This window comes from Cryobacterium levicorallinum, from assembly GCF_004402405.1.
Lineage (GTDB): Bacteria > Actinomycetota > Actinomycetes > Actinomycetales > Microbacteriaceae > Cryobacterium > Cryobacterium levicorallinum.
In genome coordinates, this window is the sequence record NZ_SOFE01000012.1 from 57,222 (window position 1) to 114,028 (window position 56,807).

A 56,807-nucleotide genomic window follows, 5' to 3' on the forward strand; every position below is an offset into this window, starting at 1 on the left:
AAGCCAATCTGGCGGCCGAGGCTGGCGACCGGAATGGTCACGACATTGTCACAGCTCACCGCGCAGTCCTGGTCGAGGCCGTTCGCGGGGCCTACCGGGACTTCGGTCGACAGGCCCCGCACGGTACTGGTGATCGGTGCGACGGTAACTCGGGTGAGGTGGGGGCGCACGAGTTCGCGCGTTAGAACGAGGACCGGCCGGGCCTTGTCGAGGTGCGCCATGTGAATTGCCCGCATCGTTAGGCGAGGTCAGACGGAATACTCGCGCCAAAGCTGGCGAGTTCGTCCAGATCGTCGGCTTGAGCGAAACGGTCGGTCAGAATGCGCACGTCGTGCAGGGCGAGTTCGCGTCGCCGTTCTCGTTCGAGAGCTCGAGTGATCACGGAAGCACGGCTACTTTCCCGCCCTTCACCCACCGCCTGGTCAAGGTATTCCACTAATTCGTCGGGCAGGCGCACCGCTATTTGTCGGCTCATTTCCTGAGCATACCATTATGGGATCCATTCAGGTATGCTCTCCTTTTGGTTACGGAACATCAAGGAAAGCACAGTTCATGCGGCAAAATGCCCGCTGCTAGGCTGACCGAATGTTACGCCGTGGTCGCATCGCGCCGACCGTTCTTCTCGCCATCGTGGCGCTCAGCGGATGCACCGCTCAGCCCCCGGCAGAACTGTCAGAATCGCCAGCGACGATCGCACCGACGACAGCGGCGGCAGCGGCGGTGAGCGCCGACACCTGTGACGACATTGCCACCCTCGGTAACGTCGCCGAGGCAGTCATCGCCCAGTCCCGCTAGCTACCCGATCGAAAGGACTTATTCATGACCGAGGACACTTTCGACCGAGACGTCGTACGTTCCTTCAAACAGTTCATGGACCGCGTCGTCGCCAACGCGGATGACCGCGGCCGGTCCGCGCTGTCACCGCTCGGCGAGAAGGTCACCGAGCACCTCGGCGCTGACGCGTCGACCTTGCCGGTCGTGTCTGAGACCCTCGCCGATCATCGACTGGTGGATGCCGATATCGCCCTGACCGGCCTCAGCGGCCCCGACCCTGATGCATTGCTCGGCGTATCCGGCGGCCAGCAGCGGTTTCACTCCACCCTTTCCGAGCTCGTGGCCAGCCCGTTCCAGGGGTTCGGCCCCGGTCCGGTGGACTACTCGGCCAGGGCGACCGGTCCGACGTCGACCCGTCAGGTGGTCTCCTTCGGACTCCGTCTCCTCCACTTTGACGGACAACCGCTTGCGGTGCTGCAGCGCGCCGCGAACCCGCAATTCGGGCGAAACACCGCCGAACTCGAAATCATGGCAGTCGCGCCGGAGATCGTGAACGCCTTTCTGGCTCACCTGCGCGAGCTCATGATCGAGCACAGCGTGCTGCGCGGGCAGGTGCTCTCATTCGTGCAAACCGAATACGGGTCCGGCGCCGGAATCACCTTTCTGGAACGCCCCCTCGTGCCCGCTGCGGCGATCGTGCTGCCGGAGGGCATCCTCGGCACCATTTCCGACCACGTCATCGGAATCGGTGAGCAACGCCAGGCGCTGCTCGCCGCCGGCCAGCACCTGAAGCGCGGCGTGTTGCTCTACGGTCCTCCCGGCACCGGCAAAACCCTCACCGTGCGCCACCTGCTGAGCGAAACACCGGGCATCACGGCCGTACTGCTCACCGGGTCCAGCATCGTGCACATCGCTGCAGCCGCAGAGATCGCGCGCACCTTTGCGCCCTCCATCGTCGTGCTCGAAGACATCGACCTGGTCGCGATGCAGCGCCACGCCACGCCGCAGCCGCTGCTGTTCGAGGTGCTCGACGCTCTCGACGGACTCGACGGTGACGCCGATGTGGCGTTCGTCATGACCACCAACCGGGTCGAAGTCCTCGAGCGAGCCCTCGCCGAACGGCCCGGCCGGGTCGACCTCGCCGTCGAGGTGCCATTGCCCGCGCTGGCAGAACGCGAGCGGCTGTTCCGCCGCTATGCCGAGGCCCTGCCGTTCGGCCCGGCCGCGCTTGATGCGGCTGCCCTGCGTGCGGAGGGCGTGACCGGGTCCTTCGCGAAGGAACTCATCCGCCGTGCCGTGTTGCGCGCCGCGCTCCGGTCCGAACCCGTTGACGACGACGATTTGCAGGTCGCCCTCGACGATTTGTTGTCAGCGGGTGCGGCCCTGACCCGGCGACTCCTGGGCACAAGCAGCGGCGAAAATGAGCGCTGGCAGCCCGATGATGAGCCAGGCGACGGGCCGAACGGCGGCAGCTACGTTCCACTGCACGGTGCGGCGGCCGTAATGACGCGCCAATTCGCCTCCTTCAGGGCGAGCGGTAGCACCCCGCCAGTCACGGTCAAGCCACCCGCCGACGTCCCGGGCGCACCTGACCATACCGACGAAACTCACTGACCGGCACTGACCGGCACCGACAGACCCTGACGAGTTGTCGCCGAACCTGCAGATCTTTTGCTCACTCTCACCAGGATGACCAAAGCCACGCCCTAGCCAGCGCGGCAACCAGTCATGGTTAGGCTTAAGGGGTGCGATGGCGCCACGAGCGCCAAAGCCTCACAATCGTGAACCGAATTGGAGAACCAAGTTGCCTGGAGAAAATCTCACCCGCATCGAAGCCCAGGAGCGCGCCGCGCTCGTGACCGTCGCGAGCTACGACGTCGTGCTCGATCTCACTACCGGTCCAACCACCTTTGGCAGCACCACCACGGTGCGCTTTATTGCGACCCCCGGCGCCTCGACCTTCATCGATGCCATTACTTCCACGGTGCACTCGGTGACCCTCAACGGCGGGGCGCTCGACCCGGCCGTCGTGAGTGACGGCATCCGTATTCAGCTGGACGGCCTGCAGGCCGAAAACGAGCTCATCGTCGTCGCCGACGCGCTGTACACCAACACCGGAGAGGGCCTGCACCGCTTCGTCGACCCGGTCGACAACGAGGTCTATCTCTACAGCCAGTTCGAGGTGCCCGACTCTCGCCGCGTCTTCGCCGTGTTCGAGCAGCCCGACCTCAAGGCGAAATTCGCTTTCACCGTCACCGCGCCGAGCAAGTGGCAGGTCGTGTCCAACTCAACCACCCCCGAGCCGACCGACGCCGGCAACGGTGCCAGCACGTGGGCGTTCGCACCGACCCACGTGATCTCGAGCTACATCACCGCCCTCATCGCCGGCCCATACGCCGTCGTGCGCGGCGAACTCGTTTCGAGCGACGGACGCACCATCCCGCTCGGTGTGTTCAGCCGCAAGAGCCTCAGCGAATATCTCGACGCCGACTACATCCTCGAGAAAACCCGCCAGGGCTTCGCCTACTACGAGGAGAAGTTCGGCTACGCCTACCCCTTCGACAAGTATGATCAACTGTTCGTGCCGGAGTTCAACGCCGGCGCCATGGAGAACGCCGGCGCGGTTACCTTCACCGAAACGTACATCTTTCGTTCCAAGGTAACCGACGCCATCAAGGAACGCCGCGTCGTCACCATTTTGCACGAGCTCGCCCACATGTGGTTCGGCGACCTCGTCACCATGACCTGGTGGAACGACCTCTGGCTCAACGAGAGCTTCGCCGAGTGGGCGTCGACCATCGCCACTGCCGAGGCCACCGAGTGGCATGAAGCCTGGACCACGTTCGCCGTCATGGAGAAGAGCTGGGCCTACAAGCAGGACCAGCTTCCCTCGACCCACCCGGTCGTCGCCACAATTCGCGACCTCGACGATGTGCTCGTCAACTTTGACGGCATCACCTACGCCAAGGGTGGCTCTGTACTCAAGCAGCTCGCCGCCTGGGTCGGCATCGACGCGTTCTTCACCGGCGTCGGCTCCTACTTTCAGAAGCACCAGTGGGGCAACACCGAGCTTTCCGACCTGCTGGTCGAGCTCGAGGCTGCCAGCGGCCGCGACCTCAGCGGCTGGGCCCAGCTCTGGCTCGAGACCGCCGGCGTCAACACCCTGCGCCCAGAGATCGCCGCGGACGAGACGGGCACGATCACCGGCTTCACTGTGCTGCAGACTGCGGCCGCCGACTACCCCACGATTCGCCCGCACCGCCTCGCGATCGGTTTCTACACCTTCAACGACGCGCAGAAGCTCGTGCGCACGCATCGCGTCGAGCTTGACGTTGACGGTTCGACAACGGATGTCCCCGCTCTCGTCGGCCAGAAACGCCCAGACCTGATTCTGCTCAACGACGACGACCTCAGCTACGCCAAGGTGCGCCTCGACCCGGTTTCGGAGGCCGTCGCGCTCGAGCACCTCTCGGCTATTGAGAGCCCGCTCGCCCGCGCCCTGGTCTGGGGTTCGGTCTGGGACGCCACCCGCGACGCCGAAACCACGGCCCGCGACTTCGTGCGCCTGGTGCTGAACAATGTCGCCACCGAAACCGAGTCGACCACGCTGCGCACCGTGCTTGGCCAGGTCGTGCTCACCGCGAGCTACTACGTGGCGCAGCCGTACCGCGAAGCCGTCACAACCGAGGTCGCCGATGCACTCTGGGCGCTCGCCCAGGGCGCGGCGGCGGGAAGCGATGCCCAGTTCCAGTTCGTGAAGTTCTTCGCCTCCGTCGCAGCCACCCCCGCTCAGCTTGAGAACGTGGCTGCGCTGCGTTCGGGCAGCACCGTGCTCGATGGCCTGACCGTCGACACCGACCTGGCTTGGGAGCTGCTCACCGCTCTCGCGGCCGGTGGCCGCGCTGACGCCGCTGAGATCGACGCGGCCCTCGCGGCCGACAACACGGCGACCGGCGCACAGTCGGCTGCCCTGGCCCGGGCCGCACTGCCCACTGCGGAGGGCAAGCTCGTCGCCTGGTCGTCGCTGATCGATGTTGACACGGCTGCGACGACCATCGTGCGCACGACGGCCGCGGGGTTCCTGCGGGTGAACGACTCAGGCCTGCTCGAGCCGTTCGTCTCGACCTACTTCGAGATGCTGCAGCGAGTGTGGGAGGCGCGCAGCTTCTCGATCGGCGAAAAGCTCGTGATCGGCCTCTACCCGGCACCGCTGAACAACCAGGCCCTCGCCGACGCGACGAAGACCTGGCTCGACGCGAACCCCGAGCCGGCCGCTCTGCGTCGCCTCGTGGTCGAGAACCTGGCCGGAGTCGAGCGCTCGCTTCGCGTGCAGGCTCGCGACGCCGAATAGTTAGCACCAACGAGCACTGCGAACCCCGCGACCAGCCAGGTCGCGGGGTTTTCCCGTGCGCCGACGCGTTCACAGCCAATCGAGAGGATGCCGCTGCCGGCGTTCTCTGCACCGGGTTGCGCTGGCCGCGTGGGTGATCGGTCACCAGCGACCGGGGCTACCTCCCGGGTACCGCCGAGGCCCCTCGGTAGACTGGCTTGGATATGAACTGGGAAACTTTCTGGGCCAACCTGGCCACCTCCATCGCTGGTATTCCGTGGACCGATTACGTCGGAAAGATTTTCGCCATTGCGGCAATTATCGTCGTCGCCTTCGCACTGCGCTGGGCTCTGCAATTCGTGATTCGCCGGGTCGTGCAACAGATCGTCTCTGGCGTCAAGAAGAACCAGAAGGTCGACGACACCCAGGCGCTGAACGTCTCCCCCCTGGCTGCCGTGCGCGTCGTGCAGCGCTCGCGCACACTCGGCGCGGTGCTGGCGAACATCGTCAACGTGTTCATTCTGATCACCGCACTGTTGCTCATCATCACGACCCTGAACAAAGACATCCTCGGCTCCTTCGCGCTGCTGACCGCGGCGATCGGCGCCGGCCTCGGTTTCGGTGCGCAAAACATCGTCAAGGACATCCTCAACGGCTTGTTCATGGTGGTGGAGGATCAGATCGGCGTTGGCGACATCGTCGACGTGGGATTCGCATCCGGTGTCGTCGAAACGGTCGGAATTCGCATCACGCAGGTGCGCGATGTCGACGGAACGCTCTGGTTCGTGCGCAACGGTGAGATTCTGCGGGTCGGCAACATGTCGCAGGGCTGGGCCCGCGTCATCATCGACCTCGCCATCCCCTACAGTTCCGACGTGGAGGCCGTGCAGGACGAGCTGCTGCGCGTCGCCAGTGCCCTGGCCTCGAGCCGCAAGTGGCGCGCCTATATCCTCGAAAAGCCGGAGATCTGGGGCCTCGAGTCGATCACCGCCGAAGCCCTCGTCACCCGGCTAGTGGTCAAGACCCGGGTCTCGGCCAAGTGGGACTTCGCCCGCGATCTTCGCCTGCACATGAAGAAGGCCCTGGACGGCATGGGCGTTCCGCTGACCCCGCTCAACAGCGTCGTCATGACCACCGGCGACGGCACCATCGACGGCTCGACCGTTGAACCGGTCGAGGGTGCCCTCGACGCGGCCGAAGAGGCCGCGGCAGCCGTGCCCGACGTCGTAGCCGGCGTGCGCACCGGTCCGGTCGCGGTGCGGAAGCCCCGCGGGCCGCGCAAGGCCAAGCCCAAAGACGTGCCGGCTCCGATGAAGGCACCAGACCCCGAAGTTCGCGGCGACGGCATTGACTGACCCGTACCGAAGAGAAAGCTGCACCGAATGACCTCTGAACGACACCCGACCGATCAGCCCGCCACCCCCGCCGGCGTGCACCTGCGCGATGGCGAGAACGGCCCTGCCGCGGTGTCGACGTTCTTCGACGAGGTCGGTGGAACGCCATTCTTCGAAAGGCTCGTGCACGATTTCTATGTGGGCGTTGCGACCGACCCGGTGCTGAAGCCGATGTATCCCGAAGAGGATCTCGGCCCGGCCGAACACCGGCTGGTCATGTTCCTCGAGCAGTTCTGGGGCGGTCCAGGCACTTACAGCGAGCAGCGCGGTCACCCGCGTCTGCGCCAGAGGCACCAACCGTTCAAGGTCAATCCGGATGCCCGCGACCGGTGGCTGGGCCACATGAAAGTCGCCGTGGGCGCGGCTAACCTGCCACCGCTGCAGCAGGGCATCCTCTGGGATTATCTGGAACGTGCAGCTTTCGCGATGGTGAACAGCTTCGAGGACTAGGTGTACCGAGCCGACGGCGATAGCTCCACGGTGCTCGGTGCGTTCGGGCAACGACTTGGTTTTAGGGTTTTACGAGTACCTCGGCTACGAGGACGCCAGCGTGCAGGTGCGCTCCAAATGGTTGATCCAGCCGACAAACTAACCGGGCTGGGCCTGTTACTGTGCGAGCGACTCGGCGGCCGCGCAGGGGCTCGCCGTTGGATCGGCGCGGTGCACGCTCGTGGCCAACGCGCCGAGCAGCCCGGCCAGCCGGTGGGCGTCATCGTCGTCCATTCCGGAGAGGATGCTGGCTTCCACAGCGGCAACGCGCGTCTCGTACCGAGTGAGCACGCTCAAGCCCTCTGTTGTGGCCCGAATCCTTCGGGCCCGACGATCGGTGGGGTCGGGAATGCGTTCCACCAGCTTGGCGTCCACCATGCCGTCGAGCAGGTAGGTCAAGACCGTGCGATCGATGGCGAGGTGCGCCCCGATGGCTTGCTGAGACGGCAGGTCTCGGTGAATGACGGTCGACAGCACCTGATAGCAGCGCACTCCCCCGGGCAGCCCCACGACAGCGGTCTCCAGCTGACGCTGATAGCCGCGCAAAACCATCGCGAGGTTCCACCCCAGATCTCCCGGCACGGTGGCCGGCAGAATCGATTCGGAAGTCATGCCAGCCATCCTATCCCAAACCATGCGGTTGCATAGATATTCTTAGCGTCATATGATCTGTAAAGCATCATATTTCGACGGGAGCAGCGCGATGAGCAGTCAAAGTGCCAGGAGCAGTCAGCACACCACCACCATCGGCATTCTGGGCGCCGGGCGGGTCGGAACAGCTCTGGCTCGGCAGGCGCTGAAAGCCGGTTACCAGGTGTGCATCGCGACCACGCAGCCCGCGGCGGACAACGCGCTACTGGTGGACATTGTGGCCCCCGGGGCGGTGGCGGTGAAATCAAGCCAGGCCGCGGCATCCGATCTGGTGGTACTGGCGATTCCACTGCACAAGTACCGCACGCTCAACCCCGGCGAGCTCGCCGGCCGAATCGTTATCGACGCGATGAACTATTGGGCACCGGTCGACGGCGTGTTCGATGATTTCGAGCGCGACTCGCGCACAACGAGCGAGGTCGTCGAAGAGTTTCTGCGCGATGCCCGGGTGGTGAAGTCGCTCAACCACATCGGTTACCACGAGCTCGAAGAAGACGATAGGGCCGCGGGCGCGCCGATGCGACGAGCGCTCGCCCTGGCCGGTGACGACCTCGAAGCCAAGGCAGTCGTCGAAAGTTTCATCGACCGACTCGGCTACGACGCGATCGATGCCGGCCCCCTCGCCGCCGGCCGCTCGTTTGAGCCGGCCACCGAGATCTTCACCGGCAGTCACACCGCGAACCAGCTTCGCGCCCTCATTCAGAAGGCCCGTCCGCTCGCGGTCGCTGCCTAAGCCACTCACACAATGGAGAACACCTTGGAAATCGGCGCCTACAGCTTCGGTGACACTCAACGGGGCCCCGACGGCAGCTCGCGTTCCACCGCGGAGGCGATCAAGAACCTGTTCGACGCCATCGTGCACGCCGACCAGGCGGGGTTGGACTATTTTGGCATCGGTGAACACCACACCGTCTCCATGCCCGCCTCATCACCCGGCGCGATCATCGCCGCGGCCGCTGCGGCGACGACTCGGATCAAACTCGGCAGCGCCGCCAGCATTATTGGAACGGATGACCCGGTGCGGGTGTTCCAGCAGTTCGCCACGGCAGACGCCATCTCCGGCGGCGGCCGCATCGAGATCACGGCCGGCCGCGGCTCCTCGGTCGAGACCTTTCCGCTGTTCGGCTACGAATTGAACGACTATGACGAGCTCTACGCCCAGAAGCTCGACCTGCTGCTCACGCTCAACAACAGCTCCACGGAGAACGTGACCTGGTCGGGAACCGCGCGTCCCTCGATCCCCCAGCTCGACGTCGTGCCGCGTCCGGTGCAGGGCTCCTTGCCCATCTGGATCGCCACCGGCGGCAGTGCACCGTCGTCGGCCCGGGCCGGGCGCCTCGGCCTCCCGCTCGCCTACGCCATCATCGGCGGGCAGCCGCACCGGTTCGCGCCCCTCGCCAATCTCTACCGGCAGTCAGCGGCGCAAGCCGGCCACAGCGGCGACAACATCAAAGTCTCGGTCGCCACCTTCGGCCTGGTAGCTCCGACCAAGAAGGAAGCGGTCGAGCGGATGTATCCGGGCTGGGTCAACCTCAACGTGGAGATGGGTCGGCTGCGCGGCTGGCCAGCGCCGCAACGAGGTTCCTACCTGGCCCAGGTCGACGCCCCCAATGCCTACTTCATCGGCGACCCGGACGACGTTGCTGAACGCATCGTCGACCTGCACCGGCACCTCGGCCACATGCGGCACTTTTTGCAGGGCGACCACGGCGGGCTCCCCCAGGAACACCTGCTTGAGTCCATCACCCTGCTCGCCACCGAGGTCAAGCCACGCGTGGAACGGCTGCTCGCCGCTAAATAGCAGCAGACCGATCCGGTCCGAAAACAGTTCTCCCACACTCCCTAGAAGTAATGTATAGTCGCCATACATATACTCGCCAGTGATTTAGGGAGCGCGATGTCGGTAGCGATGAGCCTCCTGGCCATGGTGGCGCAGGGACCCCGCTACGGCTACGAATTGCGGGCCGAGTTCGATCGCAGAACCAGCGCGCAGTGGCCGCTCAACATCGGCCAGGTCTACAAGACGCTGGATCGCCTGGAACGCGAAGGCCTGGTCGAGAAAAGTGCGAGCACGGATGCCGATGGGCACGTCTACTATGCGGCGACGCCGGCCGGCCAGGACGCGTCGCGAACCTGGTTGCAGCAGGCCGATCCACTACCCTCGGCCGCGCGCGATGATCTCGCGATCAAGCTCGCCATTGCCGTGACCCTGCCCGGTGTCGATGTGGCCGCGCTTCTGCGTGCGCAGCGCCACGCAGCCATCAGTCGGCTGCAGGAACTCACCCGCCAGACGGGTGGCGGTCCCGTTCTGACCGCGCAGGATCTGGCCACCCGCATCGTCAGCGACGCCGCACTCATCGCGGCGGAGACGCAACTGCGCTGGCTCGACCAGGTATCCGCACGCGTTCGCGACGCACTGGCTCGGGGCATTCCCCTCACCGTTCCCTTCAACACCGAACGGCCCCGACGTGGACGTCCCCGCTCGACCTCCCCCATACCCTCGAAGGAACCACGATGACGCAGGCTCTGCAACTGATCGCCGTCTCCCGCGACTTTGGCTCCGGCGCCCTGCGCGTGCGGGCCCTCGAAAACGTCAACCTCACCGTGCGGGCCGGTGAATTCGTCGCCGTGATGGGGCCGTCAGGTTCGGGTAAGTCAACCCTGCTCGATATTGCCGGCGGCATCGAACGACCCAGCCAGGGCGATGTGCTCATCGACGGAGTATCGCTCGGTTCGCTCGATTCCAACGCCCTGGCCATGGTGCGGCGGCGATCAGTCGGGTTCGTCTTTCAAAAGTACAACCTCATCCCGATTCTCACGGTGCTGGAAAACGTTGCCGTTCCGATGGAGCTCGATGGCTGGCCGCGCGGGCGAGCGCTCGAGGCGGCGCGTCAGGCACTTGACGAACTCGGCTTGCAGGGCGTTGCCGATTTTTACCCGGAAAATCTGTCGGGGGGACAACAACAACGAGTCGCGATCGCTCGGGCAACGGCGGGAAGCCCCCGACTGATTCTGGCCGACGAGCCGACCGGCGCCCTCGATACGATCACGGGCGAGGCCATCGTGCGCCTCATTCGCGACCGAGTCGACGCCGGGGCGGCCGCCATTGTGGCTACCCATGACCATCGGTTGGCAGCCTGGGCAGATCGCGTCTTCACCCTCGAAGACGGCCGCCTGTATGCCACGGAACAGGCTCAGCGATGAAATGGCTGGGACGCTGGCGGTTCGCCGGTCGGATCGCCGTGCGGGACATCCGTCACAATCGCCTGTCGGCTGCGCTCAGTGTGATTGCCATGGCGATACCGGTCAGTGCGGTGGTGGCCGTGGCGGTCGTTGCACCGAACGTCAGCCCAGTATTCGACGACGGCACGAGCTCCGAGTCTGGGTCTGCCGCCGGCATGATCGCGGTGGCGGCGTACTTCGCCGTGCTGGCCCTGCTGCTCGTGGGCGCAATGGTCGCGGCCGCGATGATCGTCTCCGTGCGTCGCAGCGAACGGATGCTTGCCCTCCTCGCTGCTACCGGTGCGCCGCGAAGCATGCTCGCGCGTGTGATGACGGCACGGGGGCTTATTTTCGGAGCCGTGACGGCCGGCACCTCGGTCGTGATCGGGATCGCCGCGGGCAGCGCGATACTCCTGGCCGGAGGCACCGTCATCACCCGAATCGACGTTGTTGCCATCGTTCTGGTCGCCATCGCGACCATCGGGGTGGGCTGGTCGACGTCGCTGACAGCGGCGGTGCGGGCATCCGGAATCAACGTTTCCACGGTCTTGCGAGATGCCCCGCGGCCGGCGCGATCAACGCCGCACGTAGCCCGAGCCGGCCGCATTGTGATGCTGACCGGTCTGGGCGCTCTGCTGCTCGGTTCTGCGCTCGGGATTGCCGGGCGCGCTCTGCCCGCAGGGCTGTTCGCTAATCTGCTGCCGTACCTGAGCGGAATGCTGGCTGCGCCAGCCGCGATCACGATTCTGGTCGGCGCACTTCTCGCGTTTCCCGCCGTGATTCGGTGGGTCGGTCGGGTGCCAGCACTCCTTCCCGGCGCGGCCGGACTCGCAGCGCGCACTGCGGCTCGGGACGCGGAGCGAAGCGGGGCGCGTTCGGGCGCTGCCGCGGCATCCATCATGCTCGTGACCTTCCTGGTCAGTTCCTATCTCACATTCTTTTCCGCGAACGATGCGTGGTCGGTCACCGACCACGACTGGCAACTGCAACGAGATCAGGTCGCTGTCGACCTGATCGTGCAGGAGCGCGGGAATCCGAGCGAGCGTGGAGTCGTCGACAACCCAGAAGCCGTCGCCTCGGCCGTTTCCGATGGTGTCGATGCGACCGACGTACGAGTCATCGATGGCGTTCTCGGCCCCTTCTGGGGAACGCCCGTTGACGACGATGAAGGCTATAGCGGTCGTCAAGCAATGATCTTTCCGCCGGATGGACTCCCCCAGCCCCAGATTGCCACCGACGGCATCTGCGCCCAATCGTTCGAGCAAACCGGTGTCAACGAATCGCTCTGTGCGCCGGGGCCCTACGAACAATTCGAACTTTCACCGACCCGACCCACGATCTGGGTCGGCGATGCTGCCGACCTTGAGCTTATTTTGGGCCAGACGACGGATGCTGCCACCCGCGCTGCCCTCGCCGCTGGCACGGTCATCGTGCTCGATCCCCGCTACATGGCCACCGACGGCAGCGTCACAATTCACTGGTGGGGCGCGAAGCAGTTCGTCGCGGAAGATGAACCGGGCGAGTTTTTGCCTTCCGGTACGCCGCTGAGTTCCGTGCGCCTGGACGGCATCACCGTGCCGATGGACCATCAAGTCGGGTACGGACTTTTCCTGAGCCCGTCCGCGGCCGATGTGGCGGGGCTCGTTCCATTGCCCGCTCGCGTTCTGGCACAAGCGCCGCCTGGCCTGAGCTACACCACGGTCTATGCCACCGATCTGCGCGTCTTCTCGGAGTATCTATTTCTCGAACTCGAAACGGGGCCGAGCACCGGTGACCGAGCCTGGTTCTGGGGCGCTGTCATGCTCGCAACCGGTCTGGTGCTCGCGATCGCGATCGCAGCGATCGGGCTCTCCCGCAGCGAAGGCCGCCAAATTGACCGGACCCTTGCCGTACTCGGCGCGGCCGACGGACTGCGCCGACGGATCAACGGCTGGTACGCCCTGTTCGTCGTCGGCACAAGTTGCCTGATCGGCACCTTCTGCGGAGTGCTTCTGGTCCTCGCCTTCTCTGTGGCGAGGTTCTCGCCGCCCGTCATCCCCGTTCTTGCACTCGCGATCATCGGGCTCGGCGTGCCGCTGGTCGTCGCGCTCGCTGCCCGCATCCTTCCCGTACGCTCACAGACGGATGCGCGCCGCGGCTGAGCCCTAATCCCCCAACGCAATCGGATGGGGCGTGCGCCTGCCTGCACTTGGATTGCCGTCGCGGGGCGGCGTGCGATTTACTGGGGTGATGACCACAACGGATGCCGCAGCACGCGCCAGAGACACCGGCGCGCACCGCCCGCCACGACCGAGCCGCCAAAGCCAGGTCCGATGAGCGCGGTCGAAGTCGCCCTGACTATTGCGGCAGCACTCGGGGCCGGCCTGACCGGAGGCGTCTACCTGGCTTTCTCCTTTTTGGTTCTGCCCGCCTTCCGCACGCTTCCCGCTGCGCCCGCCGTGTCCGCCGTGTCCGCCATGCAACGCATTAACGTGAGCGCGGTTCGAGCACCGTTCATGACGGTCTTTTTTGGCGGCGCCGCAGCATCCGTTGCTGTGATCGTGGTGCAACTCACGTCAAACGTGCCTGCCGGACCCACGCGAATCCTTGGAGCGGTTCTGGCCCTGGCCGCCGTCGTGATCACCGTGGTGCGCAACGTTCCGTTGAACAACGCCCTCGTGAGCGTCGACGCCAATTCACCCGGCCTGACGGCTGCCTGGCAGTCCTTCGACCGGAGCTGGTCCCGGGCCAACTATGCGCGTGCCGCCGTGTCCGTCGCTGCCGCTGTCGCTCTGATTTTTTCGCTCACCTGACCGGCAACACCGGGTCAGCGAGCACCTGCGGTTAAATGGGACCATGGCCGGAACCTGCGTGTACACGATCGGGCATTCGACGCATCCGCTGGATGAGTTCGTTGGAATGTTGAAGGCCAATGGTATCGAGCGGCTCATTGACGTGCGCAGCGTGCCGGGGTCTCGTCACAATCCGCAATTCGGGGAGAACGAACTCGTCACCAGCATGCCGGCGGCCGGTATCGACTACCAGCGACTCACCGCGCTCGGCGGGTTACGGCATACCCCGGTCGCAGCGGCAACGATCAACGGCGCGTGGCGCAACAAGAGCTTTCGTGCCTACGCCGACTACATGCAAACCCCCGAATTCGTCGGCGGCGTCGACGAATTGATTGCGCTGGCGAGCACGCAGACGGTGGCCATCATGTGTGCAGAGGCCGTGCCCTGGCGTTGTCACCGATCGCTGATCGGAGACGCGTTGCTCGCGCGCGGACTGCAGGTGGCCAACGTGATGAGTCGCACCTCCACCACGCCGCACACGCTGACCAGTTTCGCAAAGGTCGAAGGTGACCGCGTCTGGTATCCGCTCGAAGATTAACTCTCAGGCCAGATTACTGGCGGCCCGGTTTGTAGGCCGAGACCGACGAGGCATCCGCTACCCAAAATCGCCAGGGGAAGTTCGTCGCGCTGCCGCCGGGCCCGCTGACGCCCACGCGTGGTCCGGTCAGATGCGGCAGCATCACCGGGTCGTCAGGCACAAAGAATGTCCATTCTCCGCCGAACAGATCGTCACCATCGTTGGCCAGGGTCGCCCCGAAGGCTTGGGCAACACAGCCAGGCCCTCGCGCCAAGCTCCGATCGAGAAGCGGAACTTTTCGTGGCTTGCTTTCTCGGCGGCTGCGGGCGATGTCGGCTCCTTGCAGCACGTCCCCGGCCCTGATGAGGCAACCGTAGGGCTGGCCTGGTTCTCCGGCGACGAGGTTCAGCGCGTGGTGCATTCCGTAGGTGAAGTAGCAGTACAGGTGCCCGGCTGGACCGAACATGGTCTTGTTCCGATTCGTCATACCCCGATAGGAGTGCGCGCCGGGGTCGCGTTCACCGGCGTACGCCTCGACCTCGGTTATTTGAATGGCTACAGTGCCGTCGTCATCCGTGCGTTGCAGGATGCAGCCGAGAACTTCGGGTGCGAGTTCGAGCACCTCGCGGGCAAAAAATGCCCGGTCGGCGGGGTGGAATCCCTCTGGCACGTTCACTCCAACAGTGTACGCAGGTCCCTGGCACGATAGCGTGGGTCGTGGGTGAAGCGGGGTTGTTCACCTCGACAGTTCTGGGGGCTCTCATCCGTAAATCATTTGCTTTAATCGCCATGCTCGCTCTGGCCGGTGCCTTGTCGGCCTGCACCGCCGCATCACCCCCAGCACCACCGACCGTCGAACCGGTAGCGTCCGAAACAGCGGCAGCAGAGCCCTCCCGCATTCTCATCGGTGCTGAGACCACCGACGTCGTTGATGAGGGCGGAACCGTGCTGCTCTCACTCCGCTATTCCGAGAACGGTGACGAAGCCGTAGCGGCCGTCATCGACCTTCTCGGCGAGCCAGAAGCCACTCATCATCAGGATGGCTCCAATCACTACCCCGAGATGGATGGGACGTCGTGGGGCGGTTTCGACGTCGTGGTGAACCGTTACCGGAGCGAGCGACCGTCCACCGACGCGGCCATCCCCTACCTGCCCGCATTTAGCGTGCAGGCCACGGCGGCCACAACAGCCGGTGGCATGGCCATCGCCTCGGTCGACGGCACAAGCGTCGGAGATGACTTTGACGCTGTCTCTGCCGGGCAGGATGCGAACCGGGTGCACGTTGACGACCTCTTCGGCGTGCGCTCGGTGGCGCTCAACCTGCCCACCTCATTCCCCGGCATCGTCGTCGATCCCGGGATCGACATGGCCTACGGCGTCATTGGCCAAGCCGATCAGGGATCAAGCACCATCACCAAAATCGTCGCACCGAGTTTTCTGTTCTCGCAGGCCTAGTTCAGTCACTGGGGGGTCGTCAGGATCACCAGTTGCTGCGTGGCCCGAGTCATAGCGACGTAGCGGTCGACCGCTCCCTCGATGCCGGTGCCGGTGCCGGTGCCGGTGCCGGTGCCGGTGCCGGTGCCGAACGATTCCGGGTCGATGAGCACGACCAGGTCGAATTCGAGCCCCTTCGCCAGCTCCGGCGACAGCACCTTCACGCGTGAGTTCGGCGGGACGGTCGTCAGTTCGCCGATGATACAGGCGGTGCCATCGACGTGCTCGGCCAGCCAGCGCCCCAGAATCGATTCCAACGCTGAAACGGATGCATGCTCGACCGCAATCCCGCTGCTGCGGATCGACGTGGGCACGTTGGCATCGGGCAGCACCGAACGGATGACCGGCTCGGCCTCCGCCATCACCTCCTGCGGCGTGCGGTAGTTGATGCTGAGCGACGCCAGTGTGACGGTATCGAGCCCGATGCGAGCCAGCCGTTCCTGCCACGACTCGGGGAACCCGTGCCGAGCCTGCGCCCGGTCGCCGACAATGGTGAAGCTTCGCGACGGGCAGCGCGCCAGCAGCATTTGCCACTCGGCGTCGGTGAGTTCCTGCGCCTCGTCAATAATGATGTGCGCAAACGGGCCGGCCAGCAGGTCAGCATCAGCGCTCGGCAGTGCGGCATCATCGACCAGGCTGTTCTGCGCATCCTGTCCACGCAGCATCGACATTAGCTTCAGCTCGCTGTCGTCACTCTCGATGAGATCGTCGACGACCCGCGCCATCCGTTCCTGTTCGACGGCCAGGGTGGCTTCACGGCGACGCTGGCGCCGGGACTCCTCCGGGTCGCCGATGCGCTGTCGGGCCGCGTCGAGAAACGGGAGGTCGGCGCGGGACCAGGCGCGAGCATCCGTTCGCTGCAGTGTCTGCACTTCAGCCGAGGTGAGCCAGGGAGCGCAGAGTTTCAGGTAGGCCGGCACCGACCACAGGTCGGCGACCACGCCGGCCGGGTCGAGCAGTGGCCACGCCCGAGTGAAAATGCCGGTCAGCTCGTCATTCTGCGCGAGGGATTTGCGCAGCAGGTGCGGCGGCACGTCGTCGTGCTTGTCGATCAGGATGCTGAGCAACTCTTCCCAGACCTCATCGCGCGCTTCATTGTGCGGCGTGCCGGCGTCAGCCGCGTCGAACGCGTCGGCCCACTCGGCGGGGCTCAGCCACACATCGGACCACGGCGTCTCCACCAAAAGCGCCGCGGTGGGTGGCCGTTCATACCAGCGCACCGCCGCTTCAATCGACTTCACCAGCAAAGCGGATGCCTTCAGCCCGGCTGCTCCCAAATCGGCCTCGACCACGGCCGCAGTGCCCTCGGCGACGAGGTCGCGCAGGGTGCAGGTCTGCACGCTGTCTTCGCCGAGCGCGGGGAGCACATCGGCGACATAGGCCAGGTACGGCTGGTGCGGACCGACCACGAGTACCCCGCCCCGACCGTCGCCGAGGCGCGGATCGGAGTAGAGCAGGTACGCGGCACGGTGCAGGGCGACGACGGTCTTGCCGGTGCCGGGCCCGCCGTCCACGACAAGGGCGCCACGGGATCCGGCTCGGATGATGGCATCCTGATCGGACTGGATGGTGCTGAGCACATCGCGCATGCGGGGCGACCGACTGCTGCCGAGGCTCGCGATGAAGGCGGATTGATCGTCGAGCGCGGCGTTGGATTCGAGCCCGTCGGGGGTGAAGACTTCGTCCCAGTAATCGGTGATCTGACCGCGGGTCCACCGGTAGCGGCGGCGGCTGGCCAGTCCCATCGGGGTCGCATGGGTCGCACCGAAGAATGGTTCAGCGGCCGGGGAACGCCAGTCGAGCAGCAGGTGCCGACCGGCAGTGTCGGTGAGGCCGAAGCGGCCCACATAAACGGGCTCCTGGTCGTCGGTACTGACCATGCGGCCGAGGCAAATGTCGACGCCGAAGCGTCGCAGCACCCGCAGGCGGGCCGTCAGCCGGTGGATCTCCAGGTCGCGGTCGAGGGCGGCCTGCCCCGTGCCCCCGCGGGTCAGACGCTGGGCGTCAAGCCGATTGGACACCTCGATGATCTGCTGCTCGAGGGTCTGCCGAATGGCGACAAAGTGCTGCTCGTCGACGCTGATCAGCGTGGACTCGCGCTTGTGGGCGAGGCTGCCGGGCAGGTTGAACGCGGTCGCTGTGAGGTTCACGACACCAATCCTTTCGTGGCTGCGCGTGCGCCACCTGAATGTCAGCAAGAACAGTCGCGGTTCTATTCCGTGACGCGTGCGATGGCAGCGTCTATTCTGTGCGGCATGACTCGCTTTGTGATCGACGTGCCGACCCTGCTGCACATCGTGGCGACCGGCCTGCGTGTCGACGCGAGCCATCATCTCGTCGCGCCCAGCGTCATCCGTGCGCAGGCACTGGCCCTGCTGTTTGCGGCCGTACGTGCCGGGGACCTGACCGAGGAGCAGGCGCTCGAGCAGCACTTGCGCCTCACCGAACTGAAGAGGCGGCTGCTCGGCGACCGGGTATCGCGCCGCGCCGAATGGCGGATCTCGCGCGACCACGGGTGGGAGAACATGCACGATGCAGAATATATTGCGGTCGCCCGGTTGCAGGCCGACGCTCTGGTCACCGTTGACCCGGCGTTCGCGGCGAAGGCCGAAGGTCTCGTACCGTTCGCCGGTCTCGACGCGCTGACCGCGGTCTAGGCATTGTGGAAATCATGACACTCGAGCAGCTTCTGCACACGATTCGCGCCTTCGACAACGTTTTTGACCTCGCACCGGTTGAAGGCAGCGATGCTCCCGAGATCGCTTGGGGCGATCACTTCTTCTACTACGCGCCCGATGCCAACATCCCCAAAAGCGTGCAGCCGTACGCCACGATTGTGACCAAGGACTATCCCGGCGACGAGCACTCCCGCCTGAATCCAATCGGTCGGTGGCGGGTGAGTATCCAGGTCGGCCCGGCCAAATTTACCGCCCTCACCGGTGAGACCACCGGTGACTTCTCCGCCCGGGATTTCAGCGTTGCGGACGTGATCATGCCGCATCCCGTCTACGGTGCCTTGGGCTGGATCGCGGTCGTCAACCCTGGTCCCCGTACAGAGAACACGGTCATCGACCTGCTCCACGCGGCACACGACGACGCGCGACGACGACTCATACGTCGATCAAGCCTGACTGCTGAGGGCGAGTCTGCCGCGGATCGCTGAGTTGGGTCGTGCCCGCGCAGGCGAGCAGCCGCGGCGCTGGACAATCCGGCGGGCACTCGGCCATGATCAAAGGCATGGGGATTACGTCAGGAACTCCGAAGGGAACCGCTTCGCAGGGGGCGACCAGGTCGCGACGAGCGCGGTCGTGGCCGATGGGTTTCGGAACGGCCCGACGGCGCGGGCGTGAGGCAGCGAGCCTGGCTGCCGTGCTCGTACTTGCGTTGACGGCCTGTGCGCAGGCTCCACGAGGACAGGTTGAGCCGACTTCGGACTCACCGCCCCCGACCAGCCCTCCTACCGGCGCGGAATCTGCCGCGATTGGATTGGTCAACATCTGGCGCGTTTCGGGCGCAGCGGGCGAGGCAGCCGCTACCTGGTTGCGGATGGACGTCCCGGAGTTCCAGCTCTGGCGAGACTGCGGCATGATCCAAGGCTCGTGGCGGGCGAGCGAAAACCTGCTGCTTGCCTCCACGTACAGCGCCAGCGGTGAGTGCGTCACCGGGACCACCTTGCCACGAGTCGCCTGGCTCGAATCTGTCACCGGGTATCGGGCTGCCGGCGCGGGCTGGGAGCTCACCGATGCGAGCGGCGCAGTGGTCGCCACCCTCACCATCGATGGCAAGCCCGATGCGATTCCGACAGCGGCCGAGTTCTACACCGAGCCGCCCGTCATCACGGAGGCGATGCGCGAGACGTTGCGATTACCGGCCTCCCTGCCGCCCGAATTCACCCCGGCAACGCCTGACGGCCTCGTCGGACGGTGGGTCCCGATTTCTCCCAGCGGCGCAACCGATCCGCACGTACTGTTTGCGGCGGACGGTACGTGGACGGGCTCCGACGGCTGTAATGGTGGGCAGGGCCGCTGGGCCGCGGACGGGCACGGCGCGCTCCTCGCCACAGCCGGCGCATCGACCCTGATCGCGTGCGAAGGCGCGCCGGTGCCGTCTTGGGTGTCCGAGGCCAGAGTGGCCGCCGTCGATGGTGGAGTACTGCGGCTCCTCGACGCGGTCAGGGCAGAACTGGGGCAGCTCAAGCGATACTAATCGTCCCGCACGATTCGATCACGATCATGAAGCCGCGAGCGTGCGCGCCGTGCAGGGCATAGTGTTTTGCTATGTCAACACCGACGCGCACAGCTGAGCCGAAGCTTCGATGGGTACTGGCAAGCCTGCTGATCATTGCCGTCAATGTCGTGCTTCTAGGCACCCGCACGGGCGAGTGCACGGACTACTCGCCCGAGTCGGGGGCGGTGAGCACCTGTAGCAGCGGCCCACTGGTGGGAGTCCCCGGAACGTGGGCAATTGCAATACTCAGTCTCGTCGCTCTGGCCTATTTCGTCTATCGACTGGTACGCCGCCCCGTTGCGAGTTGAAGCTGGGACGGCCGATCACCAGCGCAGCACTAGACACTCGCTGGCTGCCGGGCGAGCTCGTCGAGACCGCCACCGGCACGACGCGACGCGACCCAGTCTCGCCAACGCGCCCGACTTCGTCGGTCGAGCCCGTCGCGACCACCATAAGCACCACGTCCTCCGTCGGCACGACGTCCGCCGTCGGCACGACGTCCGCCGTCGGCACGACGTCCTCCAGCCTCTCGAATGCCACCAGCCGTTGGTCGAGCCTGCCGAGACCGCCATAGGCACGACGCGACCCAGTCTCGGCGTCTGGTCCAGCGGTGGCGCTACTTCTCCCAATGGGGTTTTTCTGCCGGGGTGGCGGCACGGTTCTGACCGGCGGGGCGCCAGGTTTGGGTGGGGTCGAAGAGGAGGGGGCCGCGCACCCAGGGACGTCCGTCTCGCATGTCGATCTCCCAGCCGGACGTCTCAATGCTGGCATGCCCGGCGTTGCAGAGCAGGACCGCGTTGTCGATATTGGTCCGGCCGCCCTTGTTCCAGGCTAGGACGTGGTGCGCCTGCGTCAGGTGCGGCGGCACCGTGCAGCCGGGGATGACACAGCCACCATCACGGGCCGCCAACGCCCGGCGCTGACTCGCGGTGAAGAACCGGTTGGAGTCGCCGAGGTGCAAAACCTGACCCTGGTGGCCGAACAGCACGGGTTGGTACCCGCCGGCGCAGAGGAGCTCGTCGACTTGTTTGACGGTGAGGGGGCCGTCGATGCCGTCGATCCAGCCAGCACCGCGCCCGGCGAGGAGGTCGTCGATGTTGATATGCACGAGCACCGTCGGTGCGGCCCCACCCATCGTCGGGGTTCCCGGCTGCCGAGCAGCCGCCTCAAAGACCGCACGGAGGATGCCGGCCTGCTTCTCACCGATCGAACGGACGTCGCCGGGTTCCTGCGGGCAGGGACTGAGCGTGGCGGGCTGGCCGGCGCCGAGCGTCTCACCCGCCTCACCCGTCGCGGCGGTGTTGCCCTGAGTCTGCTCGTCGCAGCCTTCGTCGTGGCCGTTCTGGCCGTTCTCTTCCTGCTCGGTCGCCGTGGTCTGCGCGTCTGGGGCATCGAGTTCGACCTTTTCGGAGTCGGCGCCGGTTTCGGTGAGTTCGCTGACATCGCTGTCGGTGTCCTGGTCACTGCTGGTGCTGGTGCTGTCCTCGGTGGACGGGTCCGTCGCACGGAACGCGACCTTGGCGCGTGGAGCGGCGCCGGGAACGGGGTTGGCCGCGGCGGAAGAAAGGTAAGCGTCGAAGACGGTACTGATGATGGCACGGTCGAGGGTGGTCAGCCAGCCGTTCAGACTGTAGCCGCCGTTTACCAGCCCACCGAAAGAGAGCCAGCTGCGCCGTTCGGCGGTGGCCTCGCCGGGCGCGGACCCGTCGGGCGCCAGGCGCGCCTGCCACGCAATGCCCTGCTGCCGGAGCAAATCCGGCGCGAACGCGATCCCCGCGCCCGGGAGCCCCTCGGTTTCGGGCGTGATCGCACCGGAACCGCTCGCTACCAGCGACCGCTCCACCCGGTCGAGATCATCGACCAGCACCGACGGGCGCAGGCCGTCGAGGACGGACACGATCACTCGGGCCTGCTCGACGCCGAGCTCCCCGCCCTGCAACGCCTCCCCCACCACGGGATAGGTCGGTGTCAGGGGCCTGTCGAGCAGCATCCGCTCACCCGCATTCTTGCCCAGGCTGGCACGCTGCCGAACCTCGCTGCGGGAGATCCGGGCGAGGGTGGAGACCAACACGAGGCCGCTGCGGCAGCCCAGCCGACGCGCCAGGGACACCGCGCCGGAAGCTTCAACCTCGGTCTGCTGCGCCGTTTTCGCCGCAGCCTTCGTCGCCACGGCCTTCTTAGCCACAGCCGCATCAAAGTACTCGGGGCGACGGAGCACATCCGTCGTGGAGAGCACCCGGGCCCCATCAACGACCCGGCCCACACTCTCCAGCGCGAGCAGCATACTCAGGGATTCTTCATCACCAAGAGACCCGAACGACAGCCCACCCAACGCCGCCAACAACGCATCCCGCGCCTGCTCCACCGCCACAACAACGGGGTTCGAACTGGACTCACCGGGGTTTTCCATGAACATGGGCGCCATTGCCTCCTTCCCAATGATTCTACCCCGAATCGAACACAAAAGCGAGAAAAACTCAGAGAATTTCTAGAAACCAAAATTGACACACTGATCGAATTGCTTCAACATCACGGTCTCTTCTCGCGGCAAGACTGCCGATGTCACTCATGAATCGCTGCCGCAGCGGTCAAGCGACCTCGAAGTAATAAACGATTTGTCCTCTCATATACGCCTGAGCCCCTGCACCCGCTCGTGCCCCGCGCACCAGCGCTCCGCCAATGCCCTATCGGCGACGCCCGACCGCGACGTTCGACGTAGTGGTCGACCGCTGGCATCCCGACGACACAGAGGGACTGGCGGCACGTCCGCGCGTGTTGGTACATTGCCAGCATGGGGAAAAACAGTGTGGTTCCAATTACCGTTGCCCTGATCCTTGCGCTGACGGGGTGTGCGGGCCCGGCGACGCCAGCTGCCTCGGGACCGTCGACATCTCCGTCGACAACACCGGCGGCCGAGCTCTCGTCGGCGCCCGCTTCGCGGTTCGACGTGACCTGCGCCGACCTGGTGTCGATCGCCGAACTGGAGGCGCTTTTCGGTGCGAACGACTACGAGCCACGATTGGACTGGGCACCATCCGTATCCCCGGTGAAGTATGCCGTGCAGAACACCGGTGGGTTGAGCTGCACCTGGGGCAATGACGATGTGCCCGTGGGTGGTATTCCCAATCCGACATATGACGAACTGACCGTCCAGGTACTGCCCGATGCCACGGCCGCGCAGATCGAATTGCATGTGGCCGACCATCCGCAGGGTGACGCCCAGCCATTCGGAGACTCGTCCGGGACGATCTGTTTCGCGCACTCCGGCCTGTGCACGTCCAACATTGTCGTCGGCGAGGCCTGGATCGAAGTATTTCTGGAGGGGGCCAACGTTTCCGATCCGGCCTCCGACGCCGATGTGCTGGCGCTCGCAGCGCCGGTCCTCCGCACCATCACCAAACGGGTCGCCACCGCCGCGGCCTCGAACACCACGCCGGCCGTTGCCGCAGTCGCTGCACGCACCGACTGCGAGGTAATCCTGCCGGCTGCAACCGTGCAGTCCGTCTTCCAGGCGGCCGAGCTGCCCGTGCACACCACTTACCACGGCGGCGGTTGGAGCGTCATGACCGGAGCGGCGACGCTCGCTGGGGTGACGCGCTGCATCGTGGGGCCCGCCGGTTCCGACGCAGCCCTCGCCAACCTGGAGATGCTGCCGCACGGTGCGTGGGCTTTCGATTCCGCTCAGGTGCAGAGCGGCGTCTGGGCGGCGCACGAGCCCGTCGATGTCGCGGGAGTAACCGAACAGGCCTATCTCCTGTGCCCGGTCGGCACGATCTCGGCTTGCTCGGTCGACTTCATCGTCGGCGATGACTGGGTGCGACTGGGCACGTTCATCAACGGACAACGGCCGGTAGAAGCCACCGACCGCGACCAGGTATTGGAGCTGGCCGGGCACGTCGCAGCCGCTCTGGAATGAACTAGCCGGCCGATCGAGGGCGGGTCAGCCCAGGCGGCGGGCGGCCTGCGCAGCGGACGCGTGGGCGGCCGCCAGTTCCTGGTGCTGCTTGGCGACCTCGTCGGCGGGGGCGCCGAATCGTTCGCTCAGCGTGCGGGTGGCCACGATCGTTTCGAGCGTCATTCCCAGTGCGTCCGCCAGAATCAGGCTGAGCGCGGGCAGTGCGTGATCGTCGTATTCCGTGGATGTTCCCGCGTCGTAAACCCCGCCGCGAGTCGAAACGAGCACGGCCGGGCGACCGGCCAGTGGCTGCTGGCTGGCTGGGTCGTCGAACGGAGCGGTCACCGCCGGCAGGTGGATGTAATCGATCCACGCTTTCAAGGTCGACGGCATCGAGTAGTTGTACAGCGGAACGCCGATCAGCAGCACGTCAGCGGCGACCAGTTCCGAGATCAAAACCTGCTGCAGGGCCTCCTGCTCCGCGCTCGGGTTCGCATCCACGGGGCGTAGCCGGGGCGGAAAGTGTAGCGCGGCATCCGTCAGGTGGGGCAGCGGTTCGCGATGCAGGTCACGGTGAACGACTGTGTGGTCGGCGCCGAGACTGCGCCAGGTATCGGCGAAGGTCGCCGTGATAGCCCGCGACCGCGAAGTCACGAGGTCTGCGGACGAGTCAAGCTGCAACAGTATGGGCATTCCCACAGCCTAGAGGACGGCAGCCCACCGCCCAGTGGTCACATCAGGCTCACGGCACCCATTGCCGTTCGTGGCACCCCCTACCCACGGAGTGCCGCGAGCGGCACTCACCTAGGGCGTGTCTCTTAACCCAGTGAGTTGGTTGTGAGAGCATTTAGATGTGACTCGCACCGTTTTCCTTACTGATTCGCAGTGGTCGTTGATTGAGCAGTTGATGCCGCCTGCTGCGGCGAAGGGTGGCCGCCCCTTTCAGGATCATCGCCGCGTGGTGGAGGGGATCATTTACCGGTATCGAACCGAGACTCCTTGGCGGGATTTGCCGGAGAGTTTTGGTCCGTGGCAGACGGTATGGAAGCGGCACCACCGGTTCAGCGGCGACGGCACTTGGAACAAGATCCTCACAGAGTTGCTGTCTCAGGCTGATGCCGCCGGGCTGATCGAGTGGGAAGCGTCGGTGGACTCGACCGTGAACCGGGCGCATCAACACGGCACGAACCTCGGCCGGGCCACGGGGGCAACTGTCAAATTACACGAATCTGCTTGTCGAGCCACCTGATCATGCAATTGGCCGGTCACGGGGTGGTTTGACCACGAAGATCCACGCGCTGTGCGACGCGAATATGCGTCCTCTCGTCCTTCTTCTGGGTACGGGGCAGGGCGGTGACTCGCCCATGTTTCCGCGCGTAATGTCGAGCTTGAGAGTGCCACGCCGCGGCACGGGGCGTCCTCGGACCAAGCCTGATCGCGCCATGGCTGACAAAGCTTATGCGTCAAAGGCGAACAGAAAGCTTCTGCGCGACCGCGGTATCCAAGCCGTGATTCCGGAGAAATCCGACCACATCGCCAACCGCAAACGGCGGGGAGGAGAAGGCGGCCGGCCACCAGGATTCGACAAGGAGGCCTACAAGCGCCGCAACGTGATCGAGCGATGCTTTCAGGCGTTCAAACAATGGCGCGGCATCGCGACCCGATACGACAAGCTCGCCGTCAACTACCGCGGCGGAGTCATCCTCCGGACGATCACAATCTGACTCAATCCGTTAGGAGACACTAGGTGCAAGACAGAATTCTCATGTCCATTCCTCCCTAATGCCCGGTGCGTCTCCGCGCTGACACTCGTTGGGTGACAATGACGGATGATCTCCTAACGGTTCACGGGTCCCCACGCGACCAGTGCTGCGTTCATCGTTTGGTGGCGACTTTCGGACCGTGTACATACACACGATGCCAAAGGTAGACAACTCCCAAGGTGAAGGTGCGGCTTTCAACGAGTTAAAGAGCCACTCGGCGGCGAGGGTTTCTCCACCACTGGCGTTGTCACCCTCCCCCGGCTCGGCGGCGTCGGGAGAGCGATACTGTTTCTTCGAAATCAGTGGCATTTGACATCGTCCTCGTTTTTGCATAGTGTTCAGACCACCTGATCACCTGCTTTTCAGCGTAAAATCGCGGCATCACCTGGACTGCCTCGGACTGACTCATGAGCAACACCTTGAAACGAAGGCACACTTCGATGAAGAAGTTTATGAACGATCCCGCAGACGCAGTAACCGATTATCTTGTCGGCCTGGCTGCAGCTCACCCGACGACAGTGACCTTCGATGCCGAGCGACGCATTGTTGTGAGAACCACGCGCGCCAGAGCAGGCAAGGTCGGTCTGGTGGCCGGCGGCGGCTCCGGCTGTGAACCGCTGCACACGGGGTTCGTAGGCCACGGCATGCTCGACGCCGCCTGCCCCGGTGAAATATTCACGTCCCCAGTTCCCAAGCAAATTGTCGCCGCCACGCTGGCCGCTGACAGTGGTGCCGGGGTGTTGCATGTCATCAAGAATTTCAGTGGAGAGGTGATGAACTTCGGCATGGCCACAGAGCTGCTCGCCTTTGAAGGCATCGCAATCGACTCAGTGCTCGTCACCGATGACGTCTCCATCCCGCAGATGCCCGGAACTGCCGGACGACGGGGACTCGGCGCGACCGTGCTGGTCGAAAAGATCGCGGGTGCAGCGGCCGAACGTGGTGACGACCTTGCCTCCGTCACGGCAATAGCCCGCCGCGTCACTGACCGCGCTCGTACGTTCGGTGTGGGCCTGAGCTCCTGCACACCCCCACTTCGCGGAAAACCTATTTACGATTTGCCCGACGGCGAGATTGAATTCGGAATCGGTATCAGCGGCGAACCTGGTCGGGAACGAGTGGCCATGAGAGACGCGCACCAGATAGCCGACGCCATGGTTTCCGAGGTCGTGACCGATCTGCAGCCCTCCCCTGGCGCACAGCTGCTCGTCCTGGTGAACGGAATGGGTGCGACCCCGCTCAGCGAGCTGTACCTGCTGTACGGCGAGTGTGACCGGCTGCTTCGCGCTCGAGGACTGGAGCCGGTACGCAGTCTGGTCGGAAATTTCGTCACCTCACTCGATCAGGCCGGAGCTGCCCTGACCATTCTGGAGCTCGACGATGACCTGACAGTTTTATGGGATGCGCCGGTGCGCACCCCCTCAATCACCTGGGGAGCAGAAGCATGAACGACCAGATCACCACGGCACAGCTGACCGCGTGGGTCACCGAATGTGCCCGCCTGATCAACGTTCACGCCGACGCTCTGAACGACCTCGATGCGACCGCTGGCGACGCCGACCACGGCTCCAACCTCGAACGCGGGTTCACTGCCGTGATGGCGATCGGATTCCTTGACCAGCTGGACTCACCGCGGGAACTCCTCAAACACGTGGGCTCCACAATCGTTGACGTGGTCGGCGGTTCCAGCGGCGCCCTCTATGGCACCTTTTTTCTGCGAATGGCTGTGACGAGCGGGCCGAACGGCGTGTTGGATGCTGCCGGTTTTGCTGAGCTGCTCCGCGCCGGTGGGCAGGGAATTGTGGATCGCGGCTCCGCCCAGGTCGGCGATAAAACGCTCTACGACTCTCTCGCTCCGGCCATCACTGCCCTGGACCAAGCGCTGGCGGCCGGTGACACGCTGGCCCGTGCATTGGTCAGCGCGTCTGCCGCCGCAGACGCCGGTCGGGACGGCACGGTGGCGCTGGCTGCCCGCAAAGGACGTGCAAGCTATCTCGGCGATCGAACCATCGGCTATGCCGATGCGGGGGCGACGTCGATGGCTCTGATCATTCGGGCCGCCATGACAACTCTGGGCTGACCCGTGCACGCTGCAAACACTCGAGCTTCTCGGGCATCTGCCGGGGTGGAAGTTGCCCTCGAAGCCGCAGCCGAACTGGCCGAAAGCCCCTGGTGGGACACCGAACGAGCCGAGTTGCTCTGGGTAGACATCTCGAAGGGTGAAATTCACCACTTTGACCCGGCATCCGGAACAGACCACAGCATCGCTGTCGGGCAACCGGTGGGAACCGTGGTCGGCCGCCGGTCCGGCGGCGTCGTGTGTGCGGTGCGCGACGGGATCGGCTACGCAGACTTGGAAACGGGTGCGTTCGAACTCGTTGCCCCCGTCGAAGCAGACCGAGCATCGAACCGGATGAACGACGGCGCCTGTGATGCAGACGGCCGGCTCTGGGTCGGCACCATGAATGCTGATTTAGTTCCGGGGGCAGGCAGTCTGTACCGCGTCTCTGCAGATCTGGCCGCAGATCGCATGGTTTCACCGGTTTCGATCTCCAACGGTCTGGACTGGAGCCCGGACGGTCGGACCTTCTATTACATCGATTCCCTGACCCGACAGATTGATGCTTATGACTTTGAACCCGGCGCCGGAACGCTCCGCGGCCGTCGCACCCTGGTGAAGACTCCCGGCCTCGTGGCCACCCCCGATGGCATGGCCGTCGACGCGGAAGGCTGCCTGTGGGTTGCCATGTGGGACGGCGGCAGCGTGCTCCGCTACAGCCCAGCGGGTGAGCTGTTGACGGTCGTTGACCTGCCGGTCACTCGCGTCACGAGTGTGGCCTTCGGCGGCGCTCGCTTAGATCAGCTTTTCATCACATCGGCCCGTGCAGGGTTGACACCTGAACAACTCATGCACGACGAACCACTCGCCGGCGCGATCTTCGCCGTCGACCCACACGTGACAGGACTAGCCCCGCACCGGTTCGCCGGTTAGAGCCACGGCCGGCGCTCAGCGGCCGGCCCTCAACGAATGACGGGTTCGGTTGCCGCGAGGAGACCGAGTTCACTGCGAAGGGGCATACCCTCCCAGTCCCCGGCGACCGTGCAGGCAAAGGCACCCACAGACACCGCGGTCTGCAGGCGCAGCGCTACAGGAGAGCCGCGATGAACTTCAGACAGGTAACCGGCGACGAATCCGTCGCCGGCACCGACGGTGTCTTCCACGGTGACAGTGAAGGCCACCTGGTCATAACTGACCCCGTCAACAAGGGCGAAGCAGCCACGATCCCCCAACTTAATGATCACTTGCCGCGGTCCCAGTTCGCCCAACAGACGGGCGGTCTCAGCCACACTGTCGGCACGCCCCACGGCGATCTCGGCTTCGTCTTCACCGGCGAAGACGATGTCGGCGAGGGCAATCAGGTCGCGATAGCTCTGCCTTGCCGCCTGGGCGTTCCACAACCGTGATCGATAGTTCAGGTCGAAGGAGACGAGCACTCCGGCGTCCCGCGCCAGAGACATGGCATGACGGGTGGCCTGTGCCGCTGATTCCGAGAGCGCCGGAGTGATACCGGTGACATGCAGCAAGCTCGCCTGACGAATGACGTCAGCCGGGATGTCTGAGGGCTCAAGCCGAGAACCGGCGCTTCCGGCCCGGTAGTACCAGACCCGGGTAGCGGTGGCCATCCGTCGTTCCTTAATCATGAGTCCAGTGGGGGCGTCCTCGTCAACGGTGATGATCGCGTTCACCCCTTCGGCGGCCAGCTCCCGCTGAATGAGGTTTCCCAGGCTGTCGCGGCCCACCCGACCGACCCAGGTCACCGGGGTACCCAGACGCTTCAGGGCAATCGCCACATTGCTCTCCGCACCCCCCATCCCTAGCTGCACGCTGCGGCTGAGGGCCAGCATGCCGGGTTGCGGGTCTCGAAAAAGCCCCATCGTCTCGCCGAAGGTCAGCACTCCTCCCGGTGTCGCGCCGGCAGTCATGACTCACTCCTGAAACCGCTCACCAGGTTCACGGCGTGTTCAGCCCGTTCTGCCAATTCGGTCAGACTGCCGCCGGAGAACGCATTACCGATCAGCGGTCCACCCAGCGAAACTGCCAGCGCTCCGGCCTGAAGCCAGGGCTCCACATCGGCCATCTCGACCCCGCCCGACGGAATGACCTGAATATCAGGAAAGGGCCCACGAAGCTGGGACAGATAAATCACGCCCACCGTCGAGGCAGGAAAAATCTTCACGGCCGTGGCGCCCGCAGTCCAGCCAGCGTGCAGCTCTGTCGGGGTGAGCCCGCCCGGGTAAATCGGCACACCACGACGGCAGGCCAGCGCGACGATCTTGAGGTTCGTGGTGGGTGTCACCAGAAACTCGGCGCCGGCATCCAGTGCGAATTCGGCCTGTTCGAGATCGGTGACGGTTCCCACGCCGAGGTCGACCGTGGTCGGAACGATCTGGCGGAGCGCGGAAAAGTGTTCGAGAGTTCCCGGAGTGCTCAGCGTAAATTCAAGAGATCGGATGCCCGCATCAACAAGAATTTTTACAACGGGATCGTAGTCGTAAGCCTGCCGTGCTCTCAAAACAGCGATGAGAGGCGACTCGAGAAGATTAGAAGAGGGAGGAGTTGCTGAAGAGCTGGCCCGAAGTACCATAGTGTCGTTTTTTCCTTTGATGTCAGTGACAGAATGATTCTTCGGACCAGCTCAAACAGCCAGACCGATCGAATCCGGAGGATCAGTAGGTCTTGGCGGGCTTCAGCGCATTGTTGATGTAGGCCTGGGCTGCCGCGACGTTCGTCTTAGTCACAACCCGGGTGGGCACCTCAATAAACTTGCCCACCGATTCGCCCAGCACGACGTTGTGGAAGATCGTGTCGATGAAGGTGCGGCCCTGGTCTACCGATCCCACGTCAATGGTGGCAGTGAGTTTGCCCGCAACGATTGAGTCCATGCCCGAGATCAGACCGTCGGCGCCGATGATGACGATGCCGTCTGTGCCGTCCCACAACTTGAGGCCGGCAGCCTCCACCGCCTGCAGCGCGCCTAGAGCCATGTCCTCGTTTTCACCGTAAATGGCGTTCACGTCACGGAAACGAGTGAGCAGGTCCTGAGCAGCGTTCAGACCCTTTTCACGAACGTAGCCGCCGTCAGCACTGCCGACAACCTCCATGCCCGGGTTTTCTGCCATAGCCTTGGCGAAACCAATCAGGCGTGCCTTCGTCCAGTCCGAACCAGACGGTCCCATAATCTGAATGACCTTGCCCTTGCCGCCGAGTGTGTCGGCGATGAACTTGCCAGCCAGGTAACCTGACTGCGAGCGGTTGTCATAACCGATGTTGGAGACGGTGCTGATCTGATCGGGCTCGTAGATTTCTACCGGCTGGTTGAACTGGAAGACCGACGTCCCGCTGTCGGCCGCTTCCGTGTAGACGTCCTGCATCGTGGCGAAGTTTGCCCCGGTGCATACCAGAACTGCATCGAATTTACGGGTGGTCCAGCCCCGTACGGTGCTGATCTGCTGCTCGACGGCATCAAAGTTTCCCGTGGGGGAGGAGCGTTCCCACTTCCACTTCACCCCGTAGGCTGCCTCAAGTTCTGCCATCCGGCCGAAGGCGGCATTTTCCATCTGGTTGAAAAACTCCGAGAGAATCGGAGGCGTCCAGCCAACCTGAAGCTCTCGACCAGCAACGAGCTTCTTAATTTCAGCGTCGTAAACGGAGCCGCCGATGCTGCCGGCAGCGGCAGCGCCGCCCGTTGCCGCGGCTGATCCGGTGGGGGCAACGGTCGAGCAAGCCGACAGAAGACCGGTCGTGGCGATGACTCCCGCGCCCAGTCCCATCGAAGTGAGCAGGCTGCGGCGAGAAACTCCATTTTTCTTGACCTCTGAAATGATTTTCGTGTCAGACACTTTTTTACCTTTCGCTGTGTTGATTGAATTTCCGCTCGTCATCTTTGACGGGTCGGGTGTACCGGTGAAGATCAGGCGTGTGCCAGCCTGGTCGCGAGTCGGGCCGAGCGAGCTCTGATGAGCGAGCTCACTCGGTCGAAGACGACGGCCAGGAGAAGAACTCCTCCGGTCACAACTTGTTGCCAACTCGAACTCACCCCGGCGATATTGATGGCATTCGCAGTAATACTGAGCACCAGCGCCCCGATGACCGCCCCGAAGGCAGATCCACGGCCCCCGCCAAGTGCGGCGCCCCCGATGATCGCAGCGGCGATGGCGGCGACCTCGTAGCCGAGTCCCATGGTCGGGGCGACGGTGGTGTTTCGACCGGCCATAATCATTCCGGCCACGCCAGCCATCAACCCGCTGATCATGTATGCGATCACCTTGATGCGGGCAACGGGTACCCCGGAGAGCACGGCTGCATGGGGGCTGCTGCCCAGACCGTAAGCGTGCCGTCCGTAACTGGTGAACTTCAGCACGACGGCCACCACGACAACCGCAACAATGGCAATAAGAATGGGAACGGTGATGAAGCCAAATGGCTGGCTGAGGCCGCTGATGACGTAGTACTCCGGCAGCATGTAGCCGATAATCGGCACCCCGCCGGTCCACAAAAATAGAGCGCCGCGGGCAACTCCGAGCATTGCCAGGGTGGCGATGAAATCAGGCAAACCCAACTTGGTGATCATGATCCCGTTGATAAGGCCGAGAAATGCACCGACCGCCATCGTCGTCAGCAGACCCACCACCAGGGGGGCGCCGCTGGTGATCGTGTACGCACCGATGCCGGCGCTCAAGCCCATCACGGACCCGACCGACAAATCGATCCCGCCGGTAATCAGCACCACGGTCATCCCCAACGCCAGCAGCAGCACGAACACCATCTGGTTGGAGACGTTGCCGGCATTGATCCCGGTAAAGAAGTTGGGGAAAGCCACCGACATGGCCACGATCAGAATGACCAGCAGGAGAATGGCTCCCGCACTCGGGTTGGCCAGAAGACGGCTGAACCGCTGGCTCGGGGCAGTAATGGCGATCATTTCGTGTTCCTCACAGACGAACGAGTAGCGGATGTTGTGGGCGCGTCGGCAGACACAGACGCTGAGGCATCCGAGTCATCGAAAATCTGACGCTTGGTGGTGGCTGCCGCCAGCTGTTTGATCACCCATTGCTGCACCGCACGGTCGAACGCAACGGCGATGACGATGCTGGCGCCGGTCACGATGCTGAACCAGAGCGGATCCACCCCGATGAGCTGCAGCCCCTGGGCCATGGTCGCCAGGAAGAGTGCACCGATCACCGCGCGCCAGACACTGCCACGGCCACCGGCGAGCGATACGCCACCCAAAACCGCGGCCGCGATCGCGCTGAGTTCATATCCCTGGCCGAGGCCTGGCTGCACGGAGTTCAGATGAGAAGCCAGGAGAACGCCGGCCAGGCCGGCAATCGTTCCGGACAACAGGTACACGCTGAAAGTCAGGCGCCGCACCGGCGTTCCCGCCAAAAAGGCAGCCCGAGGATTTGTCCCCACGGCGAAGATCGTTCGGCCAAACGTCGTGAATAGAAGCACCCACTCCAGCGCAGCCACGATCACCAGAGTGATCACCACCCCGGTGGGGATTCCGAGGATGCTCCCCTTGGTGAGCCAGGCAAACGCGGGCAGTGACACGCCGGTGAGCTGGGTTCCTGTCGTGAGGACCTGAAGGGCGCCGGCTCCGATGCTGAGCGTCGCCAACGTCACGATGAATGCGTTGATCTCCATCACCGCGATGAAAAAGCCGTTGATAATTCCAAAAGCCATACCCGTGGCGATGCCCGCCAGAATACCCAGCGGCAGTGCCCCGCCGTTCATCAGAACCAGCATCGTCGTCGCAGCGCTCAGTCCCGTGGCTGCGCCGACGGAGAGGTCAAAACCGCCGACGATAAGCACGAAGGTCATGCCCGCCGCGAGAATGATGACGAACAGTGACTGCGTCAGCAGATTCGAGATGTTCTCCTGGGTGAGAAAGAACGGTGAGGCCAGAGAAAAAAAGACCACAGCCAGCGCCAGAGCGGCCGCGACCGGCAGCCCGTCAATCGCTAACGTCTGGGTCAATCGCGTACGCACGCTCATGGTGTTTCCTCCGCTACTCGGCTCTGCTCTGTTACTCCAGCCACCATGGCCATAATTTTTTCCGCCAGTTCGTTGTCGGTGCCGCCAGTCGTATTCCTGCGCTGTCCAGTGAGTTCTCCCACCAGGCGTCCCTCACGCATCACGACAATGCGATCGCTGAGGTTCACCAGTTCAGGTAATTCAGAGGAGATCACAATCGCCGCCCCGCCTTTATCGACGAAATCATAGATCAGACGGTAAATTTCGGTCTTGGCGGCGACGTCGATCCCCTGGGTGGGCTCATCAAATATGAGCAGAGAAGGCTTATTGAAGAGGGCTCGGGCGATAATCACTTTTTGCTGGTTTCCGCCACTGAGAGTGCCGATTTTCTGCGTCACACCACTGCATCGAATGCGCAGTTCAGTGACAAAGCGATTGGCCGCGTTTTTTTCCTTGCGGTTGTTCAACACGATGGTGCCGGTGGAGACGTCGTCCAGGCTGGAAATGGAGATGTTTTGGGCGATCGACATGGAGCCCAGAATGGCCTGTGTCTTTCGCTCTTCAGGAACGAGCGAGATTCCGAGTTTGGTAGCCTGACGGGGATTTCTGATCAGTACTCTGCGGCCTCGAACAAAGACCTCTCCGCTGTCAGTGCGGTCGGCGCCCAGAATGACCCGAGCCAGTTCGGTGCGGCCGGCTCCGGCGATCCCGGCAATGCCGAGAATTTCTCCCTGTCGCACGGTGAGCGAGATGTCCCGCAGCAAAGGCAGTCGGGTAACCTCAGTCAGTTTAAGAACCTCTGCCTGTTCTGTATCGGACAACCCTTCGCGGCCATCGTGCACAGTGGACGACTCGGCCAGATTACGGCTGCGCCCCACCATCAGTCGCACCAGCGAGTCGGGCGTCTGGTCCGTCGGCGCCACATGAGCGACCCAGCGGCTGTCGCGGAGAACGGTAATCACGTCGGCCAGGCCGAAAAGTTCGTCGAGCCGGTGAGTCACCCAGAGCAGGGCCACTCCTCGTTCCCGCATACGCCTCATGTGGTCAAAAAGCATCTGCCGTTCGCTGTCTTCCAGACCGGATGTCGGCTCATCGAGAATGACGACGCGTGCGTCGAAGGCCAGCGCTTTGAGAATCTGCACCACGTGCTGTTTGAGGGCACCTAGGCTGCCCGTCGGTAAATCCAAATCTGTTTTGCTCAATCCGAATTCTTCGCAGAGCGATTCAACACGGCGCCGCATGGCTCGCTCGTCCAGGAACGGACCGCGCTTCAATTCGCGACCGAAGTAGACGTTCTCAATCACCGTCAGGTGCGGTGCGAGGGTCTGCTCCTGGTAAATCGTGCTGATTCCCAAGTCCTGAGCCTGTCGCGGGCTGGTGAAGTTGCGCGTCTTATTGTCGACCAGCAACTCGCCACTATCTGGGTTCGAGAGACCAGAGAGCAGACCGATCAGGGTCGATTTTCCCGCCCCATTTTCTCCGAGGAGAGCGTGGATCTCTCCTGCGCGGAGCGACAGACTCACGTCGTCGAGGGCGATGACTCCGGGGTAACGCTTGCCCAGTCGGCGAGCTTCCACAATTGGCGCCTCGGCAGCGAGGCCGACCTGTGTGGCTGCTGTCACGTTGGAGGGAAACATTCATGCTCCTTTGCATGTCTGTCAGGACGACGGGTGCCGTCACGGTTTCGTACCACCTAAACAGGGTGTTCAGGTTAGTTGGAAATCAGGTGGTCTGAACTCTTCGATTACAATTCTCCCCTGTCAAGAGAATTCAGGGCGTGTTGAACGACTCTGAACCGCCACATTTCACCGGCGGAAAACGATCAGACAGCTCTGTTATAAGACAGCCTCAAGGTGTACTTCAATGTCTTTCTGAACTTCGGCTAGATGGTTGGCCACGGCAATTTCAGCGGCGGCCGAGTCTCCCCCGGCCACAGCCTCCACAATGAGCACGTGGCCGGCATGGGCTGTTTTCCGGCGGCCTGGCAAGCGAATCACCCGATGAGAATAGACCACGAACAAGTGCTCAATGCTCTTGGACAGGTCAACCAGAAGCTGATTTCCACTAGCGGCTGAAATCGCCTGATGAAGTTGTCCGTCCAGCTTGATGAATTCATAATCGGTGATGCCCGGAACCGCGGCCTGCTCAAGAAGTGAGTGCAAATTTGCCACCTGTTCTGCGGAGATTTTCTTGGCCGCGAGTGAGGCACCTTCCCGTTCCAGAGCCAACCGTGCTTCAAAGAGGTCTGGAACGGTGTAATCACCCGTCAGAATCATGTCCGAGGGCAGTAACGTTGTTTTCTCGTTACTCACGACGAAGACACCCACACCGTGGTCAGTCCTGAGCAGGCCGCCCGCCTCCACCATGCGAAGGGCTTCGCGCATAGAGCTGCGCCCCACACCAAAGTTCTCGGCCAGAACGCGTTCCGGGGGAAGCTTCTCGCTGATCTTGTATTCACCCTCAATAATGAGCCGCTCAAGTTGGAGAGCCACGGCGTCTGCCAACTTGACCCGCGGTACGCGTTCGATCATTTTGTTGGCACTCATCGCGGGTCTCCCTGATCAAGATAAAATTGCTTGGAAAAAAGGTGCGGTTCACCTATTGGTGGTCTGAAGATATGAAGTCTCAAGTTTAGTGACCTCTCACCGGAGCGGGCGTAATGACACGCTCATCACAACAAGGCGGGAATGGCCTGAAGCGCGAACCGACCGTAGGCATCCGCGGTCAATTCGATTCCCAGACCGGGGGCATCCGTCGCCTCGAGGAAACCGTTCTTCAACAGCGGAGCAGACGCCAAGAGACCGTCCCAACCGGGACCACCGTAGGCATCATATTCGATCATCGGCGCGTTCTCACAGGCAAGAATGAGGTGGAGTCCGGCAGCCAGAGCGATACCGGTCCCCGAGGAACAGGCGATGTGCGGAACACAGTCAATGTTCCACGAACTGGCCATGTCGGCGACCCTCTTGGCCTCCGAGATTCCCCCTACACTGGTGCAATCAGGCTGGAGAATGTCGAAAGTTTTACGTTTGAGTAGGTCAAGGTATTCAAATCGGGTCAGGAGAGATTCTCCGCCGGCCAGGTTTATGGACACCCGGTCCGAGAGCCAGGTGTGCTCATCGATGTACTGGGTCAGGCTGCGAGACAGAATTGGCTCTTCGAGCCAGGCAATCTGAAGCTGCTCGAGTTCCCGGGCCAACGTCAACGCTTCCCGTCGATCAAAGGCCATGTTGGCATCGACCATGATGTCAATGTTCGGACCCACGGCGTCGCGCACGTCGGCCACCATGTCGACCCCGGCCTTGAGATCAGGACCGTGCCGAAGTTTCATGGCAGTGAAGCCCTGTTCAACGGCTTGGATGGCCTCTTCCACCACCAGATGGGGGGCTTTCAACGAGGGCGCGAAATAGGCGCGAACCTTCGACTTGGCCGCTCCCAGCAGGCGATACACCGGTTGACCGCTCACCTTGCCGAGCAGGTCCCAGAGGGCAATGTCGACCCCACTTAGTGCATAGGTTTCGATGCCTCGCCTGCCCCACATGTGTGTCGCATCCAGCATCTCTTGCCAGAGCGCGGCAATATCCTGGGGGTCCCGACCGATAAGCATGGGACCCAGTTGATTATTGATGATGGGCCCGACGGTGCTGAAATACTCCGATGAGAACCCGGCTTCGCCGATTCCCTCGAAACCCTCATCAGTGCGAATGCGCACCACAATTCCGCCCTTGGAATTGACCGCCATGGCGCCCCAGCGCAGGGGCTCATCGAGAGCGACTCCTACCGGGAAGGCTCTGACCTCAGTGATCTTCATTATTTTCCTTCGTCTAGTGAACAGCGGCCACCAGTTTCCCGGGGGCCGCCGTGGTGAGGTTCCTTAGAGCGTGCCGCCCGCGTCGCGGTAGACCTTCAACTGCGGAATCAGGTCTTCCCACTCGAACTCACCCTGATAGAAGTACTCAGCGGTGCTGTAGGTGCCGTCCATGGTGTCCTTGAGCGACTTCGGGCCAGGGAATCCAATGAACTTCCAGCCCATCTGTTCCTTGTTACCGCCGTAGACCGGGTCACAGTAAAATCCTTGACGGGTGTGCAGGCAGAGAGCACTAAAAAAGTCCAGCCCCTCATCAAAAGACCCCTGCAGGAACGTCGTCACCGGCTCTTTGGTGCCGAGAGTTACCTGACCAGGCTTTGGCGCTCCGGAGAGAAGCTCCAGCACGTGGTCGGCTTCTGCGTCGCTGAGATCAGCAAACCTTCGACCTGACTCAGAATGTGCCAATTCATCGAGCCGGACGAGCCCGTGTCGGTACACATTTTGCATCTCATCCATTCGAGCACGCCAAGCATCCGCATATTTTCCCGACATTTTCAGGAACCCGCTGCCGTCGGCGGCTGCGTAGACATAGTCTGTGCCGGAGAGGTAACGGTCGATGAAAACCACCACCCGGGCCTCGCGTGCACCTGGATCCTGATCGGTCGGCATGATCCGCGCAGTCGCGGCCTCGACCGTGTCCCATTCGGCGTCGGTAAAGAAGAGTCGTTCGGTGGTGTCCGGATCTACCGGAGCCCCAACGATCTCCCATTCTGATTTCAGAGTCATGAGTGTCTTCCTGCCTGTCTCAGCGCTTGGTGTTCGAGAGAATGAGACGTTCTTCGCGTCCCTTGGAATAGACCTGGGCAATGTATTCACTGCACCGCCAGGCGTTGGCCATCATGGTCAACGTCGGGTTGACACCAGTGGCCGTCGGGAAGCCGGAGCCGTCGAGAACGAAGAGATTGTCCACTTCGTGGGCCTGACCCCATTCATTCAGCACGCTCTTGGCCGGGTCGGTGCCCATGCGCGCAGTGCCGTGCTGGTGGCACGTGTTGCCGGTCATCTTGTCCAGATAGACAGGGACGGTCTTGCGTGCCCCGGCCGCCTCCAGAATCTCAACGTTCTTGTCTACTTGCCATTTACCCATCGCGATGTCGTTGCGGTGGGGACTGTGTGTAATGCGTGCAACCGGCCGACCAAAGGCATCTTTCACCGTGGGGTCAAGATCTACCCGATTGGATTCCACCGGCAGGTCGTGCAGAATCAGGCCGATCTTCATGGCGTAGTTGTAGTAGTTGCGGTCCGCGTCTTTCAACGCTTCGCCCCAGCTCGGCCGGCCCGGAAAGACCCAGTTGATGGGGTGGCAGGTCTGCGAGGCGGAGATGATGGAACCACCGATGTGACCACGGTTTTCGTCGGTCTCATAGAATTCCAACGATCCGCCGCTGATGTAGTTGCCGGCAAATCCGTTCAGCGGCTCGTCGATGTCTTTATCGAACAAACCCACCGCAAAGAGGTATTCGTGGAAGGTGGCGTTCTTGCCGACCAAGCCACTGCCGTTGGCCAGACCATCGGGAAACCGAGGCGACTTGGACATGAGCATGAGGCGCGCGGATTCAATGGCACCAAGCGTCAAAATCACGACGCGTGCATCCTGCTCTACTTCGTTTCCATCCGGGTCGATGTAAACGACACCGGTGGCTTTGCCATCATGACCCAACTTCACCGACTGCACGAAGCACTCGGCGCGGACTTCCAGGTTTCCCGTGGCCACGGCTTCCGGGATAAAAGAGGTCAGCGTGTTGGAGCGGGCGCCACTGGGATCGCCATACTGGTTCCAGAAACTGGTCTGATTAAAGGGGTCACGACCGTTGTGTTTGTTCGTAACCATGGCATGCGGAATAGGAAAGGCGTTAATGCCCATTTTGTTGCAGGCATCGTAGAAACGCTTGCCGTACTGGGTCGGTCGGAGCGGCGGGCTGGGATAGCCCTTGCTGCGGTACGGTTCGTACTTGTCGGCCCCCGCGATACCGGAGACGCCGAAGGCCCACTCAACCTTGGTGAGGTAGGGCTCCAGGTGTTCGTAGCGGAAGGGCCAGTCGGCGAGACTTGCGCCTTCGATCTCGCCGTGGAGGGAGCGCATCATGAAGTCAGACTCGCGCGGGCGCGGCACCCAGCCGGCCCAGTGGTTTGTTCCTCCACCGACCATCTGCGGGGTCGGTGAAAAGGGGAATCTTTCTGCCACGGCGTTTTCGTCGTAGCGCACGGTTCGGGGGAACATTTTCGGGTCCGGCCACATGTAGTCACGGTTGACGAACTTGAGTTCATCGCCGGAATAATGTTCCAGGGGTCGCAGCCACGGGCCACGGTCAAAGCCCACTACCTTCAGTCCTGCCTCGGCCAGCACCTTGACAGCGGTGCCACCGTTGGCGCCAAGTCCCACGACGATCGCGTCTACAGGCTCGGGCTTCTTCCGATTCAGCATGATTTTCTCTTCCTTGAGACGGTTTTGTGAACTTCTTGATCACTTTTTACCGCGTCGTCAGTGATCCACGCGGAAGTGTTGTCTGGTGTTGACTAGACGCTGAGTTGCCGGCGAAATGATCGAACCGGCAACTCAGCTTCCCCAGTGCGCGCCTAGTGGGTCTCGAGGTACGTAACGAGAGCCGCTCCGAAGGCAGGCAGGTCGATCGGAGTTCGGGAGGTGATGACGTTGCCGTCAATGACGACTGCTTCGTCAACCCAGACTCCCCCTGCGTTTTCCACATCGTCCTTGATCGGCAGGTAACCGGTAACCTTACGACCGTTTTTGAGCACTCCGGCTGACGCGAGGACCCAGCCACCGTGGCAGATGGCGGCGACCAGCTTGCCCGACTCGTGGGCGTTACGAACGAGGGAGATCATCTCGGGGTGCAGTCGCATATTGTCGGGCGCAAATCCGCCCGGCACGACGACGGCGTCGAAATCTGCCGACGTCACGTCAGCGGCGTCTGCGTCGACGTCCATGGGGTAGTGCTCTTTGGAGTCATAGCTCTTCTTGGTTCCGCTGCCGACGACGACAACGGTCGCCCCGGCCTCTTCGAGGCGGAGTTTGGGGTACCAACCTTCGAGGATCTGGTATTCGTCCTCGATCAGCAGGGCAACTTTTTTTCCGGAAAGTGTCATTTCTGGGAGTCCTTTTTATCGCGAGTTGTGGGGTCACACGGGGTGAGAGGCTGGCGCCTTATTTCGCCAGCATCTTGAGAAACTCAATGCTCGTGCGCACGTCACCGTGATTGGCCTGAATATTGCGCAGAGCCTCCCAGTGCTGGCCGTAGCCCAGCGGGTCGTCCTGACCAGACGGGATAGCTGCGGTTGTGTCGGCCAGGACGACGATCTTGTAGTCCTGGTTGGCGCCATCGATGGCCGTTGCAATCTGGCAGTTTCCGCTGGACAGGCCGGCCACGACGAGCGTGTCTGCTCCCGCGCGGCGCATGTACTCGTTCAGCGGAGTACCGAAGAAAGAAGAAAAACGGTGCTTGCGCATCACAGGCTCGTCGGGAGCCGGAACGAGTTCGTCGACGAGTTCATCGCCACCATTTCCCCATGATCCGGGGAAGCCTGCAAGCTGGCCTTCGAGGCCCCACTTGACATCGGCGTACCCAGCGTCTTTTCCATCGCCACGCAAGCCCCAGAGGGACCAGACGACGGGGATGCCCGCTTCCCGGCAAGCATTCAGCACGTTCACGACCGGCTGTACCGTGTCTTTGCCCTCCGGAGCGCCGCCAACGCTCTCGATGTACATGGCACCGCCAACCTCGGCACACGCCTTCTGCATGTCGAGCACAAGCAGCATCGTCTTCTTCGGGTCGATCGTGGGAGCGACCCACGTGGACCGGTTAATTACTTTGTCAATGTTCTCGTAGGTGAAATCAAGCGAGGACAACATTGTCTCTTTTCTATTCGAGATACTACCGAGGTAGGTTATCTAATGGTCTGGTGGTCTGAACTATGACACAGTTGAGGCGAATCAGTCAAACTATTTTTGAAAATTCACGACGGATCACGCGGATCCAGAGCTTCACTCACGATGCGGCGCGGGTCATATTGGCGCGGATCGAGCTTTTTCCAATCGAGATCCTGGGCATCCTCCCCCAGCTCTTCAGTGAATCGACCCTTGGCACCATTGGCCATGGACCTACCTCGCTTGACCAGCTGAGCAAGATTGGCCGTGTAGAGCGGCAGCCGTTCCGGCCCAATAAGGAACGCGGCGATCACGCCAATGATGACTAATTTGTCGAAGGTTAATCCAAACATGTTGACACCATAACACGCAGACCACTAGACATCAGATCACCATCACAGATAGTCTCTACGTCACCGCACACAGCGCTCAAAACGATCGAAGGGTCCAGCTCATGCTTGCAAATCTCAACGGATGGCACGCCGTCATCATCCTCGCCGTCGTTCTGCTCCTCTTCGGTGCACCAAAAATTCCGATGCTGGCGCGCAGCCTCGGGCAGTCGATGAAAATCTTCAAGAACGAGATCAAGCCAGACGCCAAACGTGCCGACGACGAACTGCTCGCAACCTCATCGACCGAGGCATCCGCGTCCCCGAGCAGTAATTCCCCTCTTGTTTAAGAGCGTGCACATTTCTCCGAACTTCGCATCCCCTCGCCGAGCCGACTAAATCCTGCGCATGAACGCAGACAACACATGAACACAGACAACACATGAACACAGACAACACATGAGCACAGACAAAACAGAGACCACGGCCGAAAAAAGTCGAATGTCACTTGCCCATCACCTAATTGAACTGCGCAAAAGGCTCTTCAAATCAGCCTTCGGGCTGCTCGCGGGCGCCGCGGCGGGCTGGATTCTTTCCGATTTCGTGATGAACAGCCTGCGAGTGCCGGTGAGCCTCATCGCAACGGCTCAAAACCGTTCTGCCACACTGAACTTCGCTGACATAACGAGCGCTTTCGATCTCAAGCTTCAAATTGCACTCACCGTCGGTGCCGTGGTCTCCAGCCCGATCTGGCTTTTTCAGATTTTTGCCTTTCTGGTTCCCGGTTTAACAAAAAAGGAGAAGCGCTACACGTTCGGTTTTTTCTTCACGGCCGTGCCTCTCTTCCTGGCCGGGTGCATCTCAGGCTGGTTTGTTCTGCCACAAATCGTTGCACTCATGACAAGTTTTGCGCCCGCTCAAGATGCCGCATTCATCGAGGCCAAGCCCTACTACGACTTCGTACTGAAGCTAGTTCTCGCTATCGGGATCGCTTTTGTCCTCCCGGTATTTATCGTCTTGCTTAATTTCATCGGGATTCTGAGTGCAGTGTCGATCATCAAATCCTGGCGCATAGCCCTTGTGGTGATTGTACTCTTCACGGCCGTCGCCACGCCCGCCGCCGACATCGTCTCTATGTTCATGTTGGCAATTCCGATGATCCTTCTCTATTTCCTGGCCGCGGGAGTCGCTGGGATACATGACCGACGGGTCGCGAAGAACCTGAGGCTTACAGACACGTTGTCTCCCTTTCTGTTGGAGACCTGAGTCAGTTGTCGGCTCATTATTCTTCGGTGAACCGCAGCTTCGGTGTTTTGTTTGCGCGTGTCGGTGGGCTGGTGATGTCACCATCCTCAGCTTATCTAAAGCGAGAGTGGTGGAAGAAGCGGCCTCACTCATGCGCCCAGCCAACTCGTGGGGTCTGACCCCCGGGGTCGCGGAGTACCGCAAAAACCGCATGGGCGTTCAAAGCGGATTCCACGACGCCCTCCAGATCGTTGGTGAGACCTGCTGCCCGGGTACGCCAACGCCGCATGAGGACGCATCGAAGGATCACCTGAGTGCACTGATCGAAACGCCCGCGCATCACCCGCGCATCAAGTCAAGAATTCCCGCGGCACCAGAATGAAAATGGCGAGTAGTCTGGGGAGTAAATCCTGATGGTAGCGCTAGTCCGGCGACTTAGTATGTGTGGTCCCAGCACAGTGTTTACAGCCTGTCTCATGACCTTGTTGGCACTATGTCTCAGGACGTTGTTTACAGGGTGTCTTACGACCTTGCATACACGTTGAGCAGTGGACGAAATCCTCACGTGGCCTCGGTTTTGATGGAGAGTGCCCAAATCTCTCCCACCTTTCGTCCGCCGCCAGATTATCGAATTTGATCCTCTTGCCGCCGATGGCCCCAGTATTTCCGAAATCTGCCAACGTCTGAATATCAGCCGGCCGTCGTTTATGATATCCGGCGACGCTTCCTTCAGGAGGGGAATAAGGCGCTGAATCCGCACTCGTCGGCACCAAAGAATCCGGTGCGGACGTTCGACAAGAAGACGACGGAAATTGTCCTGCGCATCCGTGCTCGGCTGGAAAAGGATGGCTGGGATAACGGTCCCAAATCGATCTAGTTCACCGGTGTGAACACGAATGAATTCAGTCAACCGGTTCCGTCGGTGGCGACCATCGCCCGGATCCTGTCATCCTCCGGCGTGACGAAGGCCAACCCGCGTAAACGGCCACGGACGGCCTGGCTGCGGTTCGCGCGCTCGTCGGCGATGGAGATGTGGCAGCTGGATGCATTCGAGTATCGCCTGGCGACCGAGCTGGCCTCGAAAGTGACGGTCTACCAGCTGCTGGATGATTCCACCCGTTTCGACGTGGGCAGCATGTGCTTCGCCGAGCCCGAGAACGGCACCGATGCCATCATCACCCTGAGCGCCGCGATCGACGATCACGGCGTGCCCAAAGAGTTGCTCAGCGACAACGGGACCGCTTTCAACCAGAGCCGGCGCGGCAACATCTCGGCGACGGAACGCTTCTTGGCCGACCGTGGGTGCTTGGGGATCAGCGGCCGGGGCGGCCACCCGCAGACGCAAGGGAAAAACGAACGCAGCCACCAGACGCTGCTGCGGTTCCTCGATGCCCGCGCCCCGGAGAGCCTCGAGCAGCTCGCCACCCTCATCGTGGATACCGCAACTATTACAACTACCGTCGCCGGCACCAAGCGTTGCCCGGCTCCATGACACCGGGCCAGGCCTGGGACGCGGCCGAACACCGACCCTAGGACGGAACACACCCGTTAATTTCGTCCGGGAAACACGGGTTTGTGCCCGCCGAGGCTGAGCATGGCGTGGGCGATGAGGGCGTCGGGTGATGTGAAGCCGTAGGCGATGCGGGTCATGAGGCGGATCTTGGTGTTCATGGATTCGACGCGGCCGTTGGAGAGGCCGTGTTCGATGGACGCGAGGATCGCGGTGCGGTGCTTGACGATGCTCTTCTGCAGTTTCACGAAGGACGGAATGCGGCAGCGTCGGGCCCAGCCGACCCATTTGTCGAGGGCTTCGGTCGCTTCGTCGAGGGGCAGTTTGAAGATCACCAGGAGGCCTTCCTTCAGGTAGTAGGCGCGTGCCAAGCGGGGGTCGGTCTGCACGATCCAGGCGAGCTTGGCTTGCTGCTTCTAGGTCAGGTTTTCCGGGTTCTTCCAGAGGGCGTAACGGCAGTTCTTGATGCCGGCAGCTCGGGCGCTGTCCGGGCGAGCTGGAGCATCGACGGCAGGTCGGCCACGGGTGCGTCGGGCATCGTTTTGGCGGGCGGCTTTGCGAGCATCATTCCACGCAGTTCGGCAGACCTCATCGAGGGCTTCGGTTGCCCATTTCACGACGTGGAACGGATCAGCGCACCGAACGGCGTTGGGCGCTTTCTCCGCGACAACACTGGCGATCCAAGCCGCGCCGTCCGCGGAAACATGCGTGATCTGCGCTGAATGCTCCGGCCCTAACGCGTCAAAGAACGTCGCGAAAGTGGCTTTGTCTTGACCCGGTGCGGCCCACACAAGACGGCCGGAATCGTGGTCGACGACACGGGTCAAATACTTGTGGCCGCGCTTGTAACTGATCTCGTCGATCCCGATCCGCGTCAGGTCCGCGAACTGGTCGTACTGCTTTTCGGTATCGGCCCAGACCCGGGTGATGATTGCGCCGACGGTGCGCCACGCGATGCGCATCAGCACGGTGATGGCGGTCTTGGACGTTTGCGTGGCCAGCCACGCGACCTGGTCGTCAAAGAACATCGTTTGGCCGCTTTGGTGCCGAGCCCAGGGGACGGCGGCGACGGCGACGCCGTGGACGCGGCAGGACACTCGGGGTGCGTCGGCTTCGAGGTGAACTCGAATTGAGCCCACGTCTAACCCTCGCCAGCGACGCCGCCCGTCACCGAGGTCGTAGCGTGGGCTGCGTTTCTGACAGGACCCGCATCGGTTCCGCCTCGGCGCCATCGGACGCACCGACGCGATCAAAATCCTGCCCTCCAGATCAAGATTGATGTCCTCGACGAACGTGCTCTCGACACCGAGGAGGGTTCGCCATATTTTTAGGGTTGGCACGCCGCTTTTTCCCTTCGTAAGTTTCTTACCTTTGACAGTTAGAAACCTAGGCGGAGAGCGGCGTGCGGCCGTTAAGGCGCTCCCAACGGACCCACGGTTTCGTCAGGAGAGCCGATCAAACCGCCGATGCAGCCAAAAATAAACGCCGTCATAGTACTAGGTGGACACCAGCTTGTGCGGCATCCGCTTTTACTCAGCGGATGCCGCAGCGCGGCTATTCCTCCCGCTCGCCAAAGCGCGGCGCAGCCAGGCTGAGCGTCTCGCCGCGGAAGAACGCCGGGCGTACCCGCGACTGCACGATCATGATGACAACACCGATCAGCAAAATAGCCATGCCGAGCACGAAGACCAGACCCAGCCCGAAGATCTCGGAGCCGCTGCCGTAGTTCGGGTCCATGCTGTCGACCAGGGTGGTGCAGAACAGCACCGCCAGGATGATGCCGCCGACCAGGGGAAACAAGAAGGTGAAGAAGGCGTTGCGCACGGTGGCGAACCACTGCCGGCGAAAATACCAGACGCAGGCGAACGCGGTCAGACCGTAGTAGAAGCAGATCATCATGCCGAGGGTCGTAATGGTGTCCCAGAGCACATCTTCGCTGACGAAACGCATGATCGTGTAGAAGCCGGCTGCGACGACAGCGGAGGCGATGGTGGCGTATCCGGGAGTGAAGAAGCGCGGGCTGACCCTCGCGTAGGCCGGCGGCAATGCGCCGTAGTGGCCCATGGCGAGCAGGGTGCGTGCAGGGGAGACGAAGGTGGATTGCAGCGAGGCGGCCGAGCTGGAGAGTACGGCAATCGACATGAGCACGGCGAACGGGCCCAGTGCCGGGCCGGCCAGCGCGAAGAACACATTGCCCTGAATCTCCGGGTTGCCGAGGCCAACGCCCACACCGCCGACACCGGCAAACGAGATGGCCGCAATGGCGACGAACAGGTAAAGCACCATGACGATGATCACGGTGAGCGTGGCAGCCCGGCCGGGAGTCGAGCGCGAGCCCTTGGTCTCCTCCGACATGGTCAGGGTGACGTCCCAGCCCCAGAAGATGAAGATCGACAGGCTCAGGCCGGCCGCAAAGGCGGAGAACGTGGTGACAGCGAAGGGGTTGAACCACGACAGCGAGACCGGCGTCGGGTCGAACGCGGTGCCATTGGCGATGTGCACGAAGGCCATGATGCCGAATCCGACCAGCACGATCAGCTGAAAGCCGACCAACCAGTACTGCACCTTCTGGGTGGTCTGCATGTCCCGGTAGCTAATCCAGGTTGCGATCAGAATGAACACCAGGCAGGTTCCGACGTTGATGAGCGGGTTTCCGGCGAGCCCCGCGATCTCGGCGCTGTTACCGAAGATCTGCGAGAGCATCAGATAGAAGAAGTCGACGGCGATTCCGGCGAGGTTGCTCAGCACGACGACGGTTGCGGCGATCAGGCCCCAGCCGGCCATCCAGCCGATCCATGGCCCGAATGCCCGCGTCGCCCAGGTGAACGAGGTGCCGCTGTCCGGCATGGCCTTGTTCAGCTCGCGGTAGCCGAGGGCGACCAGCAGCATCGGAATGAATCCGGCGACGAAGATCGCCGGCAGCTGCAAACCGACTTCAGCCACGGTAGGTCCGAGTGCACCGGTCAGGGTGTAGGCCGGAGCGATGCAGGAGATGCCGATGATGACGGCGCCGACCAGTCCGACCGAGCCAGCGCTCAGCCCCTTCTTGGAGATTCCCCCCGTCGGTTTTTCAACGGCTTCACTGGCGTTGATTTGTAGCGTCATGTTGTATTTACTTCCCCACCGTCTCGGTGAATTCGGTCGTCACGGTGGCATCGGGCGGCACGGTGAAATCTCGGGGCACCACGATCAGGGGCACCGGCAGTTCGCGCAGCATCTTGGCCGCGATGGAACCCAGAAAGAGGCGATGGGGCTGGGCCAGCCGGCTGGAGCCGACCAGGCAGACCTCGGTCGGTTCCCAGGGCAGTCCGCGCACGGCGTGCTCGATGCTGCTGCCGGAGGCGACGCTGGCGGTCACCTCCAGCCCGTCCATCAGGTGGTCGGTGGCGTAGTCGAGCACTGCCTGGGCATGGTCGGCGGCCAATACGATCGTCTGATCGTCGGCGCCGGGACGATCGATCGCGACGAGGGAAACCAACCGCAGGGGGGCATCCACTGTGCGCGCCAAGAGGATGCCGGCCGTCAGTAGTCCGTCGGCTCCCGGCTTGGTGCCGACCGCGCAGGTGACCCGGCGGATCGGCTCGTCGGTACCCATCACCCGGGTGCCTTCAGGGGCAAGGGCAACGGGGACGTGGGAGGAGTGCAGCAGGCCGCCGGCGACGCTGCCGATCGCGAAGCGTCCGAGCAGGCCGTGGGTTGCCGCGCCGACGACGATCAGGTTCGCCTGCAGCCGAGCGGCGGCGGCGAGCAGCCCCTGGGTGAAGGAATCGGCGTGTTCGAGGTGGGTGCGCACCGAAATTCCGGCGGGTACCAGGGTGAGCGCTTCGGCCAGCCAGCCCTCGGCCGTCTCGAGCAGCAGCCGGTCGTAGCTGGGATCGGTGGGGGTGAGCGTCGCCCGGTCCCCCGCATTGAGAACGAGGACCACGTCGAGTTCGGCGCCGGGCGCGCGGGCAAGACGCACGCCGAGGGCGAGGGCATCCGCTCCCCCCGAGGTCGCCGTGTAGCCGACCAGAAACCTCACGCGACCACGCGCGTGGCAAGGATCGCCGCAGCGGATTCCTGCCCGACCCGGATCGCCCCGTCCACGTGCTGGTAACCCTTGCCGGCCATGTCGCTGCAGGAGAACGAGATCGGGCCGACGGGACTGCGCAGTTCGGCGCCGTACCGGGCCAGTCCGCCCATATCGAAGCTCGCCGCGTAGGCGCCGCGGGTCCATTCCTCGGAGCCCCAGTCGCTTTCGTAATAGACGACCGGGTGCAGCGCCTGCTCGCCGTAGTAGTGCGAGAGCGACTCGAGAATGCGGGCCTTGCGCTCGAGCGCGGTCAGCGCGAAGACGGCATCCGCTTCTTCATCGGAGACGAAACCGACCAGGGTGCCGCGTGGGTCCTCAAAATTGGTGTTGTCGTAGGCCTCATGCACGAGCTCGTACGGGCTGAACGCGGTGCCCGAGAGATCGTCGGCGCGCCAGAACGGCGTCTCGTAGACGGCGTGCACCTTGATCACGAAACCCATGGAGAGGTGCTGGTGCAGCTGCTGCTGGCGGCGCGGCAGGGGCGGGTCGAAGCTGATCCGACTGATCAGGGGCGGCGGAACCGCCACGATCGCGTGCCGGGCGGTGACCGTCATACCGTCGGCAACGACAATGACCCCGTCCTCCTCCCAGGTCAGGCTGCGCACCGGCTGCCCGAGATAGACATCGCCGCCAAGCTTCTCGGCCAGCAGCAGCGGAACCTGCTGCAACCCGCCGACCACGCGCTCGTCCAGAATGAAATCGGCATCGACGAGGTTGCTGAACGACCCGGCGCTGGCCGCCATGAGCAGCGCCTGCAACGCCGAGAAGGCGTGCGCGGGCTTGGTGAGCATGGCCCCGGCAATGAACATGCCCATGTTGTCGCGGGCCTCCTGATCGTCGGTCTGGGTCTCCAGCCAGCGGCTGAAGGAGACCTCGTCCAATTCTTTGGCGAGCGGGTGCTCCCACGGGGAATCAGGGTTGATCTCGGCCACGAGGGCGTCGAGTTTCTCGATCAGGCCAAGGATCTGTGCCTCGGTGCCGGCTGGAACCGGAAATATCTCACCGTCGAACCGGCTGACCACGCCGGAACCGTTGATGTACACGTTGCGGCCAGCCCGGTAGCGCGGGTAGGTCTTGAGGCCCAACTCGGCCAGGGTGGTCTTGAGGGCGTGCTGGTCGGGCGAGACCCACTGACCACCGATCTCGAGCATGGCACCCTCGATCTCATGGGTCCACAGCCGCCCGCCGACCCGATCGCGGGCTTCGAGCACCGCGACACTGAGGCCGGCCTTCTGCAATGCCGTGGCGGCGGTGAGACCGGATGCCCCGGCGCCGATTATGACGACGTCACGATCAATCGTGGTCATGGTTGCTCCTGTGTTGACTGAGTTATGACGAGGGAATGAGGGTGTACTTGGTCGAGAGGTATTCGTTGATGCCTTCAAGGCCGCCCTCACGGCCGAGCCCGGACTGTTTGACGCCGCCGAATGGTGCTGCGGCATTGGAAACCAGGCCGGTGTTCAGGCCCATCATTCCGGTATCGATACTCTCGATCATACGGTGCCCACGGTTGATATCGGTGGTAAAAACGTAACCGATCAGACCATATTCGGTGTTATTTGCCATTTCGATGGCCTCTTCATCTGTTTCAAAAGTTTGGATGCCGACGACCGGTCCAAAGATTTCCTCCAGCACGAGGCGGCTGTCGGCGCTCACTCCGGTCAGCACAGTGGGGGCGTAGAACGAGCCGGGCCCCTCTGAGCGGATGCCGCCGGTGAGCAGCGTGGCGCCGCGCGCGAGGGCGTCCTGCACGAGGGCAGCCACGTTGTCGACGGCCGCCTCGGTCACGAGCGGCCCGAAGCTCACCGTGGGATCGATGCCGGGTCCCGACACGAGGGCATTGACCCGCTCGGTCAGTCGACGGGCGAACTCATCGGCCACAGACGCGTGCACGATGAACCGGTTGGCGGCCGTGCAGGCCTGGCCGGTGTTGCGGAACTTCGCGAGCATGGCGCCGGTGACGGCCTGCTCGAGGTCGGCGTCGGCGAACACTAGGAAGGGGGCATTGCCACCGAGTTCCATCGAGGTGCGCAGCACGTTCTGGGCGGCCTGGGCGATCAGGGCACGCCCGACGCCGGTCGACCCGGTGAAGCTGAGCTTGCGCAACCGGGGGTCGGCGATGATCGGGGCCGACACCGCCTGCGACCGGGTCGTCGTAATGACGTTCACCACGCCGGCCGGCACGCCGGCATCCGCTAACAACTGCACGAACAGCAGCGTGGTCAGCGGGGTCAGCTCGGCCGGTTTCACGACCACGGTACAGCCCGCAGCGAGCGCCGGGGCAATCTTGCGAGTGGCCATGGCGAGCGGAAAGTTCCACGGCGTAATCAGGTAACACGGGCCCACCGGCCGCTGGGTGACGACCATCGTGCCGGTCCCCTCCGGGTTGGCACCGTACCGGCCGCTGATACGCACGGCTTCCTCGCTGAACCAGCGCAGAAACTCGCCGCCGTAGGTGACTTCACCGTTGGCTTCGGCAATCGGCTTGCCCATTTCGAGCGTCATGAGCGTGGCGAAATTCTCCCGACGCTCCTGCAGCAGGTCGAAGGCGCGGCGCAGAATCTCCGCGCGCACCCGCGCCGGGGTCGCTGCCCAGACATCCGCTGCGGCAACCGCTGCGTCGAGGGCTCGGGCACCATCGGCGACGGATGCGTTTTGAATCTGTTTGAGAACCTGCCCAGTCGCCGGGTCGGTCACCGCAAACGGCTCCCCGGTCCCGTTCACCCACTGGCCGTTGATGTACAGTTGGTCGGGCACGCGGGCCAGCAGCTCTGCGCTGCCCTGCGCTGCCGGCTGGCCGGTGAGGGTCACGGCGCTCATGCGACGGCCAGTGTCTCAGCCAGTGCGTCGGCGATAACCTGCAGGCCCTCGAGCAGCAAATGGTCCGGAATGCTGAGCGGCGGCAGAAAGCGGATGACGTTGCCGTACGTTCCACAGCCCAGCAGGATGACGCCCTGGGCGTGGGCGGCGGCGATGACCCGACCGGTCAGGGCGGCATCCGGCTCCCCCGTGGCGGGGTCGACGAGTTCGATGGCGATCATGGCGCCGCGGCCCCGCACCTCGATAATGCGCGAGTCGGTGGCGGCGAGCGCGCCGAGCCGCTCGTTCAGGATGGCTCCGATGGCGACGGCTCGTTCAACCAGGTGGTCGCTCTCGTAGGTGTCGATGGTGGCGAGCGCTGCGGCGCAGGCGAGCGGGTTGCCGCCGTAGGTGCCGCCGAGGCCGCCGGCCTGGGGCGAATCCATGATGTCGGCGCGCCCGGTAACCGCCGACAGTGGCAGGCCGCCGGCGATCCCCTTCGCGGTGCAGATCAGGTCGGGCACGATGCCCTCGTGTTCACAGGCGAACATGTGGCCGGTGCGGGCGAAGCCGGTCTGAATTTCGTCAGCGATGAAGATGACTTCGTTGGCGCGGCACCAGGCCAGCAGAGTGGCCAGGAATCCCTGAGCTGGAACGATGAAGCCACCCTCGCCCTGAATGGGTTCGATGATGATGGCGGCGAGGTTGCTCGCGCCGATCTGCTTCTCAATCTGCGAGATGGCCCGGTTCGCCGCTACGACGCCGTCCAGGCCGCCGTCGCGCAACGGGTACGACATGGGCGCTCGGTACACCTCGGGAGCGAAAGGGCCAAAACCGTTCTTGTACGGCTGGTTCTTGGCGGTCAGCCCCATCGTGAGGTTGGTGCGGCCGTGATAGGCATGGTCGAAGGCGACGACGGCCTGCCTTCCGGTGAAGTGCCGGGCGATCTTGACGGCGTTCTCCACCGCTTCGGCGCCGGAGTTGAACAACACGCTGCGCTTCTCATGGTCACCGGGGGTGAGGCGGTTCAGGGCTTCGGCAACCTCGATGTAGGAGTCGTAGGGCGCCACGGTGAAACAGGTGTGGGTGAACTGGGCCAGCTGCGCGGCCACGGCCGCCACCACGCGCGGCGCGCTGTTACCAACGCCGGTCACGGCGATGCCGGATCCCAGGTCGATGAGCGAGTTGCCATCGACGTCGACGACAACGCCCCCGCCGGCGGCCACCACGTACACCGGCAGCGTGATCCCGACGCCGGCCGACACGGCCTGGGCCTTGCGTTGGCTCAGCGCGCGTGATTTCGGGCCGGGGATGCTCGTGACGAGCTTGCGTTCCTGCGCCAGCTGGGGGCCACCAACCGGTGTGCTGGTGGGGCGAGGGGTATCCAGGAAGGTCATCAGAGTTTCCGATCCAAAACGACGGGCGGCATCGCGGGACGATACCGCTGTGCCATGGGAGCACTGTGCCATTTGCAGCACGGAGCAATGCTAGGCAACACCGGGCCGCCGCAACATAGCCGGGTTGTATAGTTGGGGCCACCGAGCTCTCCAATCTGTATAAGGCCTCCCATGCTCCCCACACTGCGCCGCCTGCTTGCTGATCCCCAGCTCGGTCTGACTGTGCTCGGCATCGCCGAACCGGTCGCGCTCGAGGCACCGGTGGAGTGGGTACACAGCTCCGACCTCGTCGACCCCACCCCCTTCCTGTCCGCCGACCAGGTGCTGCTCACCACCGGCACCCAGTTCGGCACCGATCCGAAAGCGGATGCCGACTACCGCCGCTATGTGCAGCGCTTGCGCGACCGAGGCCTCACCGCGCTCGGTTTCGGTACCGAGGTCATTCGCAACGGCACCCCGGAGGGGCTGCTCGCCGCCTGCCAATCGCTCGGCCTTCCCCTGTTCGAGGTGCCGTATCGCACACCGTTCATTGCCGTGGCGCGAGCGGCCGGCGACCTCGTCGCCGAGGATCGCTACGCCGGGGCGACCTGGGCGTTGCGGGCACAGCGTGCGATCGCGCTCGCCGCACTCCGCCCCGACGGTTTGAGCGCGACCCTCGCCGAGCTGTCGAACCAGCTCGGCCACTGGGTCGCGCTGTTCGACGCGAGCGGTACCCTCGATCGGGTGTTTCCCCGCGAGACGTTCAGCGCAGCCCCCGACACCCGCGCGACCGTGCAGCACGAGGCCCGCCGCCTGCTCGGGCGCGGCAAGCGATCGAGCAGCAGCGTCGAGGCCGGCGGCGAGACGCTTTCCCTGCAGACCCTCGGCGGGCACGACCACCTACGCGGCGTGCTCGCGTTGGGCGGGCCGCGTGCCCTCGACCAGGCAAGCACCGAGGTCGTTACGAGCGTGATCGCCCTCGCCGGTCTCGCCCTCGAGCAGAACAACGCCCTCGATCGCGCGCAGGGGCTGCTGCGCTCCGGGCTGATGCACACCCTGCTCGGCGGTGACCAGAAACTGGTGGATCAGATTTCCCGGCAGATGTGGGGTGCACTTCCGGTCGGGCCGGTGCTGGTCGCGGTCGTTGACGCGCCGGCCGCGCGCCGCGACGCCATCACGGAGTACCTGGAGCTGCGCGTCGAGGACTCTCCAGGGCAACTGTTCTTCGCCCGCCAGGAGGACACCATCGTGCTCTGTCTCGACCGGGCGGCCGACGGCATCCTCTCGGACCTGTGCACGCTGTTTGAGTTGCACGCCGGCCTCTCGGAGCCAACCGAGTATCGCCAGCTGCCTCGGGGCCTCGACCAAGCCCAGCAGGCGCTCGCCCGGGCGCGGGAGGGCGCCGTGGGCGTGATCGGTTTTGACGTCGTCGCGCGGCAGGGCGTGCTCGCGCTGCTGGCCAGAACGGATGCCCGCGAGGTCGGCCTGGCCACGCTCGCCCCGGTCCTCGCCCACGACCAGACCCACGGCACGGAACTACTCGCCACCCTGCACGCCTGGTTGCTCTGCAATGGGCAGTTCGGGGCCGCCGCCGACCAGCTCGGCGTGCACCGACACACGGTGCGTGCCCGCATTCAGCAGGCAGAGCAGTTGCTCGCCCGCGACCTGGGGTCGTTTCCGGCGCGCGCCGACGTCTGGGCGGCACTGCTGGCCACCGATTCTGCCACCGAGACCGGCCGGACGACGAGAGAAGGGGGCTGAAGAGGATCGATACGGAAATTCACGTTTAGGCTGCACCGGTGCGGGTTCCGGCGCTGCACGGTGAAGCTTTTTTCGAATCAAACCGGCAGTGGCGCCGGCGCGCTGGATTGCACGGTAAACGGTTGACCGGGCTACCCCGTTGATACGCGGGTACCCTATAAGCATCCTGGTCAAGCTTATTGTGTGTACCGGTCAGCCCCCTTGATCAGGCATTTTCTCGGTCAGGGCTTACGGGCATCGGGCGCCGTTTCGGAGTGAACGTTGGCTCTGGCGTCCGGATCAATGGACTCTGGCCGAGGTTCAACGCAGACGTCATGGTCGCAACCATGAACAGTGTCCTCCGACCCCGCTGGGCTGAATGGGAGAACGTCACTGCGCCGTCTCTTGTCGTCTACGCAGAACCGGGGATGTTCACCGCTCAAGAAGCGGCTGAGTTCATCAACCGCGGCCGAGACGTGAAACGAGTTGATCTCGCCGGGGCGTCCCCCGACGGACACCTCGATTCATTCGACTCCCGGATCATCGCACTGCGTACATTCCTTCTGGCTTGACATTGTCTCGATCAAGGTACCGCCTCTGGTACGCGCGCTAACGGCAATGATGACGAGCCTGGATCCTTCTTTGACGGTTATCTCCGGACGATCACCCCGTGTGGACGATTTCCCACAAATCTCCGAGAGTCACGGTGAGCTGCTCTTCACTCGGGCAATCGTCGCACAACGACTGAAACTTGCCGCGCTCAGTTTCACTCGCGCCGTGCTGATCGAGGTAGTGCCGACGTAGCGGGCCATCAGCGACGCCGACCGGACGCCGGTCCATCAATCTGCGCGGTGCGTGATCATGGAAGATCAACTGTTCTTCGAGCTCCGGCCGCATCGCCAGCGCGAGCTCAAGCTGACTCGTTGTCGCCGCCCAATGCCTGACTGTGGACTCCCGTACTGCCTCTTCGGGGTCATCGATCAAGGCTAGGAACACGTCAGCCGGCAACACAAATGGGTAAGCGCCAAGCTGCCACCTCACAGAGACGTCATCGGACCCCGCGGCCGCGCGAAGCACGTCATCAGGAAGTGGAACCGGAGGCACGAACGTCCTGCGGTACTCAGCATCGTGTGCCGCAATCAGCGCCAGCTCAATGTCATCATCGTCTGCCATTCGTCAATGATGCTTCCTGACGTTCATTAGCACCAGCCCCGGGCGCACCACGGGCGGACGTGCCGCAGGGGGGTCCACTTACGGTTGAACCCCTGGATGGCGTTGGGCGGATCTCGCTAGAGAAGTCGGCTCCACGCCACTTCGCGTTGGAGCTGCCCGGATTCTGTAAAGAGCCGCACCTGATGCGTTGACGCGAGTGCGATCGCGAGTTCGTTCCTGTCTGCCGAGACGAAGCCGACCTTGTGCCAGAACGGGCCGGATCGTCGGCTGAAGAGCCAGGCTCGAGTTGCTCCGGATTCGTCGGCTCGGTCCAGCGCGAAGCGCGCCAATTCGAGGCCCTTGCCGCGACCTCGGAGTGCCGGATCGACAGCAACGCTGCGAATGAGGACGTGATGGTTGTCGTCGCTGCGCTCGTAGCCGGTGCTGGCGACGATGCGTCCGGTTTCTGCGTCGCGTGACGTCCACAGTCGCACGGAGGGGGAATTGAGCCCACTGAGCGTCAGGTCAGCGAGTCGAAGGAACTCGGTCACTTCGTCGAGATCCTGGGGAGTCGTGGGCGTCAGGTGGAGCATTGCTCCACGATATCGCTCACGTAGATCAACTTGACCGGCACTGCAGGGTTGACTGCGTGTGCCGTGCCATAGTCTGTGGCTGGGGAGCGCGGGCATCCGTTCTTGAAGAATTTCTTGCGGGCGAGAGAACGGAACGAGTATGGAATACAGCGGCAGTCGCATGATCAACGCAGATGAGATCGCAGCGATCCGCTGGCCCGGCCACGAGATAGGGCGCGCTTAAGACCCCGGGAAGCATGACGCCCGACCGAGACGGCCAGCAGCACAAGCCTCCGGGGTGATCGTTGCTACGGCTGGAGGGTCCAGGGCTTGCGCCGCACCAAAACGTGACCGCGACTCGTGCTGAGGCGGGTCCACAGGCCCGACTCGTAGAGCTGCACCGGTTCGTCGGCAGCGAGAAAGCCGAGGCTGAACGCGGCAAACCCGGCGCCGGTCGGCACGAATTCGAGTCCATCGACCTGACGGCCCCACACTTCGGCGCGCACCCGCTCGACGATCATTTCGCCGGTTCCTTCCGGAATCGCCGCAGCGACCTCGTCGATGCCGGCGCGGGCGGCGGCTTCGAGATGCGCGGCCGTCGTCTGCCCGTGCCGGTCCCAGCCCCCCTTGGGCGGCGAG

The 56,807-nt window shown here is 63.4% G+C and carries 53 protein-coding genes and 2 pseudogenes (2 of these 55 cut by a window edge); 26 read left to right on the forward strand and 29 right to left on the reverse strand.

The genetic code is table 11. The features are described 5' to 3' along the window. A protein-coding gene (locus E3O11_RS06860; protein WP_338419212.1) for a type II toxin-antitoxin system PemK/MazF family toxin crosses the window boundary here: on the reverse strand, positions 1–221 show its 5' portion. Its footprint begins 64 nt before the window's first position; only the first 221 of its 285 coding nucleotides appear in the window; it begins with the start codon at positions 219–221; its stop codon lies off the left edge, out of view. Between the two features lie 17 nt (positions 222–238). Further along, complete coding sequence (locus E3O11_RS18425) at positions 239–475, reverse strand: YlcI/YnfO family protein (protein ID WP_092450850.1); 237 nt, start codon at positions 473–475, stop codon at positions 239–241. Between the two features lie 110 nt (positions 476–585). Between E3O11_RS18425 and E3O11_RS06870 the strand changes: the two genes are divergently transcribed. The 5 genes from E3O11_RS06870 to E3O11_RS06890 all read left to right on the forward strand — a co-directional run bounded on the left by E3O11_RS06870 (position 586) and on the right by E3O11_RS06890 (position 6,948). Then, the gene (locus E3O11_RS06870) at positions 586–795 is read left to right on the forward strand and encodes a hypothetical protein (RefSeq protein WP_092450853.1); all 210 of its coding nucleotides are present in this window, start codon (positions 586–588) and stop codon (positions 793–795) included. 24 nt (positions 796–819) lie between these two features. After that, entirely contained in the window at positions 820–2,388 is a 1,569-nt protein-coding gene (locus tag E3O11_RS06875) for an AAA family ATPase (RefSeq protein ID WP_092450855.1), read from the forward strand. A 190-nt stretch (positions 2,389–2,578) separates the two neighbouring features. Next, a complete protein-coding gene (pepN, locus tag E3O11_RS06880) occupies positions 2,579–5,125 on the forward strand; it encodes an aminopeptidase N (protein WP_092450857.1) in 2,547 nt (848 codons plus the stop codon). 203 nt (positions 5,126–5,328) lie between these two features. After that, positions 5,329–6,459: a mechanosensitive ion channel family protein gene (locus E3O11_RS06885; protein ID WP_092450859.1), complete on the forward strand. Its 1,131-nt coding sequence runs from the start codon at positions 5,329–5,331 to the stop codon at positions 6,457–6,459. A 27-nt stretch (positions 6,460–6,486) separates the two neighbouring features. Next, complete coding sequence (locus E3O11_RS06890; protein WP_092450861.1) at positions 6,487–6,948, forward strand: globin; 462 nt, start codon at positions 6,487–6,489, stop codon at positions 6,946–6,948. Positions 6,949–7,104: 156 nt separating this feature from the next. Here E3O11_RS06890 and E3O11_RS06895 read toward each other — a convergent pair whose 3' ends face one another. Continuing rightward, complete coding sequence (locus tag E3O11_RS06895; protein WP_166787517.1) at positions 7,105–7,599, reverse strand: MarR family winged helix-turn-helix transcriptional regulator; 495 nt, start codon at positions 7,597–7,599, stop codon at positions 7,105–7,107. 91 nt (positions 7,600–7,690) lie between these two features. Here E3O11_RS06895 and E3O11_RS06900 point away from each other — a divergent pair, with 91 nt between their 5' ends. The 7 genes from E3O11_RS06900 (at position 7,691) to E3O11_RS06930 (ending at position 14,229) form a co-directional block, all read left to right on the forward strand. Continuing rightward, the gene (locus tag E3O11_RS06900; RefSeq protein ID WP_092450865.1) at positions 7,691–8,371 is read left to right on the forward strand and encodes an NADPH-dependent F420 reductase; all 681 of its coding nucleotides are present in this window, start codon (positions 7,691–7,693) and stop codon (positions 8,369–8,371) included. A 12-nt stretch (positions 8,372–8,383) separates the two neighbouring features. Beyond that, entirely contained in the window at positions 8,384–9,439 is a 1,056-nt protein-coding gene (locus E3O11_RS06905) for an LLM class flavin-dependent oxidoreductase (RefSeq protein WP_092450868.1), read from the forward strand. A 96-nt stretch (positions 9,440–9,535) separates the two neighbouring features. Beyond that, complete coding sequence (locus tag E3O11_RS06910; RefSeq protein ID WP_092450870.1) at positions 9,536–10,156, forward strand: PadR family transcriptional regulator; 621 nt, start codon at positions 9,536–9,538, stop codon at positions 10,154–10,156. Beyond that, positions 10,153–10,842, forward strand: a complete 690-nt coding sequence (locus tag E3O11_RS06915; RefSeq protein WP_092450872.1) for an ABC transporter ATP-binding protein — start codon at positions 10,153–10,155, stop codon at positions 10,840–10,842. The genes E3O11_RS06910 and E3O11_RS06915 overlap by 4 nt, the downstream gene beginning before the upstream one ends. Further along, positions 10,839–13,001: an ABC transporter permease family protein gene (locus E3O11_RS06920; RefSeq protein WP_092450874.1), complete on the forward strand. Its 2,163-nt coding sequence runs from the start codon at positions 10,839–10,841 to the stop codon at positions 12,999–13,001. The genes E3O11_RS06915 and E3O11_RS06920 overlap by 4 nt, the downstream gene beginning before the upstream one ends. A gap of 171 nt (positions 13,002–13,172) precedes the next feature. Beyond that, the gene (locus E3O11_RS06925) at positions 13,173–13,652 is read left to right on the forward strand and encodes an anthrone oxygenase family protein (protein ID WP_092450876.1); all 480 of its coding nucleotides are present in this window, start codon (positions 13,173–13,175) and stop codon (positions 13,650–13,652) included. A gap of 43 nt (positions 13,653–13,695) precedes the next feature. After that, a complete protein-coding gene (locus E3O11_RS06930; RefSeq protein ID WP_092450878.1) occupies positions 13,696–14,229 on the forward strand; it encodes a DUF488 domain-containing protein in 534 nt (177 codons plus the stop codon). 13 nt (positions 14,230–14,242) lie between these two features. On the opposite strand, the gene E3O11_RS06935 is transcribed toward E3O11_RS06930, so the two are convergent. Next, on the reverse strand, positions 14,243–14,884 hold the full coding sequence (locus E3O11_RS06935; RefSeq protein WP_092450880.1) for a DNA-3-methyladenine glycosylase: 642 nt from the start codon (positions 14,882–14,884) through the stop codon (positions 14,243–14,245). A 113-nt stretch (positions 14,885–14,997) separates the two neighbouring features. Between E3O11_RS06935 and E3O11_RS06940 the strand changes: the two genes are divergently transcribed. Next, complete coding sequence (locus E3O11_RS06940) at positions 14,998–15,663, forward strand: hypothetical protein (RefSeq protein WP_092450882.1); 666 nt, start codon at positions 14,998–15,000, stop codon at positions 15,661–15,663. 5 nt (positions 15,664–15,668) lie between these two features. Here the strand turns inward: E3O11_RS06940 and helR are convergent, their stop codons facing one another. Next, the gene (helR, locus tag E3O11_RS06945; RefSeq protein ID WP_170851572.1) at positions 15,669–17,852 is read right to left on the reverse strand and encodes an RNA polymerase recycling motor ATPase HelR; all 2,184 of its coding nucleotides are present in this window, start codon (positions 17,850–17,852) and stop codon (positions 15,669–15,671) included. Positions 17,853–17,957: 105 nt separating this feature from the next. On the opposite strand from helR, the gene E3O11_RS06950 reads away from it, so the two are divergent. The 3 genes from E3O11_RS06950 (at position 17,958) to E3O11_RS17575 (ending at position 19,908) form a co-directional block, all read left to right on the forward strand. Beyond that, complete coding sequence (locus E3O11_RS06950) at positions 17,958–18,359, forward strand: hypothetical protein (protein WP_092450884.1); 402 nt, start codon at positions 17,958–17,960, stop codon at positions 18,357–18,359. A gap of 14 nt (positions 18,360–18,373) precedes the next feature. Then, positions 18,374–18,865: a DUF6194 family protein gene (locus E3O11_RS06955; RefSeq protein WP_092450886.1), complete on the forward strand. Its 492-nt coding sequence runs from the start codon at positions 18,374–18,376 to the stop codon at positions 18,863–18,865. 422 nt (positions 18,866–19,287) lie between these two features. After that, positions 19,288–19,908 (forward strand): META domain-containing protein, encoded by a 621-nt coding sequence (locus E3O11_RS17575; protein WP_166787518.1) that lies wholly within the window; start codon positions 19,288–19,290, stop codon positions 19,906–19,908. 637 nt (positions 19,909–20,545) lie between these two features. Here the strand turns inward: E3O11_RS17575 and E3O11_RS06965 are convergent. Then, positions 20,546–22,354, reverse strand: coding sequence for an HNH endonuclease signature motif containing protein (locus tag E3O11_RS06965; protein WP_092450894.1), 1,809 nt, complete (start codon positions 22,352–22,354; stop codon positions 20,546–20,548). Positions 22,355–22,720: 366 nt separating this feature from the next. Here E3O11_RS06965 and E3O11_RS06970 point away from each other — a divergent pair, with 366 nt between their 5' ends. Next, positions 22,721–23,845 carry a hypothetical protein gene (locus E3O11_RS06970; RefSeq protein ID WP_139226655.1) on the forward strand — a complete coding sequence of 375 codons (1,125 nt, stop codon included), beginning with the start codon at positions 22,721–22,723 and terminating at the stop codon, positions 23,843–23,845. Positions 23,846–23,869: 24 nt separating this feature from the next. On the opposite strand, the gene E3O11_RS06975 is transcribed toward E3O11_RS06970, so the two are convergent. After that, positions 23,870–24,517, reverse strand: coding sequence for an FMN-dependent NADH-azoreductase (locus E3O11_RS06975; RefSeq protein WP_092450898.1), 648 nt, complete (start codon positions 24,515–24,517; stop codon positions 23,870–23,872). A 160-nt stretch (positions 24,518–24,677) separates the two neighbouring features. On the opposite strand from E3O11_RS06975, the gene E3O11_RS06980 reads away from it, so the two are divergent. The 4 genes from E3O11_RS06980 (at position 24,678) to E3O11_RS06995 (ending at position 28,579) form a co-directional block, all read left to right on the forward strand. After that, positions 24,678–25,548 (forward strand): IS5 family transposase gene (locus E3O11_RS06980; RefSeq protein ID WP_166787519.1). Its coding sequence is split into 2 segments (ribosomal slippage): positions 24,678–25,037 and positions 25,039–25,548, totalling 870 coding nucleotides; the frame shifts between segments, so codons are not numbered across the junction. A gap of 479 nt (positions 25,549–26,027) precedes the next feature. After that, a complete protein-coding gene (gene dhaK / locus E3O11_RS06985) occupies positions 26,028–27,035 on the forward strand; it encodes a dihydroxyacetone kinase subunit DhaK (protein WP_092450900.1) in 1,008 nt (335 codons plus the stop codon). Beyond that, the gene (gene dhaL / locus E3O11_RS06990; RefSeq protein ID WP_198415564.1) at positions 27,032–27,667 is read left to right on the forward strand and encodes a dihydroxyacetone kinase subunit DhaL; all 636 of its coding nucleotides are present in this window, start codon (positions 27,032–27,034) and stop codon (positions 27,665–27,667) included. The genes dhaK and dhaL overlap by 4 nt, the downstream gene beginning before the upstream one ends. Before the next feature lie 45 nt (positions 27,668–27,712). Next, positions 27,713–28,579, forward strand: coding sequence for an SMP-30/gluconolactonase/LRE family protein (locus E3O11_RS06995; RefSeq protein WP_166787520.1), 867 nt, complete (start codon positions 27,713–27,715; stop codon positions 28,577–28,579). A 29-nt stretch (positions 28,580–28,608) separates the two neighbouring features. Here the strand turns inward: E3O11_RS06995 and E3O11_RS07000 are convergent, their stop codons facing one another. The 13 genes from E3O11_RS07000 to E3O11_RS07060 form a co-directional block, all read right to left on the reverse strand. Next, entirely contained in the window at positions 28,609–29,571 is a 963-nt protein-coding gene (locus E3O11_RS07000) for a sugar kinase (RefSeq protein ID WP_092450903.1), read from the reverse strand. Further along, positions 29,568–30,233: a bifunctional 4-hydroxy-2-oxoglutarate aldolase/2-dehydro-3-deoxy-phosphogluconate aldolase gene (locus E3O11_RS07005; protein WP_092450905.1), complete on the reverse strand. Its 666-nt coding sequence runs from the start codon at positions 30,231–30,233 to the stop codon at positions 29,568–29,570. The genes E3O11_RS07000 and E3O11_RS07005 overlap by 4 nt, the downstream gene beginning before the upstream one ends. 82 nt (positions 30,234–30,315) lie before the next feature. Continuing rightward, the gene (locus E3O11_RS07010) at positions 30,316–31,530 is read right to left on the reverse strand and encodes a sugar ABC transporter substrate-binding protein (protein ID WP_092450907.1); all 1,215 of its coding nucleotides are present in this window, start codon (positions 31,528–31,530) and stop codon (positions 30,316–30,318) included. Positions 31,531–31,559: 29 nt separating this feature from the next. After that, positions 31,560–32,570: an ABC transporter permease gene (locus E3O11_RS07015; protein WP_092450909.1), complete on the reverse strand. Its 1,011-nt coding sequence runs from the start codon at positions 32,568–32,570 to the stop codon at positions 31,560–31,562. Further along, positions 32,567–33,643 (reverse strand): ABC transporter permease, encoded by a 1,077-nt coding sequence (locus E3O11_RS07020; protein ID WP_092450911.1) that lies wholly within the window; start codon positions 33,641–33,643, stop codon positions 32,567–32,569. Before E3O11_RS07020 ends, E3O11_RS07015 begins: the two co-directional genes overlap by 4 nt. Next, on the reverse strand, positions 33,640–35,259 hold the full coding sequence (locus E3O11_RS07025; protein WP_092450913.1) for a sugar ABC transporter ATP-binding protein: 1,620 nt from the start codon (positions 35,257–35,259) through the stop codon (positions 33,640–33,642). Before E3O11_RS07025 ends, E3O11_RS07020 begins: the two co-directional genes overlap by 4 nt. Positions 35,260–35,457: 198 nt before the next feature. After that, positions 35,458–36,168, reverse strand: a complete 711-nt coding sequence (locus tag E3O11_RS07030) for a FadR/GntR family transcriptional regulator (protein ID WP_092450915.1) — start codon at positions 36,166–36,168, stop codon at positions 35,458–35,460. Between the two features lie 125 nt (positions 36,169–36,293). Next, complete coding sequence (locus E3O11_RS07035) at positions 36,294–37,433, reverse strand: mandelate racemase/muconate lactonizing enzyme family protein (RefSeq protein ID WP_092450917.1); 1,140 nt, start codon at positions 37,431–37,433, stop codon at positions 36,294–36,296. 63 nt (positions 37,434–37,496) lie between these two features. After that, entirely contained in the window at positions 37,497–38,216 is a 720-nt protein-coding gene (locus E3O11_RS07040; protein ID WP_092450919.1) for a gluconate 2-dehydrogenase subunit 3 family protein, read from the reverse strand. A gap of 19 nt (positions 38,217–38,235) precedes the next feature. Beyond that, positions 38,236–39,915, reverse strand: a complete 1,680-nt coding sequence (locus tag E3O11_RS07045) for a GMC family oxidoreductase (protein ID WP_092450921.1) — start codon at positions 39,913–39,915, stop codon at positions 38,236–38,238. 152 nt (positions 39,916–40,067) lie between these two features. Then, positions 40,068–40,595 carry a type 1 glutamine amidotransferase domain-containing protein gene (locus E3O11_RS07050; RefSeq protein ID WP_092450925.1) on the reverse strand — a complete coding sequence of 176 codons (528 nt, stop codon included), beginning with the start codon at positions 40,593–40,595 and terminating at the stop codon, positions 40,068–40,070. Positions 40,596–40,653: 58 nt separating this feature from the next. After that, positions 40,654–41,358 carry a cysteine hydrolase family protein gene (locus E3O11_RS07055; protein ID WP_092450927.1) on the reverse strand — a complete coding sequence of 235 codons (705 nt, stop codon included), beginning with the start codon at positions 41,356–41,358 and terminating at the stop codon, positions 40,654–40,656. A gap of 104 nt (positions 41,359–41,462) precedes the next feature. After that, positions 41,463–41,726 carry a twin-arginine translocase TatA/TatE family subunit gene (locus E3O11_RS07060; protein ID WP_134476717.1) on the reverse strand — a complete coding sequence of 88 codons (264 nt, stop codon included), beginning with the start codon at positions 41,724–41,726 and terminating at the stop codon, positions 41,463–41,465. Between the two features lie 101 nt (positions 41,727–41,827). On the opposite strand from E3O11_RS07060, the gene tatA reads away from it, so the two are divergent. From tatA to E3O11_RS18090, 3 genes and pseudogenes are all read left to right on the forward strand, one after another. After that, a complete protein-coding gene (tatA, locus tag E3O11_RS07065) occupies positions 41,828–42,052 on the forward strand; it encodes a twin-arginine translocase TatA/TatE family subunit (RefSeq protein ID WP_092450931.1) in 225 nt (74 codons plus the stop codon). A 151-nt stretch (positions 42,053–42,203) separates the two neighbouring features. After that, positions 42,204–42,968 (forward strand): twin-arginine translocase subunit TatC, encoded by a 765-nt coding sequence (gene tatC, locus E3O11_RS07070; RefSeq protein ID WP_092450933.1) that lies wholly within the window; start codon positions 42,204–42,206, stop codon positions 42,966–42,968. A gap of 566 nt (positions 42,969–43,534) precedes the next feature. Continuing rightward, positions 43,535–44,474: pseudogene (locus E3O11_RS18090) on the forward strand (integrase core domain-containing protein); the annotation flags it as partial. A gap of 21 nt (positions 44,475–44,495) precedes the next feature. On the opposite strand, the pseudogene E3O11_RS07080 reads toward E3O11_RS18090, so the two are convergent. The 6 genes and pseudogenes from E3O11_RS07080 to gabT all read right to left on the reverse strand — a co-directional run bounded on the left by E3O11_RS07080 (position 44,496) and on the right by gabT (position 52,725). Next, positions 44,496–45,797, reverse strand: a pseudogene (locus E3O11_RS07080) (ISL3 family transposase). 214 nt (positions 45,798–46,011) lie between these two features. Further along, the gene (locus tag E3O11_RS07085) at positions 46,012–47,562 is read right to left on the reverse strand and encodes an APC family permease (RefSeq protein WP_092450938.1); all 1,551 of its coding nucleotides are present in this window, start codon (positions 47,560–47,562) and stop codon (positions 46,012–46,014) included. Positions 47,563–47,569: 7 nt separating this feature from the next. Continuing rightward, complete coding sequence (locus E3O11_RS07090; RefSeq protein WP_092450940.1) at positions 47,570–48,478, reverse strand: universal stress protein; 909 nt, start codon at positions 48,476–48,478, stop codon at positions 47,570–47,572. Then, positions 48,475–49,836, reverse strand: coding sequence for a flavin monoamine oxidase family protein (locus E3O11_RS07095; RefSeq protein WP_092450942.1), 1,362 nt, complete (start codon positions 49,834–49,836; stop codon positions 48,475–48,477). Before E3O11_RS07095 ends, E3O11_RS07090 begins: the two co-directional genes overlap by 4 nt. Positions 49,837–49,858: 22 nt before the next feature. Continuing rightward, positions 49,859–51,349 carry an NAD-dependent succinate-semialdehyde dehydrogenase gene (locus E3O11_RS07100; RefSeq protein WP_092450944.1) on the reverse strand — a complete coding sequence of 497 codons (1,491 nt, stop codon included), beginning with the start codon at positions 51,347–51,349 and terminating at the stop codon, positions 49,859–49,861. Continuing rightward, positions 51,346–52,725 (reverse strand): 4-aminobutyrate--2-oxoglutarate transaminase, encoded by a 1,380-nt coding sequence (gabT, locus tag E3O11_RS07105; RefSeq protein WP_092450946.1) that lies wholly within the window; start codon positions 52,723–52,725, stop codon positions 51,346–51,348. Before gabT ends, E3O11_RS07100 begins: the two co-directional genes overlap by 4 nt. A 171-nt stretch (positions 52,726–52,896) precedes the next feature. Here gabT and E3O11_RS07110 point away from each other — a divergent pair, with 171 nt between their 5' ends. Together E3O11_RS07110 and E3O11_RS07115 are read left to right on the forward strand one after the other, a co-directional pair. Then, positions 52,897–54,465, forward strand: coding sequence for a PucR family transcriptional regulator (locus E3O11_RS07110; protein ID WP_092450948.1), 1,569 nt, complete (start codon positions 52,897–52,899; stop codon positions 54,463–54,465). A gap of 326 nt (positions 54,466–54,791) precedes the next feature. Then, on the forward strand, positions 54,792–55,016 hold the full coding sequence (locus E3O11_RS07115) for a hypothetical protein (protein WP_134495458.1): 225 nt from the start codon (positions 54,792–54,794) through the stop codon (positions 55,014–55,016). Between the two features lie 91 nt (positions 55,017–55,107). On the opposite strand, the gene E3O11_RS07120 is transcribed toward E3O11_RS07115, so the two are convergent. The 3 genes from E3O11_RS07120 to E3O11_RS07130 form a co-directional block, all read right to left on the reverse strand. Further along, on the reverse strand, positions 55,108–55,617 hold the full coding sequence (locus tag E3O11_RS07120; protein WP_092450951.1) for a hypothetical protein: 510 nt from the start codon (positions 55,615–55,617) through the stop codon (positions 55,108–55,110). Between the two features lie 116 nt (positions 55,618–55,733). Beyond that, the gene (locus E3O11_RS07125; protein WP_092450952.1) at positions 55,734–56,189 is read right to left on the reverse strand and encodes a GNAT family N-acetyltransferase; all 456 of its coding nucleotides are present in this window, start codon (positions 56,187–56,189) and stop codon (positions 55,734–55,736) included. Positions 56,190–56,476: 287 nt separating this feature from the next. Beyond that, on the reverse strand, positions 56,477–56,807 hold the 3' end of the coding sequence (locus tag E3O11_RS07130) for a DUF8185 domain-containing protein (protein WP_092450954.1). 347 nt of this gene lie beyond the right edge of the window; only the last 331 of its 678 coding nucleotides appear in the window; the start codon falls outside the window, past its right edge; its stop codon occupies positions 56,477–56,479.

Excerpts from the sequence above, each read along its gene's own strand:
- E3O11_RS07050 (WP_092450925.1), bottom strand. The coding sequence starts at position 40,595 with ATGACACTTTCCGGAAAAAAAGTTGCCCTGCTGATCGAGGACGAATAC.
- E3O11_RS06875 (WP_092450855.1), top strand. The coding sequence starts at position 820 with ATGACCGAGGACACTTTCGACCGAGACGTCGTACGTTCCTTCAAACAG.
- E3O11_RS06895 (WP_166787517.1), bottom strand. The coding sequence starts at position 7,599 with ATGACTTCCGAATCGATTCTGCCGGCCACCGTGCCGGGAGATCTGGGG.
- E3O11_RS07040 (WP_092450919.1), bottom strand. The coding sequence starts at position 38,216 with ATGACTCTGAAATCAGAATGGGAGATCGTTGGGGCTCCGGTAGATCCG.
- dhaL (WP_198415564.1), top strand. The coding sequence starts at position 27,032 with ATGAACGACCAGATCACCACGGCACAGCTGACCGCGTGGGTCACCGAA.
- E3O11_RS06965 (WP_092450894.1), bottom strand. The coding sequence starts at position 22,354 with ATGGCGCCCATGTTCATGGAAAACCCCGGTGAGTCCAGTTCGAACCCC.
- E3O11_RS18425 (WP_092450850.1), bottom strand. The coding sequence starts at position 475 with ATGAGCCGACAAATAGCGGTGCGCCTGCCCGACGAATTAGTGGAATAC.
- tatC (WP_092450933.1), top strand. The coding sequence starts at position 42,204 with ATGTCACTTGCCCATCACCTAATTGAACTGCGCAAAAGGCTCTTCAAA.
- E3O11_RS07045 (WP_092450921.1), bottom strand. The coding sequence starts at position 39,915 with ATGCTGAATCGGAAGAAGCCCGAGCCTGTAGACGCGATCGTCGTGGGA.
- E3O11_RS06910 (WP_092450870.1), top strand. The coding sequence starts at position 9,536 with ATGTCGGTAGCGATGAGCCTCCTGGCCATGGTGGCGCAGGGACCCCGC.
- E3O11_RS06915 (WP_092450872.1), top strand. The coding sequence starts at position 10,153 with ATGACGCAGGCTCTGCAACTGATCGCCGTCTCCCGCGACTTTGGCTCC.
- E3O11_RS07060 (WP_134476717.1), bottom strand. The coding sequence starts at position 41,726 with ATGTTTGGATTAACCTTCGACAAATTAGTCATCATTGGCGTGATCGCC.
- E3O11_RS07000 (WP_092450903.1), bottom strand. The coding sequence starts at position 29,571 with ATGACTGCCGGCGCGACACCGGGAGGAGTGCTGACCTTCGGCGAGACG.
- dhaK (WP_092450900.1), top strand. The coding sequence starts at position 26,028 with ATGAAGAAGTTTATGAACGATCCCGCAGACGCAGTAACCGATTATCTT.
- E3O11_RS07055 (WP_092450927.1), bottom strand. The coding sequence starts at position 41,358 with ATGTTGTCCTCGCTTGATTTCACCTACGAGAACATTGACAAAGTAATT.
- E3O11_RS06905 (WP_092450868.1), top strand. The coding sequence starts at position 8,384 with ATGGAGAACACCTTGGAAATCGGCGCCTACAGCTTCGGTGACACTCAA.
- E3O11_RS06940 (WP_092450882.1), top strand. The coding sequence starts at position 14,998 with ATGCTCGCTCTGGCCGGTGCCTTGTCGGCCTGCACCGCCGCATCACCC.
- E3O11_RS06870 (WP_092450853.1), top strand. The coding sequence starts at position 586 with ATGTTACGCCGTGGTCGCATCGCGCCGACCGTTCTTCTCGCCATCGTG.
- E3O11_RS06885 (WP_092450859.1), top strand. The coding sequence starts at position 5,329 with ATGAACTGGGAAACTTTCTGGGCCAACCTGGCCACCTCCATCGCTGGT.
- E3O11_RS06930 (WP_092450878.1), top strand. The coding sequence starts at position 13,696 with ATGGCCGGAACCTGCGTGTACACGATCGGGCATTCGACGCATCCGCTG.
- E3O11_RS07125 (WP_092450952.1), bottom strand. The coding sequence starts at position 56,189 with ATGCTCCACCTGACGCCCACGACTCCCCAGGATCTCGACGAAGTGACC.
- E3O11_RS06970 (WP_139226655.1), top strand. The coding sequence starts at position 22,721 with ATGGGGAAAAACAGTGTGGTTCCAATTACCGTTGCCCTGATCCTTGCG.
- E3O11_RS17575 (WP_166787518.1), top strand. The coding sequence starts at position 19,288 with ATGATCCAAGGCTCGTGGCGGGCGAGCGAAAACCTGCTGCTTGCCTCC.
- E3O11_RS07095 (WP_092450942.1), bottom strand. The coding sequence starts at position 49,836 with ATGACCACGATTGATCGTGACGTCGTCATAATCGGCGCCGGGGCATCC.
- E3O11_RS07030 (WP_092450915.1), bottom strand. The coding sequence starts at position 36,168 with ATGAGTGCCAACAAAATGATCGAACGCGTACCGCGGGTCAAGTTGGCA.
- gabT (WP_092450946.1), bottom strand. The coding sequence starts at position 52,725 with ATGACCTTCCTGGATACCCCTCGCCCCACCAGCACACCGGTTGGTGGC.
- E3O11_RS07025 (WP_092450913.1), bottom strand. The coding sequence starts at position 35,259 with ATGTTTCCCTCCAACGTGACAGCAGCCACACAGGTCGGCCTCGCTGCC.
- E3O11_RS07005 (WP_092450905.1), bottom strand. The coding sequence starts at position 30,233 with ATGGTACTTCGGGCCAGCTCTTCAGCAACTCCTCCCTCTTCTAATCTT.
- E3O11_RS07020 (WP_092450911.1), bottom strand. The coding sequence starts at position 33,643 with ATGAGCGTGCGTACGCGATTGACCCAGACGTTAGCGATTGACGGGCTG.
- tatA (WP_092450931.1), top strand. The coding sequence starts at position 41,828 with ATGCTTGCAAATCTCAACGGATGGCACGCCGTCATCATCCTCGCCGTC.
- E3O11_RS06900 (WP_092450865.1), top strand. The coding sequence starts at position 7,691 with ATGAGCAGTCAAAGTGCCAGGAGCAGTCAGCACACCACCACCATCGGC.
- E3O11_RS07085 (WP_092450938.1), bottom strand. The coding sequence starts at position 47,562 with ATGACGCTACAAATCAACGCCAGTGAAGCCGTTGAAAAACCGACGGGG.
- E3O11_RS06920 (WP_092450874.1), top strand. The coding sequence starts at position 10,839 with ATGAAATGGCTGGGACGCTGGCGGTTCGCCGGTCGGATCGCCGTGCGG.
- E3O11_RS07010 (WP_092450907.1), bottom strand. The coding sequence starts at position 31,530 with ATGACGAGCGGAAATTCAATCAACACAGCGAAAGGTAAAAAAGTGTCT.
- E3O11_RS06890 (WP_092450861.1), top strand. The coding sequence starts at position 6,487 with ATGACCTCTGAACGACACCCGACCGATCAGCCCGCCACCCCCGCCGGC.
- E3O11_RS07110 (WP_092450948.1), top strand. The coding sequence starts at position 52,897 with ATGCTCCCCACACTGCGCCGCCTGCTTGCTGATCCCCAGCTCGGTCTG.
- E3O11_RS06955 (WP_092450886.1), top strand. The coding sequence starts at position 18,374 with ATGACACTCGAGCAGCTTCTGCACACGATTCGCGCCTTCGACAACGTT.
- E3O11_RS07100 (WP_092450944.1), bottom strand. The coding sequence starts at position 51,349 with ATGAGCGCCGTGACCCTCACCGGCCAGCCGGCAGCGCAGGGCAGCGCA.
- E3O11_RS07015 (WP_092450909.1), bottom strand. The coding sequence starts at position 32,570 with ATGATCGCCATTACTGCCCCGAGCCAGCGGTTCAGCCGTCTTCTGGCC.
- E3O11_RS06975 (WP_092450898.1), bottom strand. The coding sequence starts at position 24,517 with ATGCCCATACTGTTGCAGCTTGACTCGTCCGCAGACCTCGTGACTTCG.
- E3O11_RS07115 (WP_134495458.1), top strand. The coding sequence starts at position 54,792 with ATGAACAGTGTCCTCCGACCCCGCTGGGCTGAATGGGAGAACGTCACT.
- E3O11_RS07035 (WP_092450917.1), bottom strand. The coding sequence starts at position 37,433 with ATGAAGATCACTGAGGTCAGAGCCTTCCCGGTAGGAGTCGCTCTCGAT.
- E3O11_RS06950 (WP_092450884.1), top strand. The coding sequence starts at position 17,958 with ATGACTCGCTTTGTGATCGACGTGCCGACCCTGCTGCACATCGTGGCG.
- E3O11_RS07120 (WP_092450951.1), bottom strand. The coding sequence starts at position 55,617 with ATGGCAGACGATGATGACATTGAGCTGGCGCTGATTGCGGCACACGAT.
- E3O11_RS06925 (WP_092450876.1), top strand. The coding sequence starts at position 13,173 with ATGAGCGCGGTCGAAGTCGCCCTGACTATTGCGGCAGCACTCGGGGCC.